Origin of the sequence: Streptomyces viridifaciens (assembly GCF_001888885.2) — a bacterium.
In the GTDB taxonomy this organism is placed as follows: domain Bacteria; phylum Actinomycetota; class Actinomycetes; order Streptomycetales; family Streptomycetaceae; genus Kitasatospora; species Kitasatospora aureofaciens.
On the sequence record NZ_CP090841.1, the window covers coordinates 2,595,385 to 2,653,055 of the forward strand.

Sequence of the window (57,671 nt, forward strand, 5' to 3'; positions counted from 1 at the left end):
GACCCGGCCCGGCAGTCATCCGCTCCGCGGGCTCAGCGCAGCAGCCCCGCGTCCATCCCCGCCGACTCGGCCGGGAGCGCCACCAGCCCCAGTTCGGCCGGCGAGGCCAGCCTCGGGTGCGCGGGCAGGACCCGGACGGTGTAGCCGAACGGCCCGGTGCGGCAGAGCTCCAGCGAGCCCTCGTAGCGGGTGCGGCCGTCCAGGTCCGGGCCGCCGACCGGCTTGAGGGCGAGCGCCGCGGCGTCCGAGATGCCGTCCGTCTCGTCGACCCGGCCGGAGACCGCCTGCACCTCGACGTCCCCCGGCTGCAGCGGGCCCAGCGCGACCTGCACCCGCAGCGCCAGCGAGCTGCCCAGCTCCTGGGCCTCGGCCGGACAGTCCGCCTCGACGTGCTCGACCCGCACGCCCGGCCAGCCCTCCCGGACCCTGGCCTTCCAGACCGCCAGCTCCCGCGCCCCGCGGTGGCCGCCCACCATCAGTTCCCGCTGGGCCAGCGCCGCCGGGGTGTACAGCCGCTCGACGTACTCGCGGACCATCCGCCCGGCCAGCACCTTGGGCCCGAGGGTGACCAGGGTGTGCCGGACCATGGCGATCCAGCGGTGCGGCAGCCCGTCGTTGCCCCGGTCGTAGAACCGCGCGGCGACCTGGTCCTCGATCAGGTCGTACAGCGCGGCCGCCTCGATGTCGTCGCGGCGCTCGGCCTCGCTGCTCTCCGGGTCGAGCACGCCGTCGCCCTCGTCGGCGGTGGGGATCGCCCAGCCGTTCTGGCCGTCGTACCACTCGTCCCACCAGCCGTCCAGGACGGACAGGTTGAGGCAGCCGTTGAGCGCGGCCTTCATCCCGGAGGTGCCGCAGGCCTCCAGCGGGCGGAGCGGGTTGTTCAGCCAGACGTCGCAGCCCGGGTAGAGGTGCCGGGCCATCGCCATGTCGTAGTCCGGCAGGAAGACGATCCGGTGGCGCACCGCCGGGTCGTCGGCGAAGGCGACCATCTGCTGGATCAGCCGCTTGCCGCCGTCGTCGGCCGGGTGGGCCTTGCCGGCGACCACGATCTGCACCGGCCGAGTGGGGTGCAGCAGCAGGGCGCGCAGCCGCTCCGGGTCGCGCAGCATCAGGGTGAGCCGCTTGTACGAGGGCACCCGGCGGGCGAAGCCGATGGTGAGCACGTCGGGGTCGAGCACCGAGGAGACCCAGCCGAGCTCGGCCTCGCCGGCCCCGCGCTGGTGCCAGGAGGCGCGCAGCCGACGGCGGGCCTCCTCCACCAGCTGGGCGCGCAGGCTGCGGCGCAGGTCCCAGATCTCGGTGTTGCCGATCCGTTCCAGACCGGTCCAGCGCTTGGTCTCGCCGGTGGTCATCGCCTCCTCGGCGCGTTCGGCGCCGAGCTCGGCGGCGCCCAGGCGCACCACGGCCGGGTCGATCCAGGTGGTGGCGTGCACCCCGTTGGTGACCGAGGTGATCGGCACCTCGGCGGGGTCGAAGCCGGGCCACAGGCCGTTGAACATCGAGCGGCTGACCTCGCCGTGCAGGGTGGAGACCCCGTTGGCGCGCTGGGCCAGCCGCAGGCCCATCGCGGCCATGTTGAAGAGCTTCGGGTCCCCGCCGCGCCAGGTCTCGGCGCCGAGCGCGAGCACCGACTCGACCGGGACGCCGGGCAGTGCGGCGTCGCCTCCGAAGTGGCGGGCGACCAGGTCGCGGTCGAAGCGGTCGATGCCGGCCGGGACGGGCGTGTGGGTGGTGAACAGGGTGCCGGCCCGGACGGACTCCAGGGCGGCGGCGAAGTCGAGCCCGGCCGTCCGGTCGGCGACCAGTTCGCGGATCCGCTCGACGCCGAGGAAGCCGGCGTGGCCCTCGTTGGTGTGGAAGACCTCGGGGGCGGGGTGCCCGGTCAGCCGGCCGTAGGCACGCACGGCCCGGACGCCGCCGATGCCGAGCAGCATCTCCTGGAGCAGCCGGTGCTCGCTGCCGCCTCCGTAGAGCCGGTCGGTGACATCGCGTTCGGCGGGCGAGTTGGCCTCGATGTCGGAGTCGAGCAGCAGCAGGGGGACCCGCCCGACCTGGGCCTTCCAGATGTGCGCCGCCAGGGTGCGGCCGCCGGGCAGGGCGAGGTCGACCCGGCTGGGGGTGCCGTCGGCCTCCCGCAGCAGGCTGACGGCCAGTTCGTCCGGGTCCAGGAGGGGGTAGCGCTCCTGCTGCCAGCCGACCCGGTCGAGGGACTGCCGGAAGTAGCCGTGCCGGTAGAACAGCCCCACGCCGATGATCGGGACGCCGAGGTCGCTGGCGGCCTTGAGGTGGTCGCCGGCCAGGATGCCGAGGCCGCCGGAGTACTGGGGCAGCGCGGCGGCGATGCCGTACTCGGGCGAGAAGTAGGCGATGGCGGCGGGCGGCGGGGTGGCGCCGCCCTCCTGGTGGGCCTGGTACCAGCGCGGGCCGGTGAGGTACTCGCGCAGGTCGTCGGCGAGGTCGCCGAGTCTGCGCAGGAACCGCCGGTCGGCGGCGAGTGCGGCGAGCCGGGCGGCCGGGACCTCCCCGAGCAGCCGCACCGGGTCCTCGCCGGTCGCGGCCCAGACCTCCGGGTCCACGGACCGGAAGAGGTCCCTGGTCTCGGGGTGCCAGGACCAGCGCAGGTTGAGGGCCAGCTCGTGCAACGGCTGGAGTTGTTCGGGCAGGACGGTGCGGACGGTGAATCTGCGGATTGCCTTCACAGGCGTGAAGCGTAGCCTCGACGATCGTCCTGACAACGGGTCAAGCGGGCCATTGGCCATCCGTTCGGCCTATTGATGAGATCGCATTCGGCGCATTGGTCTGCACGGGGGGCGCGCGAGGCGCACATTCCGGGGTGCCGCGCTACCAATGCGTGAACTCCGTGGAACGGATCCATTTCCGGCCGATCGCCCGGTCCGGACAAAACCCGAAACTACTGTCGTACCGCTGCGAAAAACGTGTCACCGATGCGAGGATGACCGAAGGTCGTTGATGCTGCGGGGACAACGACGACGGGTGGCGTCCCTCGTGAAGCAGCACGTCCGAATCCTTTTCGCGTTGATCGTTCCCCTTCTCCCTTGACCCGTTCGGCGCTCACCGCGCACCGACGCGTGTCCTCGCGCAGGGTCGGCTCGTTCACGGGTCGACCGGGCCGCCCAGGGGCGTGCCCCCGGAGGCGTGCGCCGGGACGCGCACGGGTTCCGGGGCGTCCCGCCACCGGATCGGCGGGCGCCGGGCAGGTTGCCGGGGACGGCGGCGCGGGCAGGCTTCCGGTCGCACGTCCACCCCACCCAGCAGTCCTCCCGGTACTCCCCTGGCCCGATCCCCCGGCCCGCGGGAGCTGCCGCTGATCTCGGGCAGGAGTTTGGCATGCACGGCGACACGCGGGACCAGTCCACACCGGTGGCCCACACCGTCGACCCAGCGGTCGCGGAATCCGCCGGACGGATGGATTCTGACACTCGGACAGACCCGGCGATGCCGTCGCCCCGGGCGTCCGGAGCGGTCCGTACCGAATCCTCCGAATCCCAGGCCTCCACCGCACAGGCCCCCGCAGCACCGCCCGCCACAGATCAGCCCGCCACAGCGGCCCGACAACCCGGGGCCGAGGAGGACCTGACGGCGGCACCGCGCCGGCGCACCACCAGCACGCGCCGCACCACCGCGACGGCCGCCACCCGCCGGGCCGCCGAGCCCGAGTCGGCCGCGGCCGACGCCGAGCCGCCCGCCCGCAAGCGCGCCGCGAGCAAGAGCACCACCAAGACCGCCACTGCCAAAACCGGCACCAAGACCGCCACCAAGCCCTCCGCCCGCAAGACGACAGAGAGCGACACCGTGATCGGCCGCATCCCCGTCCTGGACGTCAGCCCCCAGATCGACGCCGGCCGCCGCCCGGCCAAGGCCGTCGTCGGCGAGACCTTCCTGGTCACCGCGACGGTCTTCCGCGAGGGCCACGACGCCGTCAACGCCAACGTGGTGCTGCGCGACCCGCGCGGCCGCAGCGGCCCGTGGACGCCGATGCGCGAGCTCGCCGAGGGCACCGACCGCTGGGGCGCGCACATCACCCCGACCGCGCCCGGCCGCTGGTCGTACCTGGTCGAGGCGTGGAGCGACCCCATCGCCACCTGGCGCAGGACGGCCGGGGTGAAGCTCCCCGCCGGGATCGACACCGCGCTGGTCCTGGAGGAGGGCGCCCGGCTGCTGGAGCAGGCCGCCGCCGGGGTGCCGAAGAAGGAGGGCCGCGCGCACGTGCTGGCCGCCGTGGACGCGCTGCGCGACCCGGGCCTGCCGCCGCTGTCCCGGCTGGCCGCCGCGCTCGCCCCCGAGGTGCTGGAGCTGCTGGCCCGCTACCCGCTGCGCGAGCTGCTCAGCGCCTCCCGGCCGCTGCCGCTCCAGGTGGACCGCGAGCGCGCCCTGTTCGGCTCCTGGTACGAGTTCTTCCCCCGGTCGGAGGGCGCGGTGGTGGACCCGAACGGGGTCGAGCCGCCGCGTTCGGGCACCCTGCGCACCGCCGCCGAGCGGCTGCCGGCGATCGCCGCGATGGACTTCGACGTGGTCTACCTGCCGCCGGTCCACCCGATCGGACGAGCGTTCCGCAAGGGCCCGGACAACACCCTGACGGCCGGTCCGCACGACGTCGGCTCGCCCTGGGCGATCGGCTCGCCGGAGGGCGGCCACGACGCGGTCCACCCGGACCTCGGCACCATCGAGGACTTCGACCACTTCGTCGCCGAGGCCAGGGCACTGCACCTGGAGGTGGCGCTGGACTTCGCCCTCCAGTGCTCCCCGGACCACCCGTGGGTGAACAAGCATCCGGAATGGTTCAGCCACCGCGCGGACGGGACCATCGCCTACGCCGAGAACCCGCCGAAGAAGTACCAGGACATCTATCCGATCAACTTCGACCAGGACATGGACGGAATCGTCAAGGAAACCGTCCGGATCCTCCGATTCTGGATGTCCCACGGCGTCAGGATCTTCCGGGTCGACAACCCCCACACCAAACCGGTGGTGTTCTGGGAGAAGGTGCTCTCCGACATCGCCCGCACCGACCCCGATGTCGTGTTCCTCGCGGAGGCCTTCACCCGCCCGGCGATGATGCACACCCTCGCGAAGATCGGATTCCACCAGTCGTACACGTACTTCACCTGGCGCAACACCAAGAACGAACTCACCGAATACCTCACCGAACTCACCGGCGACGCGGCCGCCTACATGCGCCCCAACTTCTTCGCCAACACCCCGGACATCCTGCACGCCTTCCTCCAGCAGGGCGGCCGCGCCGCCTTCGCGATCCGCGCGGTGCTCGCCGCCACCCTCTCCCCCAGCTACGGCGTCTACGCCGGCTTCGAGCTGTGCGAGAACGAGCCGGCCCACCCGGGCTCCGAGGAGTACCTGCACTCGGAGAAGTACGAGCTGCGCCCGCGCGACTGGAACCGCACCGACACCCTCGCCCCGCTGCTCACCGTGCTGAACCGGCTGCGCCGGCGCCACCCGGCCCTCCAGCAGCTGCGCGACCTGCGCTTCCACCCCACCGACAACGACCAGGTGCTCGCCTACTCCAAGACCGCGACCACCCCGGAAGGCCTCACCGACCAGGTCATCACCGTGGTCAACCTCGACCCGCACCACGTCCAGGAGGCCACCGTGACCCTCGAAGGCGACGGGCCCCACGTGGTGCACGACGAGCTCACCGGCGCCGTCTACACCTGGGGCCGGCACAACTACGTCCGGCTCGATCCCTCAGCCGAGCCGGCTCACCTCCTCACGGTTCGGAGGAACCCCACGTGACAGTGAACGAGCCCGTCCCCGACACCTTCCCCGAGACCTCGAAGAAGAACCTGGACCCCGAGTGGTTCAAACGTGCGGTCTTCTACGAGGTGCTGGTGCGGTCCTTCCAGGACAGCAACGGCGACGGGGTCGGGGACCTCAAGGGGCTCACGGCCAAACTCGACTACCTCCAGTGGCTCGGGGTCGACTGCCTCTGGCTCCCGCCGTTCTTCGCCTCGCCGCTGCGCGACGGCGGGTACGACGTCGCCGACTACAAGTCGGTGCTGCCGGAGTTCGGCGACATCGCCGACTTCATGGAGTTCGTGGACGCCGCGCACGCCCGCGGCATGCGCGTGATCATCGACTTCGTCATGAACCACACCAGCGACCAGCACCCGTGGTTCCAGGCCTCCCGGGCGGACCCGGACGGGCCGTACGGCGACTTCTACATGTGGGCCGACGACGACAAGCAGTTCCCGGACGCCCGGATCATCTTCGTCGACACCGAGACGTCCAACTGGACGTACGACCCGGTCCGCAAGCAGTACTACTGGCACCGGTTCTTCTCGCACCAGCCGGACCTCAACTACGACAACCCCCGGGTCCAGGACGAGATGATCGCCGGGCTCCGGTTCTGGCTCGACCTCGGCATCGACGGCTTCCGGCTGGACGCGGTGCCCTACCTGTTCGCCCGGGAGGGCACCAACTGCGAGAACCTGCCGGAGACCCACGAGTTCCTCAAGCGGGTCCGCAAGGAGATCGACGCCGACTACCCGGACACCGTGCTGCTCGCCGAGGCCAACCAGTGGCCGGAGGACGTGGTCGACTACTTCGGCGACTTCACCGCGGGCGGCGACGAGTGCCACATGGCGTTCCACTTCCCGGTGATGCCGCGGATCTTCATGGCGGTGCGCCGGGAGTCCCGGTACCCGGTCTCGGAGATCCTCGCCAAGACCCCGCAGATCCCGGGCGGCTGCCAGTGGGGCATCTTCCTGCGCAACCACGACGAGCTGACCCTGGAGATGGTCACCGACGAGGAGCGCGACTACATGTACGCGGAGTACGCCAAGGACCCGCGGATGCGCGCCAACGTGGGCATCCGCCGCCGGCTCGCCCCGCTGCTGGAGAACGACCGCAACCAGATCGAGCTGTTCACCGCCCTGCTGCTCTCCCTGCCCGGCTCGCCGGTGCTCTACTACGGGGACGAGATCGGCATGGGCGACAACATCTGGCTGGGCGACCGGGACGGCGTGCGCACGCCGATGCAGTGGACCCCGGACCGCAACGCGGGTTTCTCCTCCGCCGACCCGGGCAGGCTCAGTCTGCCGCCCATCATGGACCCGGTGTACGGCTTCCAGGTGACCAACGTCGAGGCGCAGCAGAGCAGTTCGAGTTCACTGCTGCACTGGACGCGTCGCATGATCGAGATCCGCAAGCTCAACCCGGCGTTCGGCCTGGGCACCTACACCGAACTGCCGTCCAGCAACCCCGCCGTGCTGGCCTTCGTGCGCGAGTACGAGGGGGACCTGGTCATGTGCGTGAACAACTTCTCGCGGTTCGCGCAGCCGACCGAGCTGGACCTGCGGCAGTACGGCGGGCGGTACCCGGTCGAGCTGATCGGCGGGGTGCGCTTCCCGTCGATCGGCGAGTGGCCCTACCTGCTCACACTGGCCGGACACGGCTTCTACTGGTTCCAGCTCCGGCAGCCCCCGCGCCTGAGCGGTACCAGGCGGTCGAAGTAACGATCCGCCGCACCCGCCGCCGCGGCACGCACAGCACCACCAGACCCTCCGGGGGCGCGAGTTGAACGCCCGCGCCCCCGGACTTCTCTGCACCACCGTACGGAGAACAGCCCAACGGCTACCCACACGAAGGCGTGACACCCGAGCCGTGCTCGCGTGCCGCGACCGCCGCGCCGCCGAAATCCGGAAGACTGACGGACCCGGCCACGACCCGTCGGGCAGTCCGCGTGCTTCCGGGGAAAGGGAGTCATGTCCGAACCCTCCCGTTCTCAAGCCCATGTGCAGCCCGACGCCCCGGCCGGTACCGCCGCGCCCGCGGGCCTGCGCGGCACCGGGCCCCGGAGGACCGCCCTGGGGGTCAGCGAACTCGTCCAGGCGGCCCTGCCGCTGATCGCCGAGTGGCTCCCCACCCAGCGCTGGTACGCCGGGAAGGGACGGCCCATCACCGGACTCGTCCCGGTGGTCGGCACCCCGCTGCAGGTCGGCGACCCGGCCCTGCTCCACCTGCTGCTGCGGGTCGAGCACGCCACCACGGCCGGGCTGCCGCACGGCGACACCTACCAACTGCTCCTCGGAATCCGCTCCCAGGGCCCCTCGGGCATCGAGCCCGGCGCCGTGCTGGGCCGGCTCAGCCAGGGCCCGTACGACGGCGCCACCCTCTACGACGCGGTCCACGACCCCGAGCTCACCGGGCGGCTGCTGGAACACCTCGCCACCGGCGACCGGTTCGGCTCGCTGTCCTTCCGCCGCACCCCCGGCTCCGGGCTGCCCACGAACCTCCCCGGCCGCGCCTCCACCGCCGAGCAGTCCAACAGCTCCGTCATCTACGGCACCTCGTACATCCTCAAGCTCTTCCGGCGCATCCACCCCGGCACCAACCCCGACCTCGAACTCTCCCTCGCCCTCTCCCGGGCCGGCTCCACCCGCATCCCCCGGGTCGCCGCCTGGTTCGAGAGCCGCATGGAACGCGCCGAACCCGCCACCCTCGGACTGCTCCAGCGCTACCTGCCGGACGCCGAGGACGGCTGGGAACTCGCCCTCGACCAGGTCGGCCGGCTCAAGGGCGACCGCTCCCCCGGCAACTTCGCCATCGAGGCGCACCGGCTCGGCCGGGCCACCGCTGAGGTGCACCGGGTGCTCTCCCGCTCGATGCCGGTCGCCCGGCTCGACCGCACCCAGACCGGCCGGCTCGCCACCGCGATGGCCGACCGGCTGGACAGCGCGGTCGCCGCCGTCCCCGGACTGCTGCGCTTCCGGGCCGCCCTGCGCACCGCCTTCCAGCAGCTCGCCGACGCCCACCCGGACGGCCTACCGGTCCAGCGCATCCACGGCGACCTCCACCTCGGGCAGGCCATGCGCACCCCGCACGGCTGGGTGCTGCTCGACTTCGAGGGCGAGCCCGCCAAGTCCGTCACCGAACGCCGCGAGCCGCAGCCCGCCCTGCGCGACGTCGCCGCGATGCTGCGCTCCTTCGACTACGCGGCCGCCCACCTGCTGGCCGGCGGCCCGGTCGACCCGGAGCTCGCCCACCTCGCCGCCGCCTGGGCCCAGCGCAACCGCACCGCCTTCTGCGCCGGCTACACCGCAGGGGGCGGCGCCGACCCGGCGGCCTCGCCGGAGCTGATGCGGGCGCTGGAGATCGACAAGGCGGTCTACGAGGTGGTGTACGAGGCCCGGCACCGGCCCAGCTGGCTACCCATCCCGTTGGCCGCGATCAACCGGCTCGCCCTGTCCGTCTGACCGCCCGTCCCTGCTGTTCCGTCCCTGCTGTTCCGTCCCTGCTGTTCCGTCCCTGCTGTTCCGTCCCTGCTGTCCCGCCACGAGTTCGCCCACCCCCCGCCGCTGGAGGACCACGCCGTGACGCCGCTCGACCCGACCGGCCACCCCACCCGCCCCGTTCCGGCCACCTCCCTGGCCAGGAGCCCCGAACGGGCCGAGGCCCGGGAGGCCGACGAGCCCCGGGAGGCCGACGCGCCCGGCTCCGACGACCCTTCGGGCGTTCCGGCGGACGCCCCCCTCGGCGCCCTGCGCGTGCCCGAGGCGCCGCTGCCGCCGGCCGAGGTGGACCGGCTGGTGAGCGGGCAGCACCACGACCCGCACTCCCTGCTCGGTGCGCACCCCGTGCACGGCGGCACGGCGATCCGGGTGCTGCGCCCGTTCGCCGAGCGGGTGGTGGTGGAGACCGACCAGGGCCCGGCCGAGCTCACCCACCAGCAGGGCGGCCTGTTCACCGGCCTGCTGGTGGGCGACGGACTCCCCGACTACACCCTGCTGGTGGCCTACCCCGGCGGCGAACCGCTGCGCCAGCACGACGGCTACCGCACCCCGCCCACCCTCGGCGAACTCGACCTGCACCTGATCTCCGAGGGCCGGCACGAGCAGCTGTGGCGGGCGCTCGGCTCGCACGTGCGCACGGTCGACGGCGTCACCGGCACCGCCTTCGCGGTCTGGGCGCCGAACGCCGTCGGGGTGCGGCTGATCGGCGACTTCAACCACTGGGACGGCACCGGCCACCCGATGCGCTCGCTCGGCTCCTCCGGCATCTGGGAGCTGTTCGTCCCCGGCCTCGCCGAGGGCACCACCTACAAGTACGAGATCCACACCCGCCAGGGCTGGGTGCTCGACAAGGCCGACCCGCTGGCCCGGGCCGCCCAGTGCCCGCCCGGCACCGCCTCCGTGGTCACCTCCTCCGCGTACCGGTGGCAGGACGACGAGTGGATGGCCCGCCGGGCCCGCGCCGCGCACCACCGCGAGCCGATGTCGGTGTACGAGCTGCACCTGGCCTCCTGGCGGCCCGACCTCACCGGCTACCGCGCCATCGCCGAGGAACTGCCCCGCTACCTCAAGGAGTTGAACTTCACCCACGTGGAGTTCATGCCCGTCATGGAGCACCCCTTCGGCGGCTCCTGGGGCTACCAGGTCTCCGGCTACTACGCCCCCACCGCCCGGCTCGGCTCCCCGGACGACTTCCGGTACCTGGTGGACACCCTGCACCGGCACGGCATCGGCGTGATCGTCGACTGGGTGCCCGCGCACTTCCCCAAGGACGACTTCGCGCTCGCCCGCTTCGACGGCGAGCCGCTGTACGAGCCGGCCGACCCGCTGCGCGCTGAGCACCCCGACTGGGGGACCCTGGAGTTCGACTACGGCCGCACCGAGGTGCGCAACTTCCTGGTCGCCAACGCCGTCTACTGGTGCGAGGAGTTCCACATCGACGGCCTGCGGGTGGACGCCGTCGCCTCGATGCTCTACCTCGACTACTCCCGCGAGGGCGGCGCCTGGACGCCCAACCAGTACGGCGGCCGGGAGAACCTGGACGCGGCCTCCTTCCTCCAGGAGATGAACGCCACCGTCTACCGGCGCTGCCCCGGTGTGATCACCATCGCCGAGGAGTCCACCGCCTGGGACGGCGTCACCCGCCCGACCGACGCCGGCGGCCTCGGCTTCGGACTGAAGTGGAACATGGGCTGGATGCACGACTCGCTGGTCTACATGTCCAAGGAGCCGGTGCACCGCAAGTACCACCACAACGAGATCACCTTCTCGATGGTGTACGCCTACTCCGAGAACTACATCCTGCCGATCTCGCACGACGAGGTGGTCCACGGCAAGCAGGCCCTGGTCTCCAAGATGCCCGGCGACTGGTGGCAGCAGCGCGCCAACCACCGCGCCTACCTGGGCTTCATGTGGTCCCACCCCGGCAAGCAACTGCTGTTCATGGGGCAGGAGTTCGCCCAGGGCGCGGAGTGGCACCACGAGCAGGGCCCGCAGTGGTGGGTGCTCGACGAGCAGTGGCCGGGCCACGCGGACCACCTGGGCGTGCGCCGCCTGGTCCGCGACCTCAACCGGATCTACCGCGACACCCCCGCCCTCTGGGAGCTCGACACCACACCGGACGGCTTCCGCTGGCTCGACGGCGGCGCCGCCGAGGACAACCTGCTCTCCTACGTCCGCCACGCCGCCGACGGCACCCCGCTGGTCGCCGTCTGCAACTTCTCCCCCGTCGTCCGGCACGGCCACCGGGTCGGCCTGCCCCTCCTGGGCGGCCGCGAGCAGCTCTGGGAGGAGGTGCTGAACACCGACGCCGAGACCTACGGCGGCAGCGGCGTCGGCAACTCCCGCCCGATCAAGGCCGAACCCGTCGAGTGGAACGGCCAGCCCCGCTCCGCCGAACTGATCCTCCCCCCGCTCGCCACCCTCTGGCTCCGCCCGGCCTGAGGACCCCGGAGCGCCCGCCCGACGCCGGGCGGGCGCTCAGCCGGGGGCCGTGACCGGGAATCCGAGCTCCTCGGCGGCCCGGCCGAGCTCGCTACGGGTTGACGCAAGGCCGAAGTCGGGCCGTTGGTCCCTTGCCCTCCCGCCCGCCCTCTGCTCGCGGACGGCCGTACGGGGTGCGAAGGTATGGTCGATATGACCAGCTTCCGAGGCGACGGGACGGAGACATCCGCGTGGCGCGCAGCGTGTACGTGACCGGGATCGACCGGGGGGACGGCCGACAGGCGGTCGAGCTCGGGGTCATGGAACTGCTCACCCGCCAGGTGGACCGGGTCGGGGTGTTCCGTCCACTGGTGCACGCGGCCGCGCCCGGCGAGCCGGGGTCGGACCACGTGGTCGAGCTACTGCGCGGGCGGTACCGGATCGACCTGCCGAGTTCGGAGCTGTACGGGCTCACCTACGAGGAGGCCGCCGCGCTGCAGGCCGCCCAGGGGCAGGACGAGCTGGTCTCCGCCCTGCTCGACCGCTTCCGCGCGGTGGAGCGGCGCTGCCAGGCGGTGCTGGTGCTCGGCACCGACTTCGCGGACACCAACATCCCGGACGAGCTGGCCTTCAACGCCCGCCTGGCCAACGAGTTCGGCGCCGCCGTGCTGCCGGTGCTCGGCGGGCAGGGCAAGGAGCCGGAGGCCGTGATCGCCGAGGTGCGCAACGCCCACCGGGCGTACACCGACCTCGGCTGCGAGACCCTGGCGATGATCGCCAACCGGGTCACCCCGGGCGCCAAGCAGCGGATCCAGCGCGCTCTCACCGAGAAGCTGCCGATCCCCGCGTACGTCATCCCGGAGGAGCCCGCCCTCGCCGCGCCGACCGTCGCCCAGCTGGTCGAGGCGACCGGCGCCGAGGTGCTGCTCGGCGACGCGGCCGGCCTGGCCAGGGACGTGCGCGGCTTCGTCTTCGGCGGCGCCATGCTGCCGACCTTCCTGGACGCGCTGACCGAGGGAGCCCTGGTCGTCACCCCCGGGGACCGCGCGGACCTGGTGATCGGCTCGCTGGCCGCGCACGCCGCCGGCGCCCCGCCGATCGCCGGGGTGCTGCTGACCCTCGGCCAGCACCCCGGACCGAACGTCATGGCGCTGGCCGCCCGGCTCGCCCCCGGCACCCCGGTCGCGTTCGTCCCCGAGGGCAGCTGGCCCACCGCCGCCACCCTGACCCACCTGGAGGGCAAGCTCACCGCGGCCAGCCCCCGGAAGGCCGAGATCGCCCTCGGCCTGTTCGAACTGCACGTCGACACCGTCGAGTTGACCAACCGGATCGAGGTCGGCCGGTCCGAGCGGGTCACCCCGATGATGTTCGAGCACGAGCTGCTGGAGCGCGCCCGGGCCGGCCGCCGGCACGTGGTGCTGCCCGAGGGCACCGAGGAGCGGGTGCTGCGCGCGGCCGAGATCCTGCTGCGCCGCAACATCTGCGACCTCACCCTGCTCGGCGAGGTCGACGCGGTGCGCCGCAAGGCCGCGAGCCTGGGCATCGACCTCCCCCAGGAGGCGCCGGGCGCCGACCGCGCCCAGGTCCGGATCGTCGACCCGACCACCAGCCCGCTGCGCCGCCAGTTCGCCGAGCTGTACGCCCGGCTGCGGGCCCACAAGGGGATGACCGTCGAACTGGCGCTGGACGTGGTCACCGACGTCTCCTACTTCGGCACCCTGATGGTCCAGGAGGGGATCGCGGACGGCATGGTCTCCGGCGCGGTGCACTCCACCGCGGCGACCATCCGGCCCGCCTTCGAGGTGATCAAGACCTCGCCGGACGCCTCGATCGTCTCCTCGGTCTTCTTCATGTGCCTGGCCGACAGGGTGCTGGTGTACGGCGACTGCGCGGTCAACCCGGACCCGGACGCCCAGCAGCTGGCCGACATCGCGATCCAGTCCGCCGCCACCGCCGCCCAGTTCGGGGTGGAGCCGCGGGTCGCCATGCTCTCCTACTCGACCGGCACCTCCGGTTCGGGCGCGGACGTCGACAAGGTCCGCAAGGCCACCGAACTGGTCCGCGAGCTGCGGCCGGACATCCTGGTGGAGGGCCCGATCCAGTACGACGCGGCGGTGGACGCCCACGTCGCGGCCACCAAGCTGCCGGGCTCGCCGGTGGCCGGGCGGGCGACCGTGCTGATCTTCCCGGACCTCAACACCGGCAACAACACCTACAAGGCGGTCCAGCGCTCGGCCGGCGCGGTCGCGGTCGGCCCGGTTCTGCAGGGGCTGCGCAAGCCTGTCAACGACCTCTCGCGCGGGGCGCTGGTGGAGGACATCGTCAACACCGTCGCGATCACCGCCATCCAGTCCCAGAACGACAGGAACCACGAAGGGGAGCCGAAGGCATGAGTGGAGGCACGCGCGTTCTGGTGCTGAACGCCGGCTCCTCGTCGGTCAAGTACCAGCTGATCGACATGCTGGACGGCGCCCGGCTGGCCTCCGGGCTGGTCGAGCGGATCGGCGAGTCCACCGGCCGGCTGGCGCACACCCCGCACAGCGGGGACAAGCGCGAGCTGCTGGAGGTCTTCCCGGACCACTCCGCCGCGCTGAAGGCCGTCGCCGAGGAGCTGGCCGCCGACGGCCTCGGGCTGGACTCCCCGGAGCTGGCCGCGATCGGGCACCGGGTGGTGCACGGCGGCAAGCGGTTCACCGCGCCGACCGTGATCACCGACGAGGTGCTGAAGGAGATCCGCCGGCTGATCCCGGTCGCTCCGCTGCACAACCCGGCCAACATCACCGGCATCGAGGTGGCCCGCGCGCTGCGGCCCGACCTGCCGCAGGTGGCCGTCTTCGACACCGCCTTCCACGCCTCGATGCCCGAGTACTCGGCCCGGTACGCGATCGACAAGGCCGTCGCGGACGAGCACCGGGTGCGCCGCTACGGCTTCCACGGCACCTCGCACCAGTACGTCTCCCGGGCCACCGCCCGGCTGCTCGGCAAGGACCCGGCCGAGGTCAACGTGATCGTGCTGCACCTGGGCAACGGCGCCTCCGCCTCGGCGGTCAGCGGCGGCCACTGCGTGGACACCTCGATGGGCCTCACCCCGCTGGAGGGCCTGGTCATGGGCACTCGTTCGGGTGACATCGACGCCGGCGTGGTGTTCCACCTGCACCGGGTCGGCGGCCTGTCGATCGACGAGATCGACGACCTGCTGAACCGCCGCAGCGGCCTGCGCGGCCTGTGCGGCGAGAACGACATGCGCGAGATCATGCGCCGCGCCGACGAGGGAGACGCGGACGCGCGGCTCGCCTTCGACTCGTACGTCCACCGGCTGCGCAAGTACATCGGCGGCTACTACGCGGTGCTCGGCCGGGTGGACGCGATCGCGTTCACCGCGGGCGTCGGGGAGAACGCGGCGCCCGTGCGCGCGGCGGCCACCGCCGGGCTGGAGGAGCTGGGCATCGCCGTGGACCCGGAGCTGAACTCGGTGCGCTCCGGCGAGGCCCGGATCATCTCGCCGGCGTACTCCCGGGTGGCGGTCGCGGTGGTGCCCACCGACGAGGAGCTGGAGATCGCCCGACAGGCCTTCGCCCTGGTGCACCGGGAGACTGGTGGTTCCGAGGACTGACACACCGTCGTCTCGCCCCTCGGGATGCTTCGTCGGCGATTCCCCACGATTCGTGCCGAATGCGCCTATAACACGAACGGATAGACTGATCCATATGCGCCGAGCGAAAATTGTCTGCACCCTGGGTCCGGCGACGGACTCCTACGAACAGCTGAAGGCCATCGTCGAGGCGGGCATGAACGTCGCCCGACTGAACATGAGCCACGGCAACCACGCGGACCACGAGGAGCGGTACCGAAAGGTCCGCCAGGTCTCGGAGGACACCGGCAAGGCCATCGGCGTCCTTGCCGACCTCCAGGGTCCCAAGATCCGTCTGGCGACTTTCGCCAACGGCCCGGTGACCGTCGACAACGGCGACGAGTTCACCATCACCACCGAGGACGTCCCCGGTGACCAGCACATCTGCGGTACCACCTACAAGGGCCTGCCCGGCGACGTGAAGCCCGGCGACCCGATCCTGATCAACGACGGCGTCATCGCCCTGGAGGTCGTCAGCGTCGACGGCCCGCGGGTGAAGACCGTGGTGGTCGAGGGCGGCGTGCTCTCGAACAACAAGGGCATCAACCTGCCCGGCGCGGCCGTGAACGTGCCCGCCCTGTCCGAGAAGGACAAGGAGGACCTGCGCTTCGCGCTGCGTCTGGGCGTCGACATGGTCGCCCTGTCCTTCGTCCGCAACGCGGACGACATCAAGGACGTCCACGAGGTCATGGACGAGGTCGGCATCCGGGTGCCGGTCATCGCCAAGATCGAGAAGCCGCAGGCCGTCGAGGCCATGGAGGAGATCGTCCTCGCCTTCGACGCCATCATGGTCGCCCGCGGCGACCTGGCCGTCGAGTACCCGCTGGAGCGGGTGCCGCTGGTCCAGAAGCAGCTGATCACCCTGGCCCGCCGCAACGCCAAGCCGGTCATCGTCGCCACCCAGATGATGGAGTCGATGATCCACGCCTCGCGGCCGACCCGCGCCGAGGTCTCCGACGTCGCCAACGCCATCCTGGACGGCACCGACGCGGTGATGCTCTCCGCCGAGTCCAGCGTCGGCAAGTACCCGGTCGAGACCGTCCGCACCATGAGCCGGATCTGCGAGAAGGCCGAGGAGGAGCTCGTCTCCCAGGGCCTGCAGCCGCTCAACCCGGGCCGCAAGCCGCGCACCCAGGGCGGCTCGGTCGCCCGCGCCGCCTGCGAGCTGGGCGACTTCCTGAACGGCAAGGCGCTGATCGCGTTCACCAAGTCCGGTGACACCGCGCGCCGGCTGTCCCGCTACCGCTCGCCGATCCCGGTGATCGCGTTCACCCCCGACGCGGCCACCCGCAACCAGCTCTCGCTGAGCTGGGGCGTCGAGTCGTACGTCACCGAGCAGGTGGCCACCACCGACGCGATGGTCGCGCAGGTCGACCGCGAGCTGCTGCGGTTGGGCGAGCTGGGCGAGGGCGACACCGTGATCGTCACCGCCGGTGTCCCGGTCGGCGTCCCCGGCACCACCAACCTGGTGCAGGTGCACCGCCTGGGCAGCCACGGCGAGTGACGCCCCGGTAGGACCGTACGAACGCCGGTGGGGCGGGCCCTCCTTCACGGGAGGACCGCCCCACCGGCGTTGTGGCGTCCGCTACCTGCCGCTCACTTGTCGCTGTAGGGCGCGTTGTCGTTGAACAGGTGCATCCCCGGGATGTGCAGGGTGCCGCCGAACTGGCCGGCCTGCTTGGCGGTGACGCCGGTCAGCTCCAGGTCCAACGGGATCGGGACGGAGCCGATCAGGTCGTAGAGCCAGCGCGGCAGGGTGTCCGGGGTGAGGGTGATCTCGCCCAGGTCGATCGGGATCGGCAGGCCGAGCACCTTGGACAGGTGGCCGGACAGCCGCTCCACGTACATGGTGACCTGGCCGTTGCGCATGGTCGAGGTCGAGCCCGGGGCGCCCTGGACGTGGAAGGTGACGCCGTTGCCCTCCAGTGTCGACATGTCGAGGTTCTCGATGTCCACGCTGTCGACCACGAACTTCAGCACCCGCTTGGTGCCGGTCGGGGTCTTCACGTCGTAGACGCCGTGGAAGGCCGCGCCGTGCAGGCCCAGTCGGCTGCTCCGCAGCGTCCAGTTCTGCTCCGGCACCACCTGCTCGGCGGTGGCCTTGCCGGCGGTGAGGTTGCGGGCATCCACGTCGCAGTTGGGGTTCGCGGTCGGCGAGGCGGACGGGGTCGCGGTGGCCGCCGGGGTCGCCGGGACATCGGACGACGGGGTCGCGGACGGGGCCGCCTTGGTGCTGGACTTCCCGCCGGAGGGGGTGGCGCCCGGCGAGGGCTGCCCGGCCGAGGGCTGGGCCCCCGACGACTGGGTCCCCGGGGACTGGCCCGCCGAGGACTGGGCGCCGGTGGACGGGGCCTGGGGCTGCGACTGGGAGGGCTGCGCCGGGGTGCCGACCCGCGGGGCCGGGGCGGCCGGGGCCTGGGGGGTGGCACTGGGTGTCGCGGTCGGCGTCGGACTGGCCGAACCGCCCGGGTTCAGCAGGTGGTTGATGCCGCCGACGAGGTCGTCGATCAGCCCGGCCCGGCTCGCGGTGGCCGTGCCGTCGGCGGTGCCCTGGTACACCGCGCTCACCGCGCCCGAGCCGCCGGTGGCGGCGGAGCGGACCGCGGGCGGGGTGGTGGCCGTGCCGGTGACCGACGGCTTCACCGGCGCGGTGGTCGGGGCCTTGGTCGGCGCCTGGGTCGGCGTGGTGGTCGGCACCGAGCCGGGACCGGCCGAGGGCGCCCCCGTCGAGGCCGCACCGGACGTACCGGCCGTACCGGACGGCGCGGGCGGCGGCTCGGGCAGCTCGCTCTTGGGGACGGGCGTCTCGATCGGCGCCACGTCCGGAACGGTGACGGGCGCGTTGCCGCAGGGCTTGCCCGCCGCAGACTCGGCCACCGCCGGGTTGGGCGTGTAGGCCGCGGCCATCAGCAGCGCGGTCGGTACCGCGGCCATCGCCAGGGCGCGGCCTCTCAGTCTGACCCGCACCGGCGTGCGCGGCGCCGCGTGCCGGCCGGAGCGCTGCGCGGGGACGGCCGTGCCCTCTGCTTGCTCGGCCGGCCCGGTCACCGCGCCTCCTCCTGCTCCCCCGCGGTGGGCTGCTGCGGGACGGCAGGCTCGGCGGCCGGCTCCTTGGGCGCACCCTGGGCGGGCAGCTTGGCGGTGGGCGCCTCCACGGCCTCGGCCTTGGCGGGCTCGGTGGCGGCCGGCTCAGCGGCGACGCGCTGCGCGATGGGGTTGTCCACCTGCTTGGCCCGGCGCGCGCGCCGCCCCTTGGCGGGCTCGGTGGCCGGTTCCGGCAGCGGTGCCCAGGAGACCATCAGGCCACCGCCGATCAGGCCCGGCAGCAGCGCCAGCCCGAAGCCCGCGAGGTTGGAGACCGGGATCGAGACCAGCGTCAGCAGGATGGTCGCGACACCGGCGAAGAAGCGCACGGCCGGCTGGAACCAGGCGGTCAGACCGAGGATGATCATCAGCACCCCGATGATCAGCGACCCGGCGCCGGCCGTGGTGGACATCGCGATGGTCAGCCCGCCGAGGCTGAGGTGGGCGTACGGGAAGTAGAGGATCGGTGCGCCGGCGATCATGGCCAGCAGGCCGCCCCAGAAGGGCCTGGTGCGGCGGAACTCACGGAAGCGCCGCCACAGCCACCCCACCGGGTTCTGCTGGCGGGGCCGGGTCTCGACCGTTGCGCTGGACATGGTACGGCTCCTCGACGTCGCTACGAGGGAAGAACAAAGGGGGGTGGGCCGGAAACGGCGGTCACCCGCCGCCCCCGGCCCGTGAAGACCCGTCACCGGGGTGCGCCCGCGGGCGCACCGTCAGTTCGGGCTCAGAAGCACTCGTTGCCCGCGCCGTCGCCGTGCTTCAGCGACAGGTTCAGGCCGCTGAGCACGAAGGTGCCGGCCGAGGTCGCGCGCGCGGTCTGCTGGACATTGTCCAGCGTGGCGGTCTTGGCGGACTGGGCGAAGCCCGTGGGGCCGGTCGGCAGACCGGAGCCGCCGCCCGCCTTGGTGACGCCCGGGTGGGGGGTCCAGCCCTGGGTCGCGGAGCCCGAGAGGGTGGAGGCGTCCTGACCGATGTTCATGTTCTCGAAGGTCGCGTCGGCCTTCAGCTCCTCCAGGTCGATCAGCAGCTTCTCGGCGTGGACCGGCTTGCTCCCCGGACCACCCGCGTTCAGCTGGAGGGTGATCTTGCCCAGGCCGAACGCGGACAGGTCGGTCACCACCGACTGGCAGAGGTTGGTGATGTCGGCCTTGTCGAAGGCCGAGACGGCGACCGGGTGCGGCGTGCCGTTGGCCTCGACGTCGACGGTGCCGAACTGGGCGAAGTTCTCGCCCTCCAGGTGCGAGGTGCGCACCTTGAACTGCTGGCCGGAAATGCTGAACGAGGCGGCGAGCGCGCTGTTGGCGATCGAGACGCCGACCATGGCGGTGGCCGCGACGCTCGGCACCATCACCAGGGCGAAGCGCTTCCAGCGGGTCTTGCCGTAGGTCTTGGACATGCGAGTCCTCCTTCTAGGACGTACATCTCCGGCTCCCCGGCGGCGCGTCCCGCGCCGGTGGGGGCCTGGGATGGGAGAGAGCTACGTCCTCGGTAGCGGAGAGCGCCTCGGTCGTCGTCGGACGCGGGAGCGGCCTGCGTTGCTGCGGCACTCCCGTCCCGGAACCGGCCGTCCCTGCGGGACGACGGGTCGGACCGACGACATCGGCGATCACCCCCGAGCGACAACCAGCGACCGCGCAGGGCCGCGCGGCCGGTCGAGGACAGGAACCGCCGTGGGACCGCGGATACCCCCCTGCCCTCCCTACCGCCGACCGGGGCCGACGGATCCACCCGGTGGGGATCCCGCGCTCCGCGTGGCCGACCGGCTGTCGGAGGGTGTGGAGTCTGGGACCGGGCGTGGCCGATCGTGCTTGAATCCCGGGCGAAGCACAAGGGGTGCCTTACTGACGGGTAATGCAACAGCAGGTGGCGTGGATCATGGAATTGGCGCGATTTGCACCCTGCGTGACGACTTGAAGGAATCGTGGCGACGAAATATGCCGGAAACAGCAGCGAAACACCCGTAGGTGGTCACTGAACGTGACCACCCACGGGTGAAATCAAGATTTGGTAAACCTCTGTCCGGTTGACCGGATTGTCGCCAAATCACCCGGCGACACCGCAGGTCACCCGAGGTGTCAGGCACTCGGTGCCAGGCCCGGCCCGGAGCCTGCGGAACCCGGGCTCAGAACAGCACGCGGGCCAGCGCCGTACGGGCCGCGACGACCCGCGGATCCTCCGGGCCGATCACCTCGAACAGCTCCAGCAGACGCAGCCGGGCGGTGTCCCGGTCCTCGCCGAAGGTCCGGCCGACGGTGTCCACCAGGCGCCCGAAGGCGTCCTCGACGTGGCCGCCCACCAGGTCCAGGTCGGCCGCCTGCAGCTGGGTCCCCACGTCCTTCGGGTCGGCGGCGGCCGCGGCCCGGACGGCCTGGAGGTCCAGGCCCTCGACCCGCTTGAGCAGCTCGGCCTGCGCCAGGCCCAGCTTGGCCTCGGTGTTGCCCGGCTGGTCGGCCAGCACGTTCCGGTAGGCCTGGATGGCACCGCCCAGGTCGCCGGCGTCCAGCGCGCCGTGCGCGGCGGCCAGCGCCGGGTCCTCCGGCCGCTGCGGACCCGCGGCCTCCGCGGCCTCGCCGGCCGGGGCGACCGCACCGCCGGAGATGCCGAAGCGCTGCTCGGCGACCAGGATCAGCTGGTCCAGCACCTTGCGGACGTTGGCGGCGCTCTCCGCGCCCTGGAACAGCGGCACCAGCTGACCGGCCACCACGGCCATCACGGCCGGGATGCCCTGGATGCCGAACTGCTGGGCGATCAGCTGGTTGGCGTCCACGTCGATCTTGGCGAGCACGAAGGCGCCGGCGTACTCCTCGGCGAGGCCCTCCAGGATCGGGCTGAGCTGCTTGCAGGGCCCGCACCACTCGGCCCAGAAGTCGATGACGACCGGCACCTCGGTGGAGCGCTGGACGACCTCGGTCTCGAAGGTCTCCTCGGTGACGTCGATGACGAGCTGGTAGGCGGACTGGGGGGCGACTCCGTCCGCTTCGGCGGCGGCCGCCTGGCGGGCCCGCTCGGCCCGGGCCTGCTCGGCCTTCTGGGCGGCCTCACCGGCCGCCTTCACTGCGGCGAGGTCGACCGCACCGCGCAGGGCGGAGCTGTTGAGACGCGAATTCCGTGGCTGCATGGCACCATCCTCCCCCGTCCGCGCTGCTCGCGGGCACCAACCTCCGGAAAGTCGCTCCACGCGGGCTGCGTGGTGCGGGTTCCCGGGCGGTGCGCCCCTCCCCCGGTAGCCTGAACCGTTCGGCGCGGATCCCCACCCGCGCCCGCGCCGTTCCCGTCCCACCGGTCCGGCGCCTGGTTGTCACTGCTTTCGCTACAGGTCGTAGCGTAACTGGAGCCGGTGGCCCGGCCGCAAGCCCCACTGCCGGTTCGGGGACGTGAGCTGCCCCACTTTCCCGGGTCGCCCGGCTGCCCCAACCGGCGAACAGTCGCTACCGTTACCAGCCCCACCCAAGTTACTTACCAGTAAACCGCAAGGAGGCCCGGTGCCGGCCCCCCAGCCCTCCGCGAGCCCGGACAGCGCCGTCCCGGGCAGCACCGTCCGGGGCAGCACAGTCCGGGACAGCACTGCCCAGGAGGGGACGACCGCGTCCCGGGCCAAGGGCCGCCCCCGCAGCGCCGCCGCCGACCGCGCGATCCTCGACGCCACCCGCGAGGCCCTCGCCGAGCTCGGCTGGGGTGGACTGACCATGGGCCACGTCGCGAGCCGGGCCGGGGTCGCCAAGACCACGCTCTACCGCCGCTGGCCGTCCAAGAACGAGCTCGTCGTGGACGCCGTCGCCAGTCTCTTCGACGACCTCGTGATGCCCGACCTCGGCAGCCTGCGGGCCGACATCGAGGCCGTGGTCGGCCAGTTCGCCGACCTGCTGGCCCGGCCGGAGACCCAGGCCGCGCTGCTCGCCCTGTTCGCCGAGGGCACCCGCGACCCGCAGCTGCGCCGCCGGATCCGGGAGGCGATCGTGGACCCGCAGAAGCACCTGGTCCGACAGGGCCGGGCGGCCGCCCAGGCGCGCGGCGAACTCGAAGCGGACACCGACACCGGATCGGCCTGCGAGGAGGTCGACATCATCTTCGACACCATCGCCGGCACGGTCGAGCACCGCGTCCTGGTCAGCGGCGAGCCGATCACACCCGAGTGGATCCGCCGCTTCACCGACCTGCTGCTCGGACCGCTCACCACCGGCTGACGGCGTCCGGGCACGGCGAGGCCGCCCCGCACGGACTTCCGTCCGGGGCGGCCTCGTCGGAGAGCTCAGCCGGTCAGAACGCCGCGTTCTCCCGGTACGTCCCCCACTCCTCCCGCAGCGCGTTGCAGATCTCGCCCAGGGTCGCCTCGGCGCGCACCGCGTCCAGCATCGGCGGGATCATCGACTCGCCCGAGCGCGCCGCCGCCAGCATGGCGTCCAGCCCGGCCCGCACCGCCGCGTCGTCCCGGGCCGCCTTGCGCTCGCGCAGCACCCGCACCTGCTCGCGCTCGACCTCGTGGCTGACCCGCAGGATCTCCAGGTCGGGGGTGACGCTGCGCGGGTGGCAGTTGACGCCGACCACGCGCTTCTCGCCCTTCTCCACCGCCTGCTGGTACTGGAAGGCGGCCTCGGCGATCTCACCGGTGAACCAGCCCTCCTCGATCCCGCGCAGGATGCCGGAGGTGATCGGGCCGATCTCGTGGTCCTCACGGCCCTTGTCCAGGATCCGCTGGAAGATCGCCTCGGCCTGCTGCTCGATCCGGTCGGTCAGCGCCTCGACGTACCAGGAGCCGCCCAGCGGGTCGGCCACGTTGGTGACGCCGGTCTCCTCCATCAGCACCTGCTGGGTGCGCAGCGCGATCTCGGCGGCCTGCTCGGAGGGCAGCGCCAGGGTCTCGTCCAGCGCGTTGGTGTGCAGCGAGTTGGTGCCGCCGAGCACCGCGGAGAGCGCCTCGACGGCGGTGCGCACCACGTTGTTGTACGGCTGCTGGGCGGTGAGCGAGACGCCGGCGGTCTGGGTGTGGAAGCGCAGCCACTGCGCCTTGTCGGTCTTCGCGCCGAAGCGGTCGCGCATCCAGCGGGCCCAGATCCGGCGCGCGGCGCGGAACTTGGCGATCTCCTCGAAGAAGTCCAGGTGGGCGTCGAAGAAGAAGGACAGTCCGGGCGCGAAGACGTCCACGTCCAGGCCGCGGGACAGGCCCAGCTCGACGTAGGCGAAGCCGTCCGCGAGGGTGTACGCCAGCTCCTGCGCGGCCGTCGCCCCGGCCTCGCGGATGTGGTAGCCGGAGACGGACAGCGGCTTGTACGCCGGGATGCCCTGGGCGCAGTGCTCCATCAGGTCGCCGATCAGGCGCAGGTGCGGCTCGGGGGCGAAGAGCCACTCCTTCTGGGCGATGTACTCCTTGAAGATGTCCGTCTGCAGGGTGCCGTTGAGCACCGCCGGGTCCACACCCTGGCGCTCGGCCGCCACGATGTACATGCAGAAGATCGGGACGGCCGGGCCGCTGATCGTCATCGAGGTGGTGACGTCGCCGAGCGGGATGCTGTCGAACAGCACCTCCATGTCGGCGGCCGAGTCGATGGCCACGCCGCAGTGGCCGACCTCACCGAGCGACTTGGGGTCGTCCGAGTCGTAGCCCATCAGGGTGGGCATGTCGAAGGCGACCGAGAGGCCGCCGCCGCCCGCGTCCAGGATCATCCGGTAGCGCTCGTTGGTCTGCTGCGCGTTGCCGAAGCCGGCGAACTGGCGGATGGTCCAGGTGCGGCCGCGGTAGCCGGTGGGGTGCAGGCCGCGGGTGAACGGGTACTCGCCCGGCCAGCCGATCCGCTCGAAGCCCTCGACCGGCTGCCCGGGGGCGGGGCCGTAGACCGGCTCGACCTCGTCACCGGAGAGGGTGGTGAAGTCCGCGTCCCGCTTGCGGGCCTTGTCGTACCGCTGCTGCCAGCGCTGCCGTCCGCGCTCGATCTCCTCGGCGTCCATGGGCCGAACTCCGCTCCGTACGGCCGCCACGGCACCGGGCGGCACAGCTATTAGGACGTCCTGGCAATTTACTCGGACGTCCTAGTAGTTGTCGACGGCGGCCCGCCGCGGAACGGTGACGATCGGGGAACGCGAAGGGCGCCCCGCCCCCATCGGGGAACGGAGCGCCCTCGCGGAGCTTCTCGGCTCAGACGCCGGCCGGCTGGCGGGCGCCGCCCGCCGGGAGCTGCTCGGCGGCCTCACGGGCCACCTTGCGCTCGAAGACGAAGGACAGGAACGGGATGCAGCCCGCCGCCAGGGTCAGCACCAGCCGGCCGAGCGGCCACTTCAGTTTCTGCCCGAGCAGGAAGGTCACCACGAAGTACCCGATGTACAGGTAGCCGTGCAGCATCGCGACGTAGGTGGTCAGGTCCTCGGCGGCACCGAAGCCGTACTTCGCGACCATGAAGCCGCAGAACACCAGCAGTGCGCAACCGGTCGCAATGGCCAGGCCGCGGTACCAGCCCAGCAGGGGGGTCGCCTTCATACTCTTCCTCGCCTCGCTCGGCAGTTTCGGCCGGTACGCCCGGATCCGCGCACCGCTCCCACGAGGGTAGCCGTCCTCACGGCCGCTTCCGAGCAGCCCCCTCGGCAGCCCCCTCGACGGCCTGGTCCTCGACCCCGTCGCCCGGCTCGGCGAAGTCCCCGGCGGCGACCCGCAGCGGCTTGAGCAGTTCGAACACCTGGCGGCACTGGTCGGGGCCGTACTCCTCCAGCCCGAACTCCATCGCCATCAGCTCGCGGGTGGCCTCCTCGACCACCTCGCGGCCGCGCCCGGTGATCGTGGCGAGCACCCCGCGGCCGTCCAGCGGGTTGGGGCGGCGGGCGACCAGGCCGGCCCGCTCCAGGCGGTCGACGGTGTTGGTGACGCTGGTCGGGTGGACCATCAGCCGCTCGCCGATCTTGGACAGCGAGAGCTCACCGGTCCGGCTGAAGGTCAGCAGCACCAGCGCCTCGTACCGGGCGAAGGTCAGACCGTACGGCTTGAGCACCGCGTCGACCCGGGACAGCAGGATCTGGTGCGCGCGCATGATCGAGGTGATCGCCGCCATCGAGGGCACGGTGCCCCAGCGACGGGCCCAGAGCTCGTCGGCGCGGGCGATCGGGTCGAAGTCGAGTGCGAGGGGCTTGGCCACGTCCTCAACCGTACCGGCGGACGGGACGTGCGCTACCAGCTGTCCTGATGGTGGACAAGCACGACACGGTGGCGGGATCCCGCCAATCGGACGGCCAGGTCCATACCTGGACATTGCGTCGGTGTGAACGGACGGCAACGCGCTTCGCACGTACCGGGGTTGACCGTCCGATGAGCGAACGCCCCGCTACCAGGCCTCGGTTCGGTCCGGAACCCGCCGAAAGTCCGGGTAAATGATCCGCTTTGTCCCCCCGTTCACAATGCTTCGTCTTGGCGGGACTTGGCCAATTCATGAGGAAGACCTGTCATTTGATTTGCTCGATTGTCATGCTTTCCGCCAACCCCGTTCGACAGCCACCACCCCCACCCAACCGGTGGCAGCCGCACGACCGCTCGGGGTCCTCGCACGTCAGTGCCCGTCCCGCCCCTCAGGTGCCGACCCCGGCCCCCGGGACGCGGTGCGACCGCGCCCACACGCGGTTTCCCGGAAGGACTCGTCCGTGAAGCGAAAGCTCGCCGCAGTCGCCGTACTCTCCGCCACCGCCCTGCTGACCGGTGTCGTCCAGGGCGTCGCGGCCCAGGCCGACCCCGCGCCGCAGGCCCGGGGCGCCCAGCAGCACGCCGACCTGATCGCCCAGGCGAACGGCCAGGCCGCCAAGGTGGCGCACGCCCTGTCCCTGGGCGGCCAGGAGCAACTGGTGGCCAAGGACGTCGTGGTGGACGCCGACGGCACCCGCCACCTCCGCTACGAGCGCACGTTCGCCGGACTCCCCGTGCTGGGCGGCGACCTGGTGGTGCACCAGAAGGCGGACGGCTCGACCACCGCGGTGGACAAGGCCGTCGGCGCCAAGCTCGCGCTGCCCAGCCTCACTCCCGAGATCGCCGCGGACCAGGCCGCCGCCCAGGCGACCGGCGCCGTGCAGTCCACCGTCGGCATCGCCGCCGACGAGGACGAGGCGCCGCTGACCGAGGTCCGGCAGACCGGCACCGCCGCCCTGGTGGTCTGGGCGGCCGACGGCAATCCTCGGCTGGCGTACCGGACCACCGTCGAGGGTCTGCGCGCCGACGGCACCCCGAGCAGCCAGCTGCTGGTCACCGACGCGGCCACCGGCCAGGTGCTCTCCACCCACGAGCAGGTGCAGACCGCCTCCGGCAGCGGCAAGGGCGTCTTCGTCGGCACCGTCCCGCTGACCACCACCCAGAGCGGCACCTCGTACCAGCTGAAGGACGCCGGCCGCGGCGGCCAGGCCACCTACAACCTGAAGAACAAGACCTCCGGCAGCGGCACCCTGTTCGCCAACTCCACCAACGTCTTCGGCAACGGCCTGGTCTCCAACCAGGAGTCCGCCGCCGTGGACGCCCAGTACGGCGCGGCCGCCACCTGGGACTTCTACAAGAACACCTTCGGCCGCAACGGCATCAAGAACGACGGCGTCGGCGCGGTCAGCCGGGTCCACTACGGCACCAACTACGTCAACGCGTTCTGGAGCGACAGCTGCTTCTGCATGACGTACGGCGACGGTGCCAGCAACACCCACCCGCTCACTGCGCTGGACGTGGCCGGCCACGAGATGACCCACGGCGTCACCTCCGCCACCGCGGGCCTCAACTACTCCGGCGAGTCCGGCGGCCTGAACGAGGCCACCTCGGACATCTTCGGCACCATGGTCGAGTGGTACGCCAACCTGGCCGCCGACAAGCCGGACTACCTCATCGGCGAGCAGATCAACATCAACGGTGACGGCAAGCCGCTGCGCTACATGGACCAGCCGTCCAAGGACGGCCGCTCGGCCGACTACTGGTCCTCCTCGGTCGGCGGCCTGGACGTCCACTACTCCTCGGGCGTGGCCAACCACTTCTTCTACCTGCTCGCCGAGGGCAGCGGCGCCAAGACCATCAACGGCGTCAGCTACAACAGCCCGACGTACAACGGCTCCACCCTCGCCGGCATAGGCCGGGACAAGGCGGCCAAGATCTGGTACCGCGCGCTGACCACCTACTTCACCTCCACCACCAACTACGCGGCGGCCCGCACCGGCACCCTGAAGGCCGCGGCGGACCTGTACGGCGCCACCAGCGCCGAGTACGCGGCCGTCGCCGCGACCTGGAGCGCCGTCAACGTCAAGTGACGTACGGCGCGCGGTGAGCCGGACGCCCGGGGCCTCGTTGGAGGGCAGGCCCCGGGCGTCCGGCCGTGTCCGGGCCGACGACTCCCGGCCAATCCCCTCAGGGGGCCTGTTCTTCCGCGGCGACGGTTGTCATGCTTCTGGCGAAACCCCGAATCCACTCCCGGTGAGAAAACGGCGGCAGGCTGCCGCGGCCCTTTGGGAGAGGAGGCCGTGGCAGCCTGTCGACCGTCCACGCGAGCGGGTCAGGCGGTCGCGGGCCGCAGCTCCCCGCGCTCCTCGCGACCGAGCTGCCGCTCGGCGACGAAACCGCCGAACGGCAGCACCGAGAGCACGAACAGCAGCACGCCGCGCTTGGCGTCCCACTTCTGCGCCTGCCAGGCCTGGATCCAGAAGATCACGTACAGGATGAACAGGATCCCGTGGACCATGCCCATCACCGGCACGGCGTCGAAGGACGTGGTCCGCTTCAGCACCGAGCAGATCAGCAGCAGGATGAAGGAGATCCCCTCGGGGGCGGATACGAGGCGCAGGCGGTGGACGGCGCTGCTGTTCACGTTGGATACCTCAATACGGGGGTCGGAGGCGCGGCACGCTTGTGAAGCGACTCACAAGCCTTCCCGCCATTATCACCGAGCACATGTCCGAGCCCAGGGCCGGGGGTGGGCACCGTGCCGGATGTCACAGCGGCGCGCCAGAACCCCGCCGGGTGCGGCGGGGCGTCGCCCGCACCCCCTATCCTGCTGCCCGCGCGCCCACCGAACCGGGCGCCGCCGGCACCGCACACGGGGGGTAGTCACCACATGTTCAAGCGCGACTGGGACCGCAGGACCTGCGCCAAGCGCGGCCACATCACCTACGCGCCGACCGAGCCCGAGCTGGCCTCCCGACTGCACGCCGCCACCGCGGTCGGCGACGCCTGGCGCTGCCTGCGCTGCGGCGACTTCTCGCTCGGCGCCCCGCACGGCTCCGGCCCGGCGGCGAACGCCCCGCTGGTGCCGCGCGGCAAGGCCCTGCGGGACCTCTTCATCCTGCGCTTCCTGGCCGTCGAGCGGGTGCTGCGCGGCGTGATCATCATCCTGATGGCCTGGGGCGTCTGGAAGTTCTCCAACAGTCAGGAGGCGGTGCAGCGGGTCTTCGAGGAGGACCTCACGGTCTTCAAGCCGGTCACCGACCACTTCCACTGGGACCTCGACCACGCCCCGATCGTCGAGACGATCCGCAAGACCTTCGGCTACCAGAAGAAGACCCTGCTGATCGTCGCGGGCGCGATGATCGCCTACGCGCTGATCGAGATCGTCGAGGCGGTCGGCCTCTGGCTGGGCCGGCGCTGGGCCGAGTACCTGACCGTGGTCGCCACCGCCGCCTTCCTCCCGCTGGAGGGCTACGAGCTGCACGAGCACATCAGCGCGGTGAAGATCTGCACCCTGCTGCTGAACATCGCGGCGGTGCTCTGGATCATGCTCTCCAAGCGCCTGTTCGGCCTGCGCGGCGGCGTGGTGGCCTTCGAGGCGGAGCGCCACTCGGCCTCGCTGCTGGAGGTCGAGCAGGCGGCCGGAGCCGTCCCGGCGCCCGGCCACGGCCACGGCCACGGCCACGGCGCCCACGCACGCTCCTGACCCGAACGATTGTCCCGGGTCCGTACCGGTTGGGCCCCGCCCCCTCGCCCCGCAGCCCCGGCGGAAGCTAGATTGCGGCCGTGGCACAGTTCAGACTCCAGGGATCGCGGGTGCTCGCCGTCGAGTTGGGCGGCGACGCCGTCAAGGCCCGGCACGGCTCGATGGTCGCCTACACCGGCCAGATGACCTTCAAGAAGCTGACCGGCGGAGGGGACGGCCTGCGAGGCATGGTCACCCGCAGGCTCACCGGCGAACGGATGACCGTCATGGAGGTGAGGGGGCAGGGCACCTGCTACTTCGCCGACAAGGCCACCGAGATCAACCTGGTCCGCCTCGACGGGGAGACGCTCTACGTCGAGGCGGACAACCTGCTGTGCACCGAGGCCGGCCTGCACACCGGCACCAGCTTCACCGGGCTGAACGGCGTCTCCTCGGGCAACGGCCTCTTCACCACCAAGGTGGAGGGCCACGGCTGGGCCGCCGTCACCTCCAACGGCCCGGCCGTCATCCTGAGGGTCGGCAAGGACATGCCGCTGCGGGTCGACCCGGGCGCCTACGTCGCGCACACCGGCAGCCTGCACCGCAGCCTGAAGTCGGGCGCGGGCTGGACCACGGTGATCGGCGAGGGCGGCGGCGAGGCCGTGCAGGTGGAGTTCACCGGCGAGGGCCTGGTGTACGTCCAGCCCTCGGAGAAGGTCACCCTCGGGGGTGACGTCTGATGGGCTTCACCCGGATCAACGGGAAGATGGTCGAGGCCCAGGTGGTGCCCGGCCAGCGGCTGTTCAGCCAGCGCGGGGCGATGCTCGGGTACACCGGCGACGTCCGGTTCACCCCGAACATCACCGGCGGCCAGGGCGGCGTGATGTCGATGATCGGCCGCCGGGTCGCCAACGAGGACACCCCGCTGATGACCGTCGAGGGCCAGGGGCGGGTGATGTTCGGCCACGGCGGCCACCACGTCCACGTGATCGACCTGACCGGCGACACCCTGTTCGTCGAGGCGGACCGGCTGCTCGCCTTCGAGGGCACGCTGCGCCAGTCCACCGTGTTCCTCGGCTCGCAGGGCGGGGTGATGGGCATGGTCCGCGGCCAGGTCAGCGGGCAGGGCCTGTTCACCACCCGGCTGGAGGGCCACGGCTCGGTCGCGGTGATGGCCCACGGCGGCGTCTTCGAACTGCCGATCACCCCCGGCCAGCCGGTGCACGTCGACCCGCAGGCGTACGTGGCGCACCGCGGCGAGGTGCGCAACAAGCTGTCCACGGCGATCGGTTGGCGCGAGATGATCGGCCGCGGCTCGGGCGAGGCGTTCCAGCTGGAACTGTCCGGGCAGGGCGCGGTGTACGTCCAGGCGAGCGAGGAGAAGCTCTGATGTCCCACCCGCCGCAGCCGCCCCAGCCGTCGTACGGGCAGTCCCCGTACGGCCAGTCGCCGCACGACCAGCCCACCCAGCCGGGCTTCACGGTGCCTCCGGTGCCTTCGAACCACGGGCGTTCGCAGGACTACCCGCCGCCCCCTCCCCCGCCGCCCGGCTACCAGCCGCAGCCCCAACAGGCTTACGCCCAGGAGCAGTTCGGAGGCCCGCAGGCCCCGCTGCCGACCACCCACGGCGGCGAGGGACCGGTGGTGCACGACGCGTACACCCTGCCGGCCAACGACAACGTCAACCCGTACGCCTTCGCCGTCGAGCTGAACGGCTCCTACTTCCTGCAGAAGGGCAAGATGGTCGCCTACTACGGCGACATCACCTTCCGCGGCGTCGGCGCCGGGATGGTCGACCGGATGCTCGGGCAGCACTTCAACTCCCCGCTGCACGCGGCGGACTGGGTGGTCGCCCAGGGCAGCGGCAAGCTGCTGCTGGCCGACCGCGCCTACGACCTCAACTCCTACGACCTGGACGACGGCAACCTGACCGTCCGCTCCGGCAACCTGCTCGCCTTCGACCCGACGCTGCGGCTCAAGCAGTCGATCATCCCGGGCTTCCTGACGCTGATCGGCACCGGCCGCTTCGTCGCCGCCTCCAACGGGCCGGTGCACTTCGTGGAGCCGCCGATCCGGGTGGACCCGCAGGCCCTGGTCGGCTGGGCGGACTGCCCGGCGCCGTGCCACCACTACGACCACGACTACCTGCACGGGGTGGTCGGTGGCCTGCGGCGACTGACCGGCATCGGCGGCGCCTCGGGCGAGGAGCACCAATTCGAGTTCATCGGCGCCGGGCAGGTGCTGGTGCAGTCCAGCGAGCAGCTGATGGCCGAGCGTCCGGTGGGCCGGGTGGACGCCGAGGCAGGCGTCCCGGGAGGCGGGGTGCCGCCCCAGCCGGGCCACGGCGGCAACCACCCCAACCAGCCGGGCCTGGGTAACCTTGGCGAACTCGGGCGGCGTTTCGGCCTGTAAACTTGTACAAGATTGAACTAAATCGGCTATGCTGGATCCCATGGATACGCACACGATCGACACTGCGGACAACCCTGAGCCGCGGCCCGAGGAGGAGACTCCCTGGCTGACCGCCAGGGAGCAGCGGATGTGGCGCGCCCATCTGGAGGTCGCCAAGCTGCTGGACTACCAGCTCAGCCGCGAGCTCCAGCCCCACAACCTGGCGATCAACGACTACGAGATCCTGGTCGTGCTCTCCGAGGCGCCCGACCACCGCATGCGGATGACCGACCTCGCGACCGCCACCCTGCAGTCGAAGAGCCGGCTCTCCCACCAGATCACCCGCATGGAGAACGCCGGCCTGGTGCTGCGCCAGGAGTGCCCCGGCGACCGCCGCGGCCTCTACGCCCACCTCACCGAACAGGGCTGGGAGACCATGCAGCGGGTCGCCCCCGACCACGTCCGCAGCGTCCGGGCCCACTTCATCGACCGCTTCACCCCGGAACAGCTCGACGCCATCTACGAGGCCCTGGCTCCCGTCGCCGAGCACCTGCGCGGCCTCCGAGGCCGCTCGTAGTTCCTGCGGGCCCCCGGCGCGGGAAGTCGGCCCGGCCGACTTCCCGCGCCGGGCTCAGCCGGTGGTCAGGCCGGCGACGAGTTCGTCGGCGGCGCCGTAGGCGTCGAGGGTGCCGGTGGCCACCCGTTCGGCGAGACCGGCCAGCAGGCGGTCGCCGGAGAGGTCGCCGATCCGGGCCCGCAGCTCGGCCAGGGCGATGGCCTCGATCTCCTGGGCGGCCCGGCGGCGGCGGCGCGCCGCCAGTTCGCCGTGCTCCTCCAGCCAGGCGCGGTGCTTCTCCAGCGCCTCGACCACCTCGTCCACTCCCTCGCCGCGCGCCGCGACGGTCTTGACGATCGGCGGGCGCCAGTCCCCCGCCTCGCGCGCCTCGCCGAGGCCCAGCATGTGGTTGAGCTCCCGGGCGGTGGCGTCGGCGCCGTCCCGGTCGGCCTTGTTCACCACGAAGACGTCGCCGATCTCCAGGATGCCGGCCTTGGCGGCCTGGATGCCGTCGCCCATCCCGGGGGCCAGCAGCACCACGGCGGTGTCGGCCTGGGCGGCGACCTCGACCTCGGACTGGCCCACGCCCACGGTCTCCACCAGGATCACCTCGCACCCGGCCGCGTCCAGCACCCGCAGCGCCTGCGGGGCCGCCCAGGACAGCCCGCCGAGGTGCCCGCGGGTGGCCATCGAGCGGATGAACACCTCGGGGTCGGTCGCGTGGTCCTGCATCCGGACCCGGTCGCCCAGCAGCGCCCCGCCGGAGAACGGCGAGGACGGGTCGACGGCGAGCACTCCGACCCGCTTGCCCAGCCGCCGGTAGGCGGAGACCAGCGCCGAGGTGGAGGTGGACTTGCCGACCCCGGGCGAGCCGGTCAGGCCCACGGTGTAGGCCTGCCCGGTGTACGGGGCGAGCGCGGCCATCGCCTCCCGCAGCTGCGGAGCGGCGTTCTCGACCAGCGTGATCAGGCGGGCGACCGCCCGCGGCCGGCCCTCCCGGGCCTGCTCGACCAGCGTGGCGACATCGATCATCAGGGTCTCCTTGCGCAGATGCCGAGGGGCCTGGAAGGCCCGGGGTCCGTCTCCGAACTCGCATCTGCGGGGCGACGCCGGGGCACGGACCCAAAGGGCTGCGGACCACTTGTGGCGGTCCGCAGCCCCGAGGTCAGAGCGTCGGTCAGGCCTTCGGCACGCGCACGATCAGCGCGTCGCCCTGGCCGCCGCCGCCGCACAGGGCGGCCGCGCCGACCCCGCCGCCGCGGCGCTGCAGCTCCAGCGCGAGGGTGAGCACCACCCGGGCGCCGGACATGCCGATCGGGTGGCCGAGCGCGATCGCGCCGCCGTTGACGTTGACGATGTCGGAGGAGACGCCCAGGTCCTTCATCGACTGGTGGGCGACGGCCGCGAAGGCCTCGTTGATCTCGATCAGGTCGAGGTCGGAGACCTCCAGGCCCTCCTTGGACAGCGCGTGCCTGATCGCGTTGGACGGCTGCGACTGCAGCGAGTTGTCCGGGCCGGCCACGTTGCCGTGCGCGCCGATCTCGGCGATCCAGGTGAGGCCCAGCTCCTCGGCCTTGGCCTTGCTCATCACGACCACGGCGGCGGCGCCGTCGGAGATCTGCGAGGAGGTGCCGGCGGTGATCGTGCCGTCCTTGGTGAAGGCCGGGCGCAGCTTGGCGAGACCCTCGACGGTGGTGTCGGCGCGGATGCCCTCGTCCTGGCTGAACAGCACCGGCTCGCCCTTGCGCTGCGGGATGGCGACCGGGACGATCTCGGCGTCGAAGACGCCGTCCGCCTGCGCCTTGGCGGCCCGCTGGTGGGAGGCGGCGGCGATCTCGTCCTGCACCTCGCGCGGGATGCCCAGGCGGGTGTTGTGCTTCTCGGTGGACTCGCCCATCGGGATGTTCTCGTAGGCGTCGGTCAGACCGTCGTACGCCATGGCGTCGAGCACCTCGACGGCGCCGTACTTGTAGCCCTCGCGGGACTTCGGCAGCAGGTGCGGGGCGTTGGTCATCGACTCCTGGCCGCCGGCCACCACGATGTCGAACTCGCCGGCCCGGATCAGCTGGTCGGCGAGGGCGATGGCGTCCAGGCCGGAGAGGCAGACCTTGTTGACGGTCAGCGCCGGGACGTTCATCGGGATGCCGGCCTTGACGGCGGCCTGACGGGCCGGGATCTGGCCGGCGCCGGCCTGCAGCACCTGGCCCATGATCACGTACTGGACCTGATCCCCGGTGATCCCGGCCCGCTCCAGTGCGCCCTTGATCGCGAAGCCGCCGAGGTCGGCACCGGAGAAGCCCTTGAGGGAGCCGAGCAGGCGACCCATCGGGGTCCGCGCACCGGCAACGATCACAGAGGTGGTGTTGGTCATGGGACGGGCCCCTTCGCACGTCGTGGCCAGGTGAGGATGCGCTCAGGGTACTGACCCGTTTTCCGCCCGTCACCGGAGCGACGGTGTGATCGAGCGCACTGGCACCCTCCAGTCAACACCGTGTCAACGCGGTCCGGGTGAACGTTCGGGTGAAAGTCCGCGGGCGACCGCGTGCCGTCCGCGCCCGGTCAGCGTGTGAGCAGGCTCGCACGTCCGGCACTGGCGCGGGCCGAGGCCCGTACGCTGCACTGGGTGCCACTTTCCGTACCTGCCCTGGAGGTCCGCCGTGCTGACCCGTATCGACCACATCGGCATCGCCTGCCGAGACCTCGACAAGACGGTCGAGTTCTACCGCACCACCTACGGCTTCGAGGTGTTCCACAGCGAGGTCAACGAGGAGCAGGGCGTCCGCGAGGCGATGCTCCGGATCAACGGGACCGACGACGGCGGCGCCTCGTACCTCCAGCTGCTGGAGCCGACCCGGCCGGACTCCACCGTCGCCAAGTGGCTGGAGAAGAACGGCGAGGGCGTGCACCACATCGCCTTCGGCACCGCCGACGTGGACGGCGACTCCGAGGCCATCCGCGGCAAGGGCGTCCGGGTCCTCTACGACGAGCCGCGGATCGGCTCGATGGGCTCGCGGATCACCTTCCTGCACCCCAAGGACTGCGGCGGGGTGCTGACCGAGCTGGTCACGTCCGCCCAGCCCGCCGGGCACGAGGGGCACGGAGCACACGGAGGGCACTGAAGCCACCGGAACCCCCGGTAGCCGCGGTCCGGCTCTAGCGACCCGTCAGTAACCTGGTCCGGGAGCCGGAAAACCCCCACGCGGCCATTCCCCCGCAGTGCGCTCCCACTACAATGCCCAGGTGCGCGACGAATCCGGGGGACGGAGTCGACGGGCACGGCCGATGACAGGCCTGTCCGCCCTCCGGTGGTCGGCCCGTCGCAGGGGAGTCCAGTACGCGGGCACGGCTGAGCAGTCGCAAGACGGATCTGTCACCATTCTCCACAGGCAAGAGTTCGCCCAGGAGTCCACCCGGACGGGGGAACGCGGTACCCCCGCGCTCCCACGGCCAGGGCTCCGACGACCGCGGCGGACGCCCCCGGCTTGGCACGGGGTCGTCCGGTGGCCGCGGATGCAAGGACCAGTCGGACCGGCACCCCGGACAGGGGCGCCCCGGACCGGCCGGGTCGAGGACGCGACCAGGAGATGGATGGGACCGCGGAGTGCGGGGCAACGACCGCTACGAGGTTGACGATCACCTCTCCCAGTTCGAGGCCGAGATGGGTCGGACTCGGAAGGAGCGGGACAAAGCAGTCGAGCATGCCGAGGACCTCGCCTACCAGGTGGAGGTGCTCCGGGCCAAGCTGCACGAGTCCCGGCGCATGCTTGCCCAGCCGCGCGCCTTCGACGCCGTCTCCGGCCAGGCCGAGCAGATGCTCCGCACCGCCGAGATGCAGGCCCAGCAGATGCGCGCGGACGCCGAGCGCCAGCTGCGCGACTCCCAGGCCGCCACCCAGCGGATCATGGCCGAGGCCGCCGAGCGCACCGCCCGGCTGGAGGCCGAGCTCGCCGCGCGCCGCCGCCAGCTGGAGGAGGAGCTCACCGAGCTGCGCCGCTCCGCCGAGCAGCACGTCAACGGCTGGGCCGAGCAGACCCGGACCGGCTCCGAGCAGGAGGCCCAGCGCCTGCTGCAGGACGCCCGCGCCGAGGCCGAGCGGATGGTCGCCGCGGCCCGTGCCGAGGCCGCCGCCCTCTCCGACCACGCCCGCGCCCAGACCGCCGCCGACGTCGACGCCGCCCGCGGCGAGGCCCAGGCCGCCGCCGAGGCCGCCCTGCAGAAGGCCCAGAGCGACGCCGAGCGCCTGCTGCGCGCCGCCTCCGAGCACGCCCAGCAGGCCGGTGCCCAGGCCGCCGCCGACGTGGACGCCGCCCGCGGCCAGGCCCAGCAGGAGCTGGCTGCCGCCCACGCCGCCGCCGAGCAGCAGCTGGCCCTCGCACAGGCCGAGATCGGCCGGCTCAAGGAGCAGGCCGCCGCCGAGCAGGCCCGTGCCGAGCAGCAGCTCGATGCCGCGAAGACCGAGATAGAGCGGCTGCGCGCCGAGGCGATCGCCGAGGCCGAGCGCACCCGCCGGGAGGCCGCCGAGCTGCGCGCCCAGGCCGAGCAGGCCGCCGAGCAGCTCCAGGCCGACGCCGAGGCCGCCGCCGAGCGCAAGGTCGCCGACGGCGAGGCCGCCACCGAGCAGCGGTCGCAGACCGCCCGCGCCGAGATCGCCCGACTGGTCGCCCAGGCCACCAAGGAGTCCGAGGCGATCCGCGCCGAGGCCGAGGCGGTCCGCGCCGAGGCGGCCACCAGGCAGGCCGAGGCGGACGCCGCCAAGGCCGCCGCCGCCGAGGAGAGCGAGCGGCTGCGGGCCACCGCCGAGTCGGTCGCCGCCCAGCTGAAGGCCGAGGCCGAGGCCGCGATCGCCGAGCTGCGCGCCCGGGCCGAGCGGGACGTGGCCGAACTGCGGGCGCAGGCCGCGGCCGACGCCCAGCGGCTGCGCGGCGAGGCCGAGGAGGAGGGCCGGGCGGCCGGCGCCAAGGACGCCACCGTCCACCTCGCCAAGGCCGCCAAGACCGCCGAGGAGGTGCTCGGCCGGGCCAACCAGGACGCCGAGACGGCGCGCGCCGAGGCCGCCACCGAGGCGGAGCGGATCCGCGCCGAGGCCCGGGCCGAGGCCCAGCGGCTGCGCGAGCAGGCCCAGGCCGCCGTCGAGCAGGCCCAGAACGCCGCGCTGGACGACGCCGCCGCGATCCGCGAGCGGATCGAGCAGATGCAGGACGAGGCGGCCCGGCTGCGGGCCGAGGCCGAGGAGCTGCGCGCCCAGGCCGCCGCCGAGGCCGACCGGTCCCGCAGCGAGGCCCGCCGCCAGGCCGTCCTGCAGATCGAGGAGTCGGCGAAGAACGCCGAGGAGCTGCTCACCAAGGCCAAGGCCGACGCCGACGAGCTGCGCGCGGGCGCGGCCGGGGAGATCGAGCGGCTGCGCGAGCAGGCCCAGGAGCAGGCCGCCGAGACCCAGGGACGGGCCGAGCAGACCCTCGCCCGGGCCCGGGCCGAGGCCGAGAAGATCACCGCCGCGGCCGAGCAGCAGGGCCAGGACGCCCTGGCCGCCGCCAAGGCCGCGGCCGCCGAGAACCGGACCGCCGCCGAGCGCGAGACCTCCGAACTCCGGCGCGAAGCGGTCGAGTTCGACCAGCGGGTGCGGTCCGAGGCGAGCGCCGCCGCGCAGGCCCTGACCGCCGACGCCCAGGCCGAGGCCAAGGCCGTCCGGGACGCCGCGGTCGCCGACGCCGAGCGGGTGCGCACCGAGGCCGACACCGAGGCCGCCCGTACCCGGGCCGAGGCCGAGGCCGCAGCGAACGCGCTGCGCGAGGAGAGCCGGCGCGAGCGCGAGGAGGCCGCCGCCGGGCTGGAGCGCGAGCGTGAGGAGACCGCCGAGCAGCTGGCCGGCGCCCGGACCGCCCGCGAGCAGGCCGAGCAGGCCGCCGCCGAGCTGACCGAGCGCACCGCCCGGGAGACCGCCGAGGTCCGCGCCGCCGCCGACCGGTACGCCGCCGAGCAGCGCGAGAGCGCCGACCGGGAGACCACCGAGCTGCGCGAGAGCGCCGACCGGTACGCGGCCGAGCAGCGCGCCCAGGCCGAGCAGGCCGCCGCCGAACTGCGCGCCCTCGCCCAGCAGGAGACCACCCAGCAGCGCGAGCACGCCGAGGCCTACGCCGACCGCGTCCGCACCGACGCCGAACAGCACGCCGTCGAGCTCACCGAGCGCACCATCGCCGAGACGACCGAGCTGCGCGAGGGAGCGGACCGGTACGCCGCCGAGCTGCGCGAGGACGCCGACCGGTACGCGGCCGAGCAGCGCGCCCAGGCCGAGCAGGCCGCCGCCGAACTGCGCGCCCTCGCCCAGCAGGAGACCACCCAGCAGCGCGAGCACGCCGAGGCCTACGCCGACCGCGTCCGCACCGACGCCGAACAGCACGCCGTCGAGCTGCGGGCCGAGGTCGAGCAGTACGCCGTCGACCGCCGCGCCGAGGCCGACGAACTGCTGGAGCAGGCCGCAGCCGCCGCCGAGCAGCGCCGGGCGGAGGCCGCCCAGGACGCCAAGGCGACCCGCGAGAAGGCCGCCGCCGAGCTGGCGCTGGCCAACGAGCAGGCCGAGACCGTACGGGCCGAGGCCGGCCGGGAGCTGTCCGAGGCCCGCGCCACCGCCGACGACATCCGCGCCGAGGCCACCGCCGTCCTGGAGCAGGCGCGGGCCGACGGCGAGGACGTGGTCGCCGCCGCCAGGGCCGAGGGCGCCGAGCTGGTCGCCGCCGCCGAGGAGGAGGCCGCCGAGGTCCGCCAGTCGGTGGCCGGCCTGCACGAGGCCGCCGCCGAGCAGATCGCCGCGCTGCGCGCCACCGCCGAGCAGGAGGCCGCGGACACCCGCGACCGGGCGGAGCAGGCCGCTGCGGAGACCCGCGCCCTCGCCGAGCGCGAGACGACCGAGCAGCGCGAGGCCGCCGAGCGGTACTCCGCCGAGGTGCGCGACCTGGCCGACCGGGAGACCGCCGAGCAGCGCGAGGCGGCCGAGCGGTACAGCGCCGAGCAGCGCGAGGCCGCCGACCGGTACAGCGCCGACCTGCGCGCCCGGACCGAGGCCGAGACCACCGCCCTGCGCGAGCAGACCGAGCTGGAGCTCACCGCCGAGCGCGAGGCCGCCGAGGCCGAGCTCGGCCGTCAGCGCGCCGAGGCCCAGGCCTACGACGAGCAGCTGCGCGCCGACGCCGAGGCGGAGCTGCGCGCCGCCCGGGAGGCGGCCGAGCAGCTGCGAGCCGACGCCGAGGCCCAGGCCGCCCGTACGGTGGCCGAGGCCGAGGCCCAGGGCGCCCGGACCGTCGCCGAGGCCGAGGAGCTGGCCGCCGGGCTGCGCGCCGAGGCCGAGGAGTACGCCCTCGCCACCCGCACCCTGGCCGAGGAGTACGACGCCGCCACCCGCACCCGCGCCGACGCCTACGACGCGGAGACCCGGGAGGCCGCCGAGCAGTTCGACAAGGCCACCCGGGACCAGGCCAAGTCCGTCCTGGAGAAGGCCTTCGCGGACGCCGAGTCGCTCGGCGAGGACGCCCAGACCACCGCGCTGGCCACCACCGCCGCCGCCGAGGAGCAGGCGGACGCGATGGTCGCCGCCGCCCGCAAGGAGGCCGACCGGCTGGTCGCGGCCGGCGAGGCCGCCGGTCAGGCCGAGGTCGAGAAGGGCCGCTCCGACGCGGACGCCCTGCTCGCCGAGGCCCGCCGGGACGCCACCGCGATCCGCGAGCGCGCCGAGGAGCTGCGCGAGCGCACCGACGCCGAGGTGGAGGCGCTGCACGAGCGGGCCCGCAAGGAGAACGCGGCGGCGATGAAGTCGGCCGGCGAGCGGGTGGACGCGCTGGTGACGGCCGCTCAGGAGCAGCTGACGGAGGCCGAGGAGCAGGCGGTGGCCACCGTCGCCGAGGCCGAGGAGCGGGCCGCCGCCCTGGTCGCCGCCGCCGAGGAGCGGGCCGCCGAGCTCACCTCGGAGGCCTCCGCGGAGGCCAGCAAGGTCCGGCTGTCCGCCGTCCGCAAGGCGGAGGGCCTGCTGAAGGAGGCGGAGACCAAGCTCGCCAACTCCACCGACCGCGCCGAGACGCTGATCGAGAAGGCCGAGGCCAAGCTGGCGTCGGCCGAGGCGGAGGCCGAGGAGCGGCTCGACAAGGCGGCCGCCGAGGCGGAGAAGCGGCTGCACGAGGCCGACCGCACCGCGGACGAGCAGATCGAGCTGGCGAAGGCGGAGGCCGAGCGGCTGATCGCCGAGGCGAAGGCGGAGGCCGAGCGGGTCACCGACGAGGGTCGGCGGGAGCTGGACGAGCTGGTGCGCCGCCGCAAGGACATCAACACCGAGATCTCCAGGGTCCAGGACGTGCTGTCGGCGCTGGAGGCGTTCGAGGCACCGTCACCGGTCGCCCAGACCAACGGGGGAAGCAACACCAAGAAGGACGGGGGCGCCAAGGCCGGTGCCGGAGTTGGCTCCCCCCGGTCGGGTGGCAATCGCTCCAAGAACGCACCACCCGATTGAGCGGACATTGGCGGTCATTGTCCGTGAGAGAACGGCATTTCGCCGCCGACACTCCGGTACCGTGTCAGGATTCCCTCAACCACCTCAGCGGTTTGACGACAGGAAGCCCAGAGTCCCATGAGCGACAGTCACTCCCCTCACGGCTTCGACCTGGTGCGCCGTGGGTACGAGCGCGCCCAGGTCGACGAGCGGATCACCAAGCTGGTGGCCGACCGTGACAGTGCCTTGACCCGGATCAGCGCGCTGGAGAAGCGCATCGAGGAGCTCCACCTGGAGACGCAGACCGCCCAGGCGGCGGTCGCCGAGCAGGAGCCCTCGTACGCCGGTCTCGGTGCCCGGGTCGAGAAGATCCTGCGACTGGCCGAGGAGGAGGCCAAGGACCTGCGCGACGAGGCGCACCGCGCCGCCGAGCAGCACCGCGAGCTGGCCGAGGCCGCCGCCCAGCAGGTCCGCACCGAGGCCGAGAACTACGCCAAGGACCGCAAGGCCAAGGCGGAGGACGAGGGTCTGCGGATCGTCGACAAGGCGAAGAGCGACTCCGCCCAGCTGCGCGCCGAGGCCAACAAGGACGCCCAGAACAAGCGTGAGGAGGCGGACGCCCTCTTCGAGGAGACCCGCACCAAGGCCGCCCAGGCCGCGCTGGAGTTCGAGACCAACCTGGCCAAGCGCCGGGAGCAGTCGGAGCGCGATCTGGCCGCCCGTCAGGCCAAGGCCGAGAAGCGCCTCGCCGAGATCGAGCACCGGGCCGAGCAGCTGCGCCTGGAGGCCGAGAAGCTGCGCACCGACGCCGAGCGCCGGGCCCGCCAGACCGTCGAGACGGCCCAGCGCCAGTCCGAGGACATCGTGGCGGACGCCAACGCCAAGGCGGACCGCATCCGCAGCGAGTCCGAGCGGGAGCTGGCGGCGCTGACCAACCGCCGCGACAGCATCAACGCCCAGCTGACCAACGTCCGCGAGATGCTGGCGACGCTGACCGGCGCGGCCGTGGCCGCCGCCTCGCTGCCGAACGACGACACCATGGGCGTGCCCGCCCAGCAGTCGCGCTGACCCGGGCCGCCGGCGCGGTCCTTGCGACAGGCCCTCACCCTCCCGGGTGAGGGCCTGTCGGCTGTCTCCCCGTCACCATCTCGGGGCCCTTTTCCGGCACGAGCCTCAGCGGGGGTAGGCGCCGTCGGGCCGCTGGTGCCCGCTGCTGAGCTGGTTGCCCTCGTCGTCCGAGACGGTGCCGAACCAGGAGGTGCACCAGACCGACACGGAGTCGGGCCAGTACTGCACCTCGAACGGGTGTCCGGACCCGTGGTCGCCGTACGAGGTGACGATGAAGGTCTCCCCGGGGCGCAGCCAGTAGTCCTCGCCGAGCGGCTCCAGGGTCAGCTCCACCAGCCCCTCGCCGCGGTTCGTCACCGGCATCCGGCCGGTCACCTCCAGGGCCGAGAAGTCCCAGCCGGCCGCGTCCGGGCTCATCCGGCGGCCACCCGGGCGAGCAGCCGGCGGACGGCGGCGTCGAACGCCCCCGGGGACTCCAGGGCGCTGAGGTGGCCCACGCCGGGGACGACGGTCAGCTCGGCGTCCGGACCGGCCTGGACCATCCGTTCGGCCTCCTCCAGTGGCGCCAGGGCGTCCAGGGCGCCCGCGACCACCGCGAGCGGCACCCGGAGCCCGGCCAGTACGTCCAGCGAGTCCGGACGGGCCGCCATGGCCCGCTGGGCCCACGCGACGGCGGCGGGCGGGGCGGCGGCCACCATCGCCTGCACCCGCTCCACCAGGTGCTGGGAGTCGGGCCCGAGCTGTCCGGCGGCCACCCGTTCGTCCAGCAGCAGCTGGACGCTGTCCCGGGCGGTGACGGCGGCGGCGATCCGCTCCCGGTTGGCCCGGGCGGCGTCGGTGTCGGCGGTGGCCCGGGTGTTGGACAGCAGCAGCCCGGCCAGCCGGTCCGGGTGGCGGCGGGCGAAGGCGAGTGCCACGTAGCCGCCCATCGAGAGCCCGCCGACCACCGCGCGGTCGATCCCGGCCGCGTCCAGGAGCAGCGCCAGGTCGTCGGCGACCAGGTCCAGCGAGGGCTCGTCCGCACCCAGCTCGGTGCCCCCGAAACCCCGCTGGTCGGGGGCGAGCACCCGGGCCTCGTCCCCGGTCGGCCCGGGCAGCGCGTCCAGCTGGGCGGACCACATCGAGGCGTTCAACGGAAAGGCGTGCAGGAGCACGAGGGGTGTTCCGCTACCGCTCTCGCGGACGGACACTGTGGAGGGGAGCCGACTCATGCGCTCACCTCGCTTCGCTCGGCAGGGGCATGACCCAACGCGCACCTCTCGATGATTCGCTCGCTCATGCGCCCACCGTATTCGGGCGGGCCCGGCAGGCCCACTCAGCGGGCCGCCCTATCTGCTTTGTCCTAGCCTGACAGCGAGTAAGGGAGCGCCAATGATCGAGTTGCACGACCTGACAAAACGTTATGGCAAGACGCTCGCGGTGGACCGGCTCAGCTTCACCGTTCCCCCGGGGGTGGTCACCGGCTTCCTCGGCCCCAACGGCGCGGGGAAGTCCACCACCATGCGCATGATCCTCGACCTGGACCGACCGACCGGTGGCAGGGTCACCATCGACGGCAGACGCTACGGGCAGCTCAGCGAACCGCTCAAGAAGATCGGCGCCCTCCTGGAGGCCAAGGCCGTCCACCCCGGCCGCACCGCCCGCGACCACCTGCTCTGGCTCGCCCAGAGCAACCGGATCCCCGAGCGCCGGGTGGACGAGGTGCTGGGCCTGGTCGGCCTCACCCCGGTCGCCCGCAAGCGGGCCCGTGGCTTCTCGCTCGGCATGGGGCAGCGCCTGGGCATCGCCTCGGCGCTGCTCGGCGACCCGGAGATCGTCATGTTCGACGAGCCGGTCAACGGTCTGGACCCGGAGGGCATCCTCTGGATCCGCAACCTGATGAAGCGCCTCGCCGGCGAGGGCCGGACGGTCTTCGTCTCCTCCCACCTGATGAGCGAGATGGCCGTCACCGCCGACCACCTGGTGGTCATCGGCAAGGGCCGGCTGCTCGCCGACCTGCCGATGTCGGAGTTCATCCGGCGCAACTCCCGCTCCGCCGTACGGCTGCGCAGCCCCCAGCCCGAGCGCCTGCTGGACGTCCTGGCCGGGGCCGGCCTGCGGCACGAGCCGGGACCGGACGGCTCCTGCGAGGTGGTCGACGGCGACCTCGCGGCCCTCGGCGAGCTGGCCGCCTCGCACGGCGTGGTACTGCACGAACTCAGCCCGCAGCAGGCCTCGTTGGAGGAGGCGTTCATGCAGATGACGGCGGACTCGGTGGAGTACCACGCGGGCGACGGCCCGGGCCGGGGCGCGCCCGGTACGAGCGGTGCGCCCGGCGCGCCAGGTGCGCCGGGCGGCGGCTGGGGCGCGGGCTGGAAGGCGGACGGCAACCGGCCGCCCGCGGCGGTGCGGCAGGAGGAGAACTGAGATGGCGTCCTTCCCGGCGATCCTGCGCTCCGAGTGGACGAAGATCCGCAGCGTCCGCTCCACGGTCTGGACCCTCGCGCTGGCCTTCGTGGTCACCGTGGGCATCGGCGCGCTGCTGTCCCTGCTCACCAACAACAACTTCACCGAGTTCCGGCGCCACGACCAGAGCCCGTTCGACGCCACCGGCACGGCCTTCTCCGGCATCATGCTCGGCGAACTGGCCATCATCGTCTTCGGCGTGCTGGCGATCGGCAACGAGTACAGCAGCGGCATGATCCGGGCCACCCTGGCCGCCGTCCCCCAGCGCGGCACCCTGCTCGCCGGCAAGACGGTGGTGCTCGGCGCGCTGGCCCTCGCGGTCTCGCTGGTGACCGCCTTCGTCACCTTCTTCGTCGGCCAGGCGCTGCTGGGCTCGCACTCCACCAGCCTGAGCGAGCCGAACGTGCTGCGCGCGGTGCTCGGTGCCGCGCTCTACCTGACGATGATCTGCCTGTTCTCGGCCGGTGTCACCGCCATGCTGCACAACCAGACGCTCGCGCTGGGCGTGCTGGTGCCGTTCTTCTTCCTGCTCTCGCCGATCCTCTCGGCGGTGCCGAAGGTCAAGACCCTGGCCCACTACTTCCCCGACTACGCCGGTTCGCGAATGCTGCTGGTGTACGAGCAGAACGGCCAGCCGTACGGGCCGTGGGCGGGCTTCACCATCTGCCTGGCGTGGACCGTGGCTGCCCTGGTCGGCGGTGCGCTGGTGCTCAAGAGCCGCGACGCCTGAGGGAGTTCGGGCCGTAGCGCGTCAGTACCGCGGAGCGCCGCGGCCTCGCAGGACGTTGGAGGCCCGGCGCTCCCGCGCTCCCCAGCACGCCCGGTGCCAGTGCCGCCGGTCGTCCACCCCGCCGCCGTGCATCGGCCAGGCCACCACGTGGCCCATGCCGGGCGGGATCTCCTGGTCGCAGCCCGGGCAGCGGTAGAACCGCCCCGAGGTGCCCGCGACCGTCTGCACCACCCAGTCGTCGCCCTGGTAGTTCTCGGTACGGCGCAACGATCCGCCGAGCGGGGCGGCGGCCGGCTCTGCGCTCTCGCGGCTGGCGGCGCTCTTGATCCGGTTGCGGCGGGGCACGGCGGACTGCCTCTCTTCCGGGGGCTCGAAGTCTTTCCAGCCTAGGGCCTGGCCGGATCGGGCCGCGGCGGCCCCGGGCAGGGGCCCGAGGGGCGGGCCCCGCCCGGTGGTCCGTCTCCCGGGCCTCTATCACGGCTTCGGCCGACCGTCCGGTGTTTTTGCCGAGATCCACCCGATCATCGGGGAAATTCGGGGTTCAGCGTGCCATTGGCACATGACATCGGATACCCACGAGGGGACAGGCGGGGCCCGCAGACCCTGCGTGCACCCGAGGAGGCCCCCAGGATGACCAAGACCAGCCCGCGCGCCGAGACCCGCCGACCCGTCGGCGTACGGCCGCCAGCCCCCGGCCCGACGCTGACCTCCGCCCCGCCGCTGACCGCCGTCGCGGGCGAGCCGCTGACCGCCGCCCAGCGCGCCGGCGCACTGCCGCCGGACACCGCCCCGGTCCGGGTCGGCGCGTTCCTGCTGTCCGCCCAGTTCCCCGGGCAGAGCCACGGCGAGGCGCTGGAGCGCACCGTCCGGGCCTCCGTCGAGGCCGAACGCGCGGGCCTGGACAGCGTCTGGCTGGCCGAGCACCACTTCGTCCCGTACGGGGTCTGCCCGAACGCCGCGACCCTCGCCGCACTGCTGCTCGGCCGCACCCGCCGGATCGGCATCGGCACGGCCGTCAGCGTGCTCTCCACCAGCCACCCGGTGGCGCTCGGCGAGCAGGCCGCGCTGCTGCACCTCACCTCCGGCGGGCGCTTCACGCTCGGGGTGGGCCGCGGCGGGCCGTGGATCGACCTGGACGTGTTCGGCAGCGGTGTGGACGCCTTCGAGAAGGGCTTCCCGGAGCGGCTGGACCTGCTGATGCGCTGGCTGCGCGGCTCCCGGGTGGGCGCGGACGGCCCCCAGTTCAACTTCCCCGAGGTGCCGGTGGTGCCGCAGGCCACCGAATCGCTGCGCCGTCCGGACCTGGGCAGCTGGCTCGGCCTGGACGACCCGTCCGGCCCGGTGCGCTTCCCCCGCCAGCGCCAGGACACCGAGGGGCTGGGCGAGGAACTCACCACCGCCGGACGGCCGGTGGCCGGCCCGCCGGTCGTGGTCGCCTGCACCTCCCCGGGCGGGGTGAAGCTGGCCGCCGAGCGCGGCCTGCCGATGCTGCTCGGCATGCACTCCGGCGACGACGACAAGCTGCGGATGCTGGAGCTCTACCGCACCGCCTGGCTGGCCGCCGGGCGCGGCGAGGAGCAACTGCGCCGGGTGACCCGCCAGCACGTCGCGGCCGGAGTGGCCCAGGTGGACGACCGCACCGCGGCCGCCAGGGCCACCCTGCTGAACGCGATGCCGGGCTGGTTCGAGTACGGGCTGGGCGCCCACCGCACCGTGGACGGCCGTGAGCGCAAGATGCGCGACCCGCACCAGTACACCGAACTCCTCTGCGACCTGCACGCGGTGGGCACGCCGAAGCAGTGCGCCGACCGGCTGCTGGCCACCGCCGAGCGCACCGGAATCCGGCGGTTCGCGCTGCTCGCGGAGGGCAGCGGCGACCGCGAGGCGACCCTGCACAACATCGCCCGGCTGGGCTCCGAGGTGCTGCCGCAGCTGGGTTGACGCCGCGGGCCGGGTCGAGCGGGGCGTGCCGCTCCCGGGCCGCCGCCCCTCCCCCGCACCGGGGGACGGGGCGGGCGGCACCGGACGGGTCAGCAGTCCCGCAGCTCCTCGGACTGGTTGAGCAGCTGCTCCCGGACGGAGGTGAAGCGGTCGTACCGCGCCGCATTGGCCTCCGACGGCAGGAACACCGCCACCCGGTGACAGTTCTGGAACGCCAGCCGGACGCCGAAGTGGCGCTGCAGGGCGCCCCGAATGGCATCGCTGGCCAGAGCGCGCAGCAGCTGGCCGCGGGCCTGCTCGCTGGGCGGCGGTACCTGGTTGTCGGCGAAGTCGGTGCCGTCGACCTTCGCCTGGGCGACCAGCGAGCTGATCAGGTCCCAGGCGTAGGGCAGCGAGACGCGGACGCAGTCGACGAATTCCCGCTCGTCGACCTCGCCCCGCTCGGCCTTCTCCAGCAGGGCCGGTGAGACGTCGAGCGACATGGATTCTCCTCTCGCGGTCCACCCGCGCGGCGCCCGGGTGGTCATGCGTAGTCCAAGCTCACAGTGAGGGTGGGCGAATCGCAGGCGGTGTCCGGAACACCGTGGGACGTGGAACGGGGGTTTCCGGCACCTTTGCGAAGGCAGGCGGCGCCACGGGACGTGACGTCCTGAACACCGACCGCGTCAGAACAGCGTGGCAGTCAACGGCGAAGCAGGCTGGTCATTCCTTGGGATTGCTCCGGAAATACGCAGTGGTGCACCAGATTGGCCTGATCCAGTCAGATCGTTCATCTGACGTCTCCATCCCCGTTGACAGCGACCCCGCATCCGTACCGTCACACAACGTAGCGGCCTTGGGGGGCGTACGCCAGAGCGCGGGGAGCGGCGGCGGGCCCGCCGAACCTCCATGGTTGGCTGCGTTCGCGCTTTCTTCACCCGGTCGTCTCGGAATCGCATCAACTGGCCCCGGTGGGCTAGCGTGGTCGACCGTGCGTCTCGTAATTGCCCGCTGCTCAGTCGACTATGCCGGTCGGCTCTCCGCCCATCTGCCCTCCGCCACCAGGCTCATCCTGGTCAAGGCCGACGGCAGCGTCAGCATCCACGCCGACGACCGCGCCTACAAGCCGCTCAACTGGATGTCCCCGCCGTGCGCCCTCAAGGAGGCCGACGGGGTCTGGACGGTGGAGAACAAGGCCGGCGAGAAGCTCATCATCACGCTGGAGGAGGTGCTTCACGACTCCTCCCACGAACTCGGGGTGGATCCCGGCCTGATCAAGGACGGCGTCGAGGCACACCTCCAGGAGCTGCTCGCGGACCGGATGGAGGTGCTCGGTGCCGGCTGGTCGCTGATCCGCCGCGAGTACCCGACCGCCATCGGCCCGGTCGACATCCTCTGCCGCGACGCCGACGGCGCCACGGTCGCCGTCGAGATCAAGCGCCGCGGCGAGATCGACGGCGTGGAACAGCTCACCCGCTACCTCGAACTCCTCAACCGGGACCCGCTGTTGGCCCCGGTCAAGGGCATCTTCGCCGCGCAGGAGATCAAGCCCCAGGCCCGCGTCCTGGCCATCGACCGGGGCATCGGCTGCGTGGTGCTGGACTACGACGAGCTGCGCGGCATCGACGACGACAAGCTCAAGCTGTTCTGACCGGTCAGCGCGGCGAGCTCGTCGACGGGCTCGCCGTGCCGCTCGGAGTGGCCGACGTGGTCTGCGCCTGGGTCGGTGTCGGCGTGGGCGCGCTCGTGGACGGGGTCGCCGAGGGCGAGGTGCTGGTCCCGCCGCCGGGATGAGCGCTGCCCCCGCCCGCCGTGCCGCCCGGCGGCTGCTCCGGCTGCTGAACCGGCGGCTGGGTCGGCTGCGGGGCCTGCGACCCGGTGGCGCCCGGCGAGGAGCTCGGTCGCTTCGACGGCGAGGCGCTCGGCGAGTGCGACGCGCTGCCGCTCGCCGAGGGCTCCGGAGCGGTCTCCGTCCCCGCCGGGCTGCCCGGCTCGGCGCCGGCCGTCCCGGCCGCGCCGCCCGGGCTGTGGTCGGCGGACGGCTGCGGCATCGGCGCGTTGCCGGTGTCGCCGACCTGGTCCAGCCGCCCGTGCGGGTCGTTCCCCCGGTGCTCGTCGGGCCCGGTGAGGCTCATCGCCACCGCCGTCCCGAGCACCCCGAAGGTGAGCACGGCCGCCGAGGCCACCACCACCCGCCGCCGCTTCCCGGTGCGGGCCTTCAGTTTGGCCGGCACCCGGGCCGCGATCTTGCGGATCACCGGCCCGCGCCCCGGCGCCGCCGCGGCGGGCGCGGCGGCCGCCAGCTCTCGGCCGTCGGCGCGCAGCAGGTCGAGCATCCGCAGCGCGGCGGCGACCCCGCGCTGCTCCCCGGCGGCGGACCGCAGGGTGAGGGCGGTCTCCAGTTCGGCGAGCGCCCGGGAGGGCTGCTGGAGGCAGAACGCGTGCACGCCCGCCTCGTGGTGGAACCAGGCCTGGTCGACCGTCGAGCCCGTCCGCCGGGCCGCTTCCAGCCCGAGCTCCAGCACCCTCTCCCAGGCTCCCCAGCGCAGCGACAGCGCCAGGGCCGGCGCTGCCGCCCGGGCCAGCCGGACCACCGCCTCGTGCCGCCCGGCGGTCCGGTCGGCGAGCAGCACCCCGATCAGCACCTCGGCCTCGGCGGCGATCTGCGCCAGGGACACCGAGCTGTGCCCGACCCACCAGGCGAAGTGCTGGGCGGCGCCGTCGACGCAGCCGCGGGCCGGCCAGTGCGGGGCGAGCAGTTCGAGCGCGCCGGCGGTGAGCCGGTGGTGCCCCCCGATGGACACCGCGAGCCCGGCGTCGGCGAGTTCGGCCAGTGCGCTCTCGCCCTGGCCGACGTCGATCAGCGCGGGCAGGTGCGGCGCGGTGGGGCACTCCCCGCCGAGTGCGACGGCCAGCCGCAGCACGGCCTGCGCGGGCTCGCTGAGCCCCTCGGCGAGCCGGACGGCGGGCGAGGCCGTCTCGGCGACGGAGGGCAGCGGCACGGTGCGCCGCAGCGCGTCCTCCCGGATCGCCGGGTCGGGGTCGGGGGCGGGCTCGTCGACCGCGCCGAAGACGTCCCGCCGGTCCTCCTCGGCGGCGACCAGCGCGTCCACCGAGACGTCCCGCTGGCGCAGCAGCGCGGCGGCCTGGACGAAGCGCAGCGGCAGGCCCTCGGACTCGAACCAGAGGTCAACCGCCCAGGCCTTCTCGGCGACGTCCAGGGGCCGCCCGGCCAGCCGGCCGGTGAGGGTGAGGCAGGCGGCCCGGGAGAGTCCGGCGACGAGGTGGTCCCGCAGCCGGGAGTCGGCTGGCAGGGGCGGGCTGTCGGGGGCGACCGAGATCAGGAAGGCGCAGCCCGGGGCAGCGGCGAGCAGTCCCTCCAGCTCGGCGCCGGTCGGCTCGGCCTCGTCGATCACGACGACCGCGCCGACCCCGGCGAGGTGGGCGGCCAGCTGGCCCGGGTCGGGCCGGAAGCCGGGGGCGTGGTGGGTGGCCGCGAAGAGGTCCTGGAGCAGGTCGGCGGCGGTGCGGCGGTGTCCGCAGAGCTGGACGACGCCGCCGGGGGCGAGGTCGGCGGCGGCCTCGGCCACGGCGGACAGCAGGGTGCTGCGGCCCGAGCCGGCCTGGCCGACCAGGCGTATCGAGCGTCCCTCGGCGAGCAGGCCGAGCAGTTCGGCGATGTCGGCCTCGCGGTCGAGCAGCGGCAGGTCGGTGGGCCCGGCACCGAGGGCGAGCGGGCCGACGGCGCGGCCGACGCCCCCGACCGGGCCGCGGGCGGGCTCACTGCGTTCGATCCGGCGCGGGCGGGGCCGCCACTCCTCCGGGCAGGGCCGGGCCTCGGAGCCGTCCGGGGCGCCGACGCCGACCAGCAGGCCGCCGGAGACCAGTTCGCCGCCGCGGGTGCGGGCGGCCTCCTGCCGGAACTCCCCGGATGGCTGTGCCACGTTCTGCTCCGCATCGTGGTCGGCCGCCGGCGCCCCGCGCCGGCCGGCACACGTCTCGGTCGCGGCCGCGGGCGGGCTGCGGGCAGCCGGCCCCGGGCGGCCGTCATCTGACGGGCAGACTCTTGCACATCCGGGGCCGCCCGTGCAGCGCGGTCCGGGTGCGGGGCGGGTCGGGGCGGGATCGCCCCAGGCGGGGGGCCTGAAGGGCGCCCGGGCCGGGCGCCCGCGGACATGCCCCCGGACAGGCCCCGGCCGACGTGCTAGCTGACGTGCGCCTCGGCGATCCCGCCGTCGACCGCCAGGATGCGGTGCAGTTTGGTGGCCACCAGCAGCCGCTGGAGCTGCGCGGGGACGGAGCGCAGCACGAGCCGGCGGCCGATCCGGCCGGCCCGCCGGTGGGTGCCCATGATCACGCCGAGTCCGGTGGCGTCCCAGAACTCCAGTCGGGCCAGGTCGAGCACGAGGTCGCCGAGACCGCCGTCCACTGCCTGGTGCAGCAGAACCCGCGCGTCGGCGGCGGTGCGCACGTCGAGGCGGCCTTCGATGGCCAGCGCCGTGTGGTCGCCGGTGATGCGCATGCTCTCCTCCTTCGCCTGGGTGGCCTGGTCTGCGTGGGTCCGGCCCCGGCCGTACCGGGCCGGGCCGGGAGGCTGGGTGGCTCCCGGATTGGGTGGATCGGGGTGCGTGGCCCGGGCGGGAGGCCTGTGACGGCTCGGCTCGCGCCTGGTCCCGGTCACTCTGCCGGGTTCCCTCATCTGACGGTGGAGCAGTGCCGCAGGTTGCTGGCTTTCGCCCTGGTCTGAAGCAACTTCACTCGTCCGAGGGAATATACGCAGGAACTCTCCACACTTACGCTCGATTACCGCCCAAATCACCCGTCTGCGGCACCCGGCGTGAGGAAACTCACCCGCCCCGGCGGAGCGGGCCGTACGACGCTCCGATCGCACGGCCCACCTGGTCGTTCAGCCCCGTAGGGTCACTTGCCCTCGTACGGGTAGAAGCCGCGTCCGCTCTTGCGGCCGAGGTCACCGGCGGTGACCATGCGGGCCATGATCTCCGGGGCGGCGAACTTCTCGTCCTTGGTCTCGGTGTAGATGTTGTGGGCGGCGTGCAGCAGGATGTCCACCCCGGTGAGGTCGGCGGTCTGCAGCGGGCCCATCGCGTGGCCGAAGCCGAGGCGGCAGGCGGTGTCGATGTCCTCGGCGGTGGCCACGCCCGACTCGTACAGCTTGGCGGCCTCGACGACCAGGGCGGTGATCAGGCGGGTGGTGATGAAGCCGGCCACGTCGCGGTTGACCACCACAACCTCCTTGCCGACGCCCTCGGCGTAGGCGCGGGCCGCGGCCAGCGTCCCGTCGCTGGTCTTGTAGCCGCGGACCAGCTCGACCAGCTTCATCATCGGGACCGGCGAGAAGAAGTGGACGCCGACGACCGACTCGGGGCGCTGGGTGACGGCGGCGATCCGGGTGATCGGGATGGCGGAGGTGTTGGAGGCCAGCACGGCGCCGTCCTTGGCGAGCTTGTCCAGCTCGCGGAAGACGCCCTCCTTGACCTCCAGGTTCTCGAACACGGCCTCGACCACGATGTCGGCCTCGGCGACGGCGCCCAGGTCGGTGGTGGTGGTGATCCGGCCGAGCGCGGCCTCGGCGTCCTCGGCGCTCAGCCGGCCCTTGGAGACGAACTTCTCGTACGAGGCGCGGATGCCCGCGAGGCCGCGCTGCAGCGCCTCCTCGGTCACGTCCCGCAGCACCACCGGGTGGCCGGCCTGCGCGGACACCTGGGCGATGCCGGCGCCCATCAGGCCGGCACCGATCACGGCGATCTGCTTGCTGGACGCATTGCTCATGGCTGGGTCTCCCGATGCCGTCGCCGCCCTGCGGGCGGGCCCTGAAGGCGGCTCAGGGCAGGGATCGCCGCCAAGGAGCCGCATTGCTCTGCGCCGGACTTTAGTGCCCGGATCCCCCGTGCAATAGCAATCGGGAGTGTGATCTGCAACCGACGTGGTCAGTTGATCAGGACGCTCGTCAGATGGTCAGACCGAGGTCCTGGGCCAGGATCGCCGCCTGCACCCGGTTGCGCAGCCGCAGCTTCGCCAGGATCCGGCTGACGTGGGTCTTGGTGGTCGCCTCCGCCATCTCCAGCCGGGCCGCGATCTCCCCGTTGGACAGCCCGGCCCCGACACAGGCCAGCACCTCCCGTTCGCGCCCGGTCAGCCCCGCGACCGCCGCCCGGGCCTCCGGGCCGACGGGCCGCTCCGGGCGGGCGAAGGCGCCGATCAGCCGCCTGGTCACCGAGGGCGCCAGCATGCCGTCCCCGCGCGCCACCGTCCGGATGCCCTCGACCAGGGTGTCCGCCTCCAGATCCTTGAGCAGGAACCCGGCCGCGCCGGCCCGCAGTGCGCCGTAGACGTACTCGTCCAGGTCGAAGGTGGTCAGCACGAGCACCTGGGCGGCCCCTGCGGCGACCACCTGCCGGGTCGCCGAAACGCCGTCCAGCCGGGGCATCTGCACGTCCATCAGCACCACGTCGGGCCGCAGCTCCAGCGCCAGCCGGACGGCCTCCTCCCCGTCCGCGGCCTGCCCGACCACCTCGAACCCCGGCTCGGCGCGCAGGATCATCACCAGCGCCGCCCGCACCGCCGCCTGGTCCTCCGCCACCAGCACCCGGATCGTCATGCCCGTCCCTCGCTCTCCCCGCCGCGCGGCAGCACCGCGCGCACGCTCCAGTACCCGTCCCGCGGCCCCGCCTCGAAGCTGCCGCCGAGCAGCCCGGCCCGCTCCGACATGCCCACCAGCCCGGCCCGGGCGCCGGGCAGTTCGCGGCCGGGCTCGCCCCGGTACGGGCTGTCGACGCCGATCAGCAGCTCCTCGCGGCCGAACTCCAGCCGCACCGCGACCAGTCCGGGCCCCGCGTGCTTGAGCGCGTTGGTCAGCGACTCCTGCACGATCCGGTACGCGGCCAGCCCGACCGGCACCGGTACGGCGCCGCGCTCGCCCAGCTCGGTCAGCCGGAACTCCAGCCCGACGTCCTGCCCGGCCGCCCGGGCCTTGGCCAACAGGGCGTCCACCGCGGCCAGGTCGGGCGCCGCGTAGGACTCGTCGGCCTCTCCCCCGCCGCTGTCGCGGAGCAGTCCGATCATGCGACGCATTTCGGCCAATCCCTGGACGCTGTTCTCCCGGATCACCGCCAGCACCTCGACCAGTGGATCGTCCGCCGCCAACCGCCGTCGCCGGGCGACCGACTGCGCCCCGGTGGCGTGGATCGCGATGGCCGACAGGTGATTGGCCACCACGTCGTGCAACTCCCGCGCCATCCGGGCCCGTTCGGCACCGACCGCCTCGCGCCGGTCCATCTCCGAGAGCAGCGCGGTCTGTTCGGCCCGCAGCCGCTCGGTCTCCGCCTCCTGCCGGTGCCTGCGCACCAGGTCTCCGGTCCACACCGGCGCCAGGAACACCAGTGAGCTGAGCACCACGATCAGCAGCCCCTCGGACGTCCCGGCCGCGTACCAGACCAGGCTGGAGAGCACCAGGACGGTCGCCCCACCGGTCAGGTGCAGCACCCGCGACATCCGGCGGCTGCCGTAGAGCACCGCCGCGTACAGCAGATCGGTGTACATGATCGTCGTCGCCAGCAGACCACCGGCGAACACGCTCCCGGCGAAGGCCAGCCCGCCCAGCGACACCGCTAGCACCGGCCGGGTACGCCGGACCAGCTCCAGCCCCGCCGTCACCACCAGCGGCAGCGCCACCGCCCACCAGGGCACCCGATCGGCCCGGTCGTACACCCGGAAGGCGATCAGCACCGCCCCACCGAGCAGCCCGCACAGGGCGATCAGCCGGTCCAGTCGGCGCGGGGGGAGGGACGGTACGAGCACGACCCCATCTCACCATCCCCGGCGGCCCGCCCGGCTCCGGACCACGGAGGAGCCCGCTACATCGAAAGGTGCAGGCCCGGACGGCACCGCACGACGACGACACCAGCACGCCCGCGCACGAGGCTGGGAGCACCGCCGAACGACCGGGAGCAGAACGTGATCGTCACCCTCATCGCCGCGGCCGAGATCTCCTGGTGGATCGTGCTCGGCCTCGCGCTCTCCACCCGCTACCTGCTGCGGTGGCGCCGCACCAGCACCGTGCTGCTGCTCGGCCTACCGGCGGTGGACCTCGTGCTGTACACGCTGACCGTGCTGAACCTGCGCGGTGGCGCCGAGGCGAACTGGATGCACGCCCTGGCGGCGAGCTACGCGGGCTTCTCGGTCGGCTACGGCCCCTCGCTGGTCGCCTGGGCCGACCGGCACTTCCTGTACCGCTTCGCCGGCGGCCCCAAGCCGCTGCCCGCACCGAAGTACGGCCCGGAGCGGACCCGCCACGAGTGGCGGGTCGCCGCCCGCACCGTCGTCTCGGCCGTGATCACCCTGGCCCTGATCACCCTGCTCGTCCCGCTCTCGAACGGTGCCGCCCACGTCGGCACCTTCACGGAGTGGTACATCAGGCTCACCATCGTGGCCGTCGTCAACCTGATCGTGGCCGGCTGTTACTCGCTCTGGCCCAAGGAACCGCCGGCCGGCGTGCGGGTCGAGCACGGCCGGGTGGCCGAGTCCGGGGAACCTGCCGAGAAGGCCCAGGACAGGGCCTAGCGGTTCTCCCCCGGCACCCAGAGCACGTCGCCGCGCTCCTTGTTGGCCACCCGGGCCAGGATGAACAGCAGGTCGGACAGCCGGTTGAGGTACTTCGCGGTCAGCGGGTTCACGGTGTCCCCGTGCTCGGCGATCGCCGCCCAGGTGGAGCGCTCGGCCCTGCGCACCACCGTGCACGCCAGGTGCAGGTGGGCCGCCCCGGGCGTGCCGCCGGGCAGGATGAAGCTGCGCAGCTTCTCGACCTGCTCCAGGTAGTGGTCGCAGTCCCCCTCCAGCCGGTCGACGTAGGACTGCAGCACCCGCAGCGGCGGGTACTTCGGGTCCTCGACCACGGGCGTGGACAGGTCGGCGCCGACGTCGAACAGGTCGTTCTGGACCCGTACGAGCACGGCCGCCACGTCCTCGGGCAGCGCGCCGACCGCGAGGGCCACCCCGATCGCCGCGTTCGCCTCGTTGGCGTCGGCGTACGCGATCAGCCGCGGGTCGGTCTTGGTGGTCCGGCTCATGTCGCCGAGCGCGGTGGTGCCGTCGTCCCCGGTACGGGTGTAGATGCGCGTCAGATTGACCATGCGGCCCACCCTAGCCCGCGAGGATGCTCCTGTGGATGTCAGGCGACGTTGACCCGCTGTCCGGGCGGAGCGGCCTCCAGCCAGGCCAGGAAGCCGGTGAGCGCGTCCTCGCTCATCGCCAGCTCCAGCGGCGCCCCGTTGTGCAGGCAGCGCAGCACCACCGAGCCGGAGAGCAGCGCCAGCTCCTCCTGGCCCTCCGGGTAGCGCCGGCCGAGCACCTCGATCTCACGGCGGGGCAGCACCTTGCGCGGGCGCGGCGCGTACGAGAAGACCCGGAACCACTCGATCGAGTCGCCGCTGTAGCGGCCGATACCAAAAACCCACCCCTTGCCGTCGGTCGGGGGGACCGGGGCTGAGGTGGGTTTGCCGTTCTCGTCGAGGTCGGGCTGCGTCGAGGCGTCGGCGGGCATTTTGAGCCGGTAGCTGCAGTCGAACGTGCCGCCGACCCTCTGGATCAGGCGGCGGCGCACCGCGAAGGCCATCAGGCCGATCACTCCCAGCGCCACGACCGCCGCACACACCACAAGCGCGAGGACCATGCTCACCTACCTCCTCGCTACCCGCGTTCCCCGTTGCGGTCGTCCCGGACGACCGCGCTGACCTACCAACTACGACGACAGTCCCGGGGTCACGCTCACGCGTCCCCGGGACCGTCGGTCGACCCCGCCAAGCCGGGGTCCGGCACACTCAGGCGTGGGCCTTGAGGCCGCGCGCCGCGAACAGTCGGACCTCGGCGCGACGCTCGGCGTGCGCGTCCAGGTCGGACTTGGCCTGCTCCAGTGCGCGCTCGGCACGCGCGACGTCGATCTCGTCCGCCAGCTCGGCGATCTCCGCGAGCAGAGACAGCTTGTTGTCGGCGAAGGAGATGAAGCCGCCGTGCACCGCGGCGATGACGGTGCCGCCGTCCACCGTGCGGATGGTGACCGGACCGGTCTCCAGCACGCTCAGCACCGGGGTGTGGCCCGGCATGATGCCGGTGTCACCGGAGGCCGTACGGGCGACGACGATGGTGGCCGCACCGGACCACACCTTGCGGTCGGCTGCGACCAGCTCGACGTGCAGCTCAGCCAACGTGGGCTCCTAGGCTCATGCAACCCCCGATTACTCGGGAGTTTCGGTAAGAATAACGGCCCCGCGCCTCCGGCATGAAACCGGCGGCACGGATTTGACCGGAATCACAGCCGATGCGACGTGAGGGGTGGTCCCCAGGCTCGGGGGCCACCCCTCACGGTCACTCAGCTGCTACCGGCCGCGATTACTTCTTCGCCAGCTCGGCGGCGTTCTTCTCCAGGTCCTCGATGCCACCGCACATGAAGAAGGCCTGCTCCGGGACGGAGTCGTACTTGCCGTCGGCGATCGAGTTGAAGGCCTCGATGGTCTCCGACAGCGGCACGGTCGAACCCTCGACACCGGTGAACTGCTTCGCCACGTAGGTGTTCTGCGAGAGGAAGCGCTCGATGCGACGGGCACGGTGGACCGTGATCTTGTCCTCTTCGGACAGCTCGTCCATACCGAGGATGGCGATGATGTCCTGGAGGTCCTTGTACTTCTGCAGGATCCCCTTGATACGGACGGCCGTGTCGTAGTGGTTCTGCGCGATGTACCGCGGGTCGAGGATGCGGGACGTGGAGTCCAGCGGGTCGACGGCCGGGTAGATGCCCTTCTCCGAGATCGGGCGCGACAGAACGGTGGT

Annotated in this window: 46 protein-coding genes (1 of these 46 running past the window's edge); 22 read left to right on the top strand and 24 right to left on the bottom strand. The window is 72.7% G+C overall.

The features are described from left to right. Nucleotides 1-32: 32 nt before the first annotated feature. Complete coding sequence (gene glgP, locus BOQ63_RS18605; protein ID WP_030281956.1) at nt 33-2,699, bottom strand: alpha-glucan family phosphorylase; 2,667 nt, start codon at nt 2,697-2,699, stop codon at nt 33-35. 1,114 nt (nt 2,700-3,813) lie between these two features. Between glgP and BOQ63_RS18610 the strand changes: the two genes are divergently transcribed. The 7 genes from BOQ63_RS18610 to pyk all read left to right on the top strand — a co-directional run bounded on the left by BOQ63_RS18610 (nt 3,814) and on the right by pyk (nt 16,822). Beyond that, nucleotides 3,814-5,769, top strand: a complete 1,956-nt coding sequence (locus tag BOQ63_RS18610) for an alpha-1,4-glucan--maltose-1-phosphate maltosyltransferase (protein ID WP_072656294.1) — start codon at nt 3,814-3,816, stop codon at nt 5,767-5,769. Beyond that, nucleotides 5,766-7,490, top strand: a complete 1,725-nt coding sequence (gene treS / locus BOQ63_RS18615) for a maltose alpha-D-glucosyltransferase (protein ID WP_030281958.1) — start codon at nt 5,766-5,768, stop codon at nt 7,488-7,490. Before BOQ63_RS18610 ends, treS begins: the two co-directional genes overlap by 4 nt. 249 nt (nt 7,491-7,739) lie before the next feature. Beyond that, nucleotides 7,740-9,230 (top strand): maltokinase N-terminal cap-like domain-containing protein, encoded by a 1,491-nt coding sequence (locus BOQ63_RS18620; RefSeq protein WP_030281959.1) that lies wholly within the window; start codon nt 7,740-7,742, stop codon nt 9,228-9,230. Nucleotides 9,231-9,347: 117 nt separating this feature from the next. Next, nucleotides 9,348-11,708, top strand: coding sequence for a 1,4-alpha-glucan branching protein GlgB (glgB, locus tag BOQ63_RS18625; RefSeq protein WP_223885976.1), 2,361 nt, complete (start codon nt 9,348-9,350; stop codon nt 11,706-11,708). A 230-nt stretch (nt 11,709-11,938) separates the two neighbouring features. Beyond that, nucleotides 11,939-14,080 carry a phosphate acetyltransferase gene (gene pta, locus BOQ63_RS18630; RefSeq protein ID WP_072654651.1) on the top strand — a complete coding sequence of 714 codons (2,142 nt, stop codon included), beginning with the start codon at nt 11,939-11,941 and terminating at the stop codon, nt 14,078-14,080. Beyond that, on the top strand, nt 14,077-15,300 hold the full coding sequence (locus BOQ63_RS18635) for an acetate kinase (protein WP_030281963.1): 1,224 nt from the start codon (nt 14,077-14,079) through the stop codon (nt 15,298-15,300). The genes pta and BOQ63_RS18635 overlap by 4 nt, the downstream gene beginning before the upstream one ends. Before the next feature lie 94 nt (nt 15,301-15,394). Then, nucleotides 15,395-16,822 (top strand): pyruvate kinase, encoded by a 1,428-nt coding sequence (pyk, locus tag BOQ63_RS18640; RefSeq protein ID WP_030281965.1) that lies wholly within the window; start codon nt 15,395-15,397, stop codon nt 16,820-16,822. Between the two features lie 92 nt (nt 16,823-16,914). Here pyk and BOQ63_RS18645 read toward each other — a convergent pair whose 3' ends face one another. From BOQ63_RS18645 to BOQ63_RS18660, 4 genes are all read right to left on the bottom strand, one after another. Further along, the gene (locus tag BOQ63_RS18645) at nt 16,915-18,366 is read right to left on the bottom strand and encodes a hypothetical protein (protein WP_150475983.1); all 1,452 of its coding nucleotides are present in this window, start codon (nt 18,364-18,366) and stop codon (nt 16,915-16,917) included. Then, nucleotides 18,363-18,998, bottom strand: a complete 636-nt coding sequence (locus BOQ63_RS18650; RefSeq protein ID WP_030281969.1) for a DUF6114 domain-containing protein — start codon at nt 18,996-18,998, stop codon at nt 18,363-18,365. Before BOQ63_RS18650 ends, BOQ63_RS18645 begins: the two co-directional genes overlap by 4 nt. Before the next feature lie 131 nt (nt 18,999-19,129). Continuing rightward, nucleotides 19,130-19,801 carry a DUF6230 family protein gene (locus BOQ63_RS18655; protein ID WP_030281971.1) on the bottom strand — a complete coding sequence of 224 codons (672 nt, stop codon included), beginning with the start codon at nt 19,799-19,801 and terminating at the stop codon, nt 19,130-19,132. Between the two features lie 726 nt (nt 19,802-20,527). Further along, entirely contained in the window at nt 20,528-21,523 is a 996-nt protein-coding gene (locus BOQ63_RS18660) for a tetratricopeptide repeat protein (protein WP_072654653.1), read from the bottom strand. Between the two features lie 514 nt (nt 21,524-22,037). Between BOQ63_RS18660 and BOQ63_RS18665 the strand changes: the two genes are divergently transcribed. Continuing rightward, entirely contained in the window at nt 22,038-22,589 is a 552-nt protein-coding gene (locus tag BOQ63_RS18665) for a TetR/AcrR family transcriptional regulator (RefSeq protein WP_046386454.1), read from the top strand. 73 nt (nt 22,590-22,662) lie between these two features. Here BOQ63_RS18665 and icmA read toward each other — a convergent pair whose 3' ends face one another. From icmA to BOQ63_RS18680, 3 genes are all read right to left on the bottom strand, one after another. Then, a complete protein-coding gene (gene icmA / locus BOQ63_RS18670) occupies nt 22,663-24,348 on the bottom strand; it encodes a coenzyme B12-dependent isobutyryl-CoA mutase large subunit (RefSeq protein WP_030281977.1) in 1,686 nt (561 codons plus the stop codon). A 187-nt stretch (nt 24,349-24,535) separates the two neighbouring features. Continuing rightward, nucleotides 24,536-24,874, bottom strand: coding sequence for a DUF3817 domain-containing protein (locus BOQ63_RS18675; protein ID WP_030281979.1), 339 nt, complete (start codon nt 24,872-24,874; stop codon nt 24,536-24,538). A 76-nt stretch (nt 24,875-24,950) separates the two neighbouring features. Continuing rightward, nucleotides 24,951-25,523: a MarR family winged helix-turn-helix transcriptional regulator gene (locus BOQ63_RS18680; RefSeq protein ID WP_046386453.1), complete on the bottom strand. Its 573-nt coding sequence runs from the start codon at nt 25,521-25,523 to the stop codon at nt 24,951-24,953. 499 nt (nt 25,524-26,022) lie between these two features. Between BOQ63_RS18680 and BOQ63_RS18685 the strand changes: the two genes are divergently transcribed. Next, complete coding sequence (locus BOQ63_RS18685; RefSeq protein WP_079183667.1) at nt 26,023-27,651, top strand: M4 family metallopeptidase; 1,629 nt, start codon at nt 26,023-26,025, stop codon at nt 27,649-27,651. Nucleotides 27,652-27,893: 242 nt separating this feature from the next. On the opposite strand, the gene BOQ63_RS18690 is transcribed toward BOQ63_RS18685, so the two are convergent. Beyond that, nucleotides 27,894-28,205 (bottom strand): DUF3817 domain-containing protein, encoded by a 312-nt coding sequence (locus tag BOQ63_RS18690; protein WP_030281985.1) that lies wholly within the window; start codon nt 28,203-28,205, stop codon nt 27,894-27,896. Nucleotides 28,206-28,451: 246 nt separating this feature from the next. Between BOQ63_RS18690 and BOQ63_RS18695 the strand changes: the two genes are divergently transcribed. The 5 genes from BOQ63_RS18695 (at nt 28,452) to BOQ63_RS18715 (ending at nt 32,214) form a co-directional block, all read left to right on the top strand. Continuing rightward, on the top strand, nt 28,452-29,267 hold the full coding sequence (locus BOQ63_RS18695) for a DUF2127 domain-containing protein (protein WP_072654655.1): 816 nt from the start codon (nt 28,452-28,454) through the stop codon (nt 29,265-29,267). 80 nt (nt 29,268-29,347) lie between these two features. After that, entirely contained in the window at nt 29,348-29,986 is a 639-nt protein-coding gene (locus tag BOQ63_RS18700; RefSeq protein ID WP_072654656.1) for an AIM24 family protein, read from the top strand. After that, nucleotides 29,986-30,636, top strand: a complete 651-nt coding sequence (locus BOQ63_RS18705; RefSeq protein WP_030281990.1) for an AIM24 family protein — start codon at nt 29,986-29,988, stop codon at nt 30,634-30,636. The genes BOQ63_RS18700 and BOQ63_RS18705 overlap by 1 nt, the downstream gene beginning before the upstream one ends. A gap of 221 nt (nt 30,637-30,857) precedes the next feature. Continuing rightward, entirely contained in the window at nt 30,858-31,658 is an 801-nt protein-coding gene (locus BOQ63_RS18710) for an AIM24 family protein (RefSeq protein WP_030281992.1), read from the top strand. A gap of 40 nt (nt 31,659-31,698) precedes the next feature. Further along, the gene (locus BOQ63_RS18715; RefSeq protein WP_078656685.1) at nt 31,699-32,214 is read left to right on the top strand and encodes a MarR family winged helix-turn-helix transcriptional regulator; all 516 of its coding nucleotides are present in this window, start codon (nt 31,699-31,701) and stop codon (nt 32,212-32,214) included. 54 nt (nt 32,215-32,268) lie between these two features. On the opposite strand, the gene meaB is transcribed toward BOQ63_RS18715, so the two are convergent. Beyond that, nucleotides 32,269-33,225 (bottom strand): methylmalonyl Co-A mutase-associated GTPase MeaB, encoded by a 957-nt coding sequence (gene meaB / locus BOQ63_RS18720; RefSeq protein WP_030281995.1) that lies wholly within the window; start codon nt 33,223-33,225, stop codon nt 32,269-32,271. A 145-nt stretch (nt 33,226-33,370) separates the two neighbouring features. Further along, entirely contained in the window at nt 33,371-34,564 is a 1,194-nt protein-coding gene (locus BOQ63_RS18725) for an acetyl-CoA C-acetyltransferase (RefSeq protein WP_030281998.1), read from the bottom strand. A 286-nt stretch (nt 34,565-34,850) separates the two neighbouring features. Here BOQ63_RS18725 and mce point away from each other — a divergent pair, with 286 nt between their 5' ends. From mce to BOQ63_RS18740, 3 genes are all read left to right on the top strand, one after another. After that, nucleotides 34,851-35,312 (top strand): methylmalonyl-CoA epimerase, encoded by a 462-nt coding sequence (mce, locus tag BOQ63_RS18730; protein ID WP_072654657.1) that lies wholly within the window; start codon nt 34,851-34,853, stop codon nt 35,310-35,312. A 482-nt stretch (nt 35,313-35,794) separates the two neighbouring features. After that, complete coding sequence (locus BOQ63_RS18735; protein ID WP_150475985.1) at nt 35,795-40,687, top strand: polarized growth protein Scy-related protein; 4,893 nt, start codon at nt 35,795-35,797, stop codon at nt 40,685-40,687. A gap of 117 nt (nt 40,688-40,804) precedes the next feature. Further along, nucleotides 40,805-41,734: a coiled-coil domain-containing protein gene (locus BOQ63_RS18740; protein WP_030282004.1), complete on the top strand. Its 930-nt coding sequence runs from the start codon at nt 40,805-40,807 to the stop codon at nt 41,732-41,734. Between the two features lie 105 nt (nt 41,735-41,839). Here BOQ63_RS18740 and BOQ63_RS18745 read toward each other — a convergent pair whose 3' ends face one another. Together BOQ63_RS18745 and BOQ63_RS18750 are read right to left on the bottom strand one after the other, a co-directional pair. Continuing rightward, on the bottom strand, nt 41,840-42,151 hold the full coding sequence (locus BOQ63_RS18745) for a hypothetical protein (RefSeq protein WP_033350312.1): 312 nt from the start codon (nt 42,149-42,151) through the stop codon (nt 41,840-41,842). Further along, nucleotides 42,148-42,945 carry an alpha/beta fold hydrolase gene (locus BOQ63_RS18750; RefSeq protein ID WP_030551370.1) on the bottom strand — a complete coding sequence of 266 codons (798 nt, stop codon included), beginning with the start codon at nt 42,943-42,945 and terminating at the stop codon, nt 42,148-42,150. Before BOQ63_RS18750 ends, BOQ63_RS18745 begins: the two co-directional genes overlap by 4 nt. Nucleotides 42,946-43,105: 160 nt before the next feature. Here BOQ63_RS18750 and BOQ63_RS18755 point away from each other — a divergent pair, with 160 nt between their 5' ends. Together BOQ63_RS18755 and BOQ63_RS18760 are read left to right on the top strand one after the other, a co-directional pair. Further along, complete coding sequence (locus BOQ63_RS18755) at nt 43,106-44,140, top strand: ABC transporter ATP-binding protein (protein WP_030282016.1); 1,035 nt, start codon at nt 43,106-43,108, stop codon at nt 44,138-44,140. 1 nt (nt 44,141) lies between these two features. Then, nucleotides 44,142-44,909 carry an ABC transporter permease gene (locus tag BOQ63_RS18760; protein ID WP_030282018.1) on the top strand — a complete coding sequence of 256 codons (768 nt, stop codon included), beginning with the start codon at nt 44,142-44,144 and terminating at the stop codon, nt 44,907-44,909. A gap of 21 nt (nt 44,910-44,930) precedes the next feature. Here BOQ63_RS18760 and BOQ63_RS18765 read toward each other — a convergent pair whose 3' ends face one another. Next, complete coding sequence (locus tag BOQ63_RS18765) at nt 44,931-45,254, bottom strand: Rv1322 family protein (protein WP_046386830.1); 324 nt, start codon at nt 45,252-45,254, stop codon at nt 44,931-44,933. 285 nt (nt 45,255-45,539) lie between these two features. Here BOQ63_RS18765 and BOQ63_RS18770 point away from each other — a divergent pair, with 285 nt between their 5' ends. Further along, the gene (locus BOQ63_RS18770; protein ID WP_079183668.1) at nt 45,540-46,850 is read left to right on the top strand and encodes an LLM class flavin-dependent oxidoreductase; all 1,311 of its coding nucleotides are present in this window, start codon (nt 45,540-45,542) and stop codon (nt 46,848-46,850) included. Between the two features lie 89 nt (nt 46,851-46,939). Here the strand turns inward: BOQ63_RS18770 and BOQ63_RS18775 are convergent, their stop codons facing one another. Further along, nucleotides 46,940-47,332 carry an SCO5389 family protein gene (locus BOQ63_RS18775; protein WP_030282024.1) on the bottom strand — a complete coding sequence of 131 codons (393 nt, stop codon included), beginning with the start codon at nt 47,330-47,332 and terminating at the stop codon, nt 46,940-46,942. Nucleotides 47,333-47,820: 488 nt separating this feature from the next. On the opposite strand from BOQ63_RS18775, the gene nucS reads away from it, so the two are divergent. Next, nucleotides 47,821-48,480, top strand: a complete 660-nt coding sequence (nucS, locus tag BOQ63_RS18780; RefSeq protein WP_030282026.1) for an endonuclease NucS — start codon at nt 47,821-47,823, stop codon at nt 48,478-48,480. Nucleotides 48,481-48,484: 4 nt separating this feature from the next. Here the strand turns inward: nucS and BOQ63_RS18785 are convergent, their stop codons facing one another. The 5 genes from BOQ63_RS18785 to BOQ63_RS18805 form a co-directional block, all read right to left on the bottom strand. Continuing rightward, the gene (locus BOQ63_RS18785) at nt 48,485-50,773 is read right to left on the bottom strand and encodes an ATP-binding protein (protein WP_150475986.1); all 2,289 of its coding nucleotides are present in this window, start codon (nt 50,771-50,773) and stop codon (nt 48,485-48,487) included. Between the two features lie 260 nt (nt 50,774-51,033). Then, complete coding sequence (locus BOQ63_RS18790) at nt 51,034-51,351, bottom strand: STAS domain-containing protein (RefSeq protein WP_030282030.1); 318 nt, start codon at nt 51,349-51,351, stop codon at nt 51,034-51,036. Between the two features lie 398 nt (nt 51,352-51,749). Next, on the bottom strand, nt 51,750-52,619 hold the full coding sequence (locus BOQ63_RS18795; protein ID WP_030282032.1) for a 3-hydroxyacyl-CoA dehydrogenase family protein: 870 nt from the start codon (nt 52,617-52,619) through the stop codon (nt 51,750-51,752). 178 nt (nt 52,620-52,797) lie between these two features. Beyond that, nucleotides 52,798-53,448 carry a response regulator gene (locus tag BOQ63_RS18800; RefSeq protein ID WP_030282034.1) on the bottom strand — a complete coding sequence of 217 codons (651 nt, stop codon included), beginning with the start codon at nt 53,446-53,448 and terminating at the stop codon, nt 52,798-52,800. Continuing rightward, nucleotides 53,445-54,647 carry a sensor histidine kinase gene (locus tag BOQ63_RS18805; RefSeq protein ID WP_030282037.1) on the bottom strand — a complete coding sequence of 401 codons (1,203 nt, stop codon included), beginning with the start codon at nt 54,645-54,647 and terminating at the stop codon, nt 53,445-53,447. Before BOQ63_RS18805 ends, BOQ63_RS18800 begins: the two co-directional genes overlap by 4 nt. A gap of 156 nt (nt 54,648-54,803) precedes the next feature. Here BOQ63_RS18805 and BOQ63_RS18810 point away from each other — a divergent pair, with 156 nt between their 5' ends. After that, entirely contained in the window at nt 54,804-55,409 is a 606-nt protein-coding gene (locus BOQ63_RS18810) for a hypothetical protein (RefSeq protein WP_050366572.1), read from the top strand. On the opposite strand, the gene BOQ63_RS18815 is transcribed toward BOQ63_RS18810, so the two are convergent. From BOQ63_RS18815 to atpD, 4 genes are all read right to left on the bottom strand, one after another. Continuing rightward, nucleotides 55,406-55,978 carry a cob(I)yrinic acid a,c-diamide adenosyltransferase gene (locus BOQ63_RS18815; RefSeq protein WP_030282042.1) on the bottom strand — a complete coding sequence of 191 codons (573 nt, stop codon included), beginning with the start codon at nt 55,976-55,978 and terminating at the stop codon, nt 55,406-55,408. The genes BOQ63_RS18810 and BOQ63_RS18815 overlap by 4 nt on opposite strands. A gap of 38 nt (nt 55,979-56,016) precedes the next feature. Continuing rightward, the gene (locus tag BOQ63_RS18820; RefSeq protein WP_030057523.1) at nt 56,017-56,517 is read right to left on the bottom strand and encodes a DUF2550 domain-containing protein; all 501 of its coding nucleotides are present in this window, start codon (nt 56,515-56,517) and stop codon (nt 56,017-56,019) included. A gap of 148 nt (nt 56,518-56,665) precedes the next feature. Then, nucleotides 56,666-57,049, bottom strand: a complete 384-nt coding sequence (locus tag BOQ63_RS18825) for a F0F1 ATP synthase subunit epsilon (RefSeq protein WP_030282045.1) — start codon at nt 57,047-57,049, stop codon at nt 56,666-56,668. A 184-nt stretch (nt 57,050-57,233) separates the two neighbouring features. Continuing rightward, on the bottom strand, nt 57,234-57,671 hold the 3' portion of the coding sequence (gene atpD / locus BOQ63_RS18830) for a F0F1 ATP synthase subunit beta (protein WP_030282048.1). It continues 1,008 nt past the right edge of the window; 438 of the gene's 1,446 nt are visible here — the last part of the coding sequence; its start codon lies beyond the right edge, outside the window — the gene reads right to left on this strand; it ends in the stop codon at nt 57,234-57,236.

Bases quoted from the DNA above. Each gene is read 5' to 3' on its own strand.
- BOQ63_RS18775 (WP_030282024.1), bottom strand. From the start codon at position 47,332: ATGTCGCTCGACGTCTCACCGGCCCTGCTGGAGAAGGCCGAGCGGGGC.
- BOQ63_RS18760 (WP_030282018.1), top strand. From the start codon at position 44,142: ATGGCGTCCTTCCCGGCGATCCTGCGCTCCGAGTGGACGAAGATCCGC.
- BOQ63_RS18675 (WP_030281979.1), bottom strand. From the start codon at position 24,874: ATGAAGGCGACCCCCCTGCTGGGCTGGTACCGCGGCCTGGCCATTGCG.
- BOQ63_RS18770 (WP_079183668.1), top strand. From the start codon at position 45,540: ATGACCAAGACCAGCCCGCGCGCCGAGACCCGCCGACCCGTCGGCGTA.
- BOQ63_RS18755 (WP_030282016.1), top strand. From the start codon at position 43,106: ATGATCGAGTTGCACGACCTGACAAAACGTTATGGCAAGACGCTCGCG.
- BOQ63_RS18740 (WP_030282004.1), top strand. From the start codon at position 40,805: ATGAGCGACAGTCACTCCCCTCACGGCTTCGACCTGGTGCGCCGTGGG.
- BOQ63_RS18800 (WP_030282034.1), bottom strand. From the start codon at position 53,448: ATGACGATCCGGGTGCTGGTGGCGGAGGACCAGGCGGCGGTGCGGGCG.
- BOQ63_RS18815 (WP_030282042.1), bottom strand. From the start codon at position 55,978: ATGGTCAATCTGACGCGCATCTACACCCGTACCGGGGACGACGGCACC.
- BOQ63_RS18635 (WP_030281963.1), top strand. From the start codon at position 14,077: ATGAGTGGAGGCACGCGCGTTCTGGTGCTGAACGCCGGCTCCTCGTCG.
- BOQ63_RS18725 (WP_030281998.1), bottom strand. From the start codon at position 34,564: ATGACCAACACCACCTCTGTGATCGTTGCCGGTGCGCGGACCCCGATG.
- BOQ63_RS18750 (WP_030551370.1), bottom strand. From the start codon at position 42,945: ATGAGTCGGCTCCCCTCCACAGTGTCCGTCCGCGAGAGCGGTAGCGGA.
- meaB (WP_030281995.1), bottom strand. From the start codon at position 33,225: ATGATCGATGTCGCCACGCTGGTCGAGCAGGCCCGGGAGGGCCGGCCG.
- BOQ63_RS18620 (WP_030281959.1), top strand. From the start codon at position 7,740: ATGTCCGAACCCTCCCGTTCTCAAGCCCATGTGCAGCCCGACGCCCCG.
- BOQ63_RS18695 (WP_072654655.1), top strand. From the start codon at position 28,452: ATGTTCAAGCGCGACTGGGACCGCAGGACCTGCGCCAAGCGCGGCCAC.
- BOQ63_RS18705 (WP_030281990.1), top strand. From the start codon at position 29,986: ATGGGCTTCACCCGGATCAACGGGAAGATGGTCGAGGCCCAGGTGGTG.
- BOQ63_RS18820 (WP_030057523.1), bottom strand. From the start codon at position 56,517: ATGGTCCTCGCGCTTGTGGTGTGTGCGGCGGTCGTGGCGCTGGGAGTG.
- BOQ63_RS18715 (WP_078656685.1), top strand. From the start codon at position 31,699: ATGGATACGCACACGATCGACACTGCGGACAACCCTGAGCCGCGGCCC.
- icmA (WP_030281977.1), bottom strand. From the start codon at position 24,348: ATGGACGCCGAGGAGATCGAGCGCGGACGGCAGCGCTGGCAGCAGCGG.
- BOQ63_RS18790 (WP_030282030.1), bottom strand. From the start codon at position 51,351: ATGCGCATCACCGGCGACCACACGGCGCTGGCCATCGAAGGCCGCCTC.
- BOQ63_RS18795 (WP_030282032.1), bottom strand. From the start codon at position 52,619: ATGAGCAATGCGTCCAGCAAGCAGATCGCCGTGATCGGTGCCGGCCTG.
- BOQ63_RS18660 (WP_072654653.1), bottom strand. From the start codon at position 21,523: ATGCAGCCACGGAATTCGCGTCTCAACAGCTCCGCCCTGCGCGGTGCG.
- BOQ63_RS18745 (WP_033350312.1), bottom strand. From the start codon at position 42,151: ATGAGCCCGGACGCGGCCGGCTGGGACTTCTCGGCCCTGGAGGTGACC.
- BOQ63_RS18655 (WP_030281971.1), bottom strand. From the start codon at position 19,801: ATGTCCAAGACCTACGGCAAGACCCGCTGGAAGCGCTTCGCCCTGGTG.
- BOQ63_RS18650 (WP_030281969.1), bottom strand. From the start codon at position 18,998: ATGTCCAGCGCAACGGTCGAGACCCGGCCCCGCCAGCAGAACCCGGTG.
- pyk (WP_030281965.1), top strand. From the start codon at position 15,395: ATGCGCCGAGCGAAAATTGTCTGCACCCTGGGTCCGGCGACGGACTCC.